The organism is Ideonella margarita, assembly GCF_038066635.1.
Taxonomy (GTDB): Bacteria; Pseudomonadota; Gammaproteobacteria; order Burkholderiales; family Burkholderiaceae_C; genus Ideonella; species Ideonella margarita.
The window spans coordinates 169,996-227,666 of the sequence record NZ_JBBUTI010000007.1; the positions used below are offsets into that span (position 1 = coordinate 169,996).

General features: G+C 68.4%; 44 protein-coding genes, 1 tRNA gene and 1 pseudogene (2 of these 46 only partly in view). 17 read left to right on the forward strand and 29 right to left on the reverse strand.

Annotation, left to right across the window (positions count from 1 at the left end):
• From rimM to AACH00_RS11810, 5 genes are all read left to right on the forward strand, one after another.
• Positions 1-431: the 3' portion of a ribosome maturation factor RimM gene (gene rimM / locus AACH00_RS11790; protein ID WP_341399338.1), read on the forward strand. It extends 181 nt beyond the left edge of the window; 431 of the gene's 612 nt are visible here — the last part of the coding sequence; the start codon falls outside the window, past its left edge; it ends in the stop codon at positions 429-431.
• Between the two features lie 29 nt (positions 432-460).
• On the forward strand, positions 461-1,222 hold the full coding sequence (gene trmD / locus AACH00_RS11795; RefSeq protein WP_341399339.1) for a tRNA (guanosine(37)-N1)-methyltransferase TrmD: 762 nt from the start codon (positions 461-463) through the stop codon (positions 1,220-1,222).
• A gap of 100 nt (positions 1,223-1,322) precedes the next feature.
• Complete coding sequence (rplS, locus tag AACH00_RS11800; RefSeq protein ID WP_089417256.1) at positions 1,323-1,676, forward strand: 50S ribosomal protein L19; 354 nt, start codon at positions 1,323-1,325, stop codon at positions 1,674-1,676.
• Positions 1,677-1,836: 160 nt separating this feature from the next.
• Positions 1,837-2,565, forward strand: a complete 729-nt coding sequence (locus tag AACH00_RS11805; protein ID WP_341399340.1) for a CoA pyrophosphatase — start codon at positions 1,837-1,839, stop codon at positions 2,563-2,565.
• A gap of 162 nt (positions 2,566-2,727) precedes the next feature.
• Positions 2,728-3,717, forward strand: a complete 990-nt coding sequence (locus tag AACH00_RS11810; RefSeq protein ID WP_341399341.1) for a CobD/CbiB family protein — start codon at positions 2,728-2,730, stop codon at positions 3,715-3,717.
• A gap of 36 nt (positions 3,718-3,753) precedes the next feature.
• On the opposite strand, the gene rsgA is transcribed toward AACH00_RS11810, so the two are convergent.
• Both rsgA and AACH00_RS11820 read right to left on the reverse strand, forming a co-directional pair.
• The gene (gene rsgA / locus AACH00_RS11815; protein WP_341399342.1) at positions 3,754-4,680 is read right to left on the reverse strand and encodes a ribosome small subunit-dependent GTPase A; all 927 of its coding nucleotides are present in this window, start codon (positions 4,678-4,680) and stop codon (positions 3,754-3,756) included.
• A complete protein-coding gene (locus tag AACH00_RS11820; protein WP_341399343.1) occupies positions 4,680-5,942 on the reverse strand; it encodes a M48 family metallopeptidase in 1,263 nt (420 codons plus the stop codon). Before AACH00_RS11820 ends, rsgA begins: the two co-directional genes overlap by 1 nt.
• Before the next feature lie 54 nt (positions 5,943-5,996).
• On the opposite strand from AACH00_RS11820, the gene orn reads away from it, so the two are divergent.
• Entirely contained in the window at positions 5,997-6,557 is a 561-nt protein-coding gene (gene orn, locus AACH00_RS11825; protein ID WP_341399344.1) for an oligoribonuclease, read from the forward strand.
• Positions 6,558-6,564: 7 nt separating this feature from the next.
• Here orn and AACH00_RS11830 read toward each other — a convergent pair whose 3' ends face one another.
• From AACH00_RS11830 to AACH00_RS11855, 6 genes are all read right to left on the reverse strand, one after another.
• Complete coding sequence (locus AACH00_RS11830; RefSeq protein ID WP_341399461.1) at positions 6,565-7,776, reverse strand: ABC transporter permease; 1,212 nt, start codon at positions 7,774-7,776, stop codon at positions 6,565-6,567.
• Positions 7,777-7,781: 5 nt separating this feature from the next.
• A complete protein-coding gene (locus tag AACH00_RS11835) occupies positions 7,782-8,492 on the reverse strand; it encodes an ABC transporter ATP-binding protein (protein WP_341399345.1) in 711 nt (236 codons plus the stop codon).
• The gene (locus AACH00_RS11840; protein ID WP_341399346.1) at positions 8,489-9,838 is read right to left on the reverse strand and encodes an efflux RND transporter periplasmic adaptor subunit; all 1,350 of its coding nucleotides are present in this window, start codon (positions 9,836-9,838) and stop codon (positions 8,489-8,491) included. The genes AACH00_RS11835 and AACH00_RS11840 overlap by 4 nt, the downstream gene beginning before the upstream one ends.
• 79 nt (positions 9,839-9,917) lie before the next feature.
• Positions 9,918-11,384, reverse strand: coding sequence for an efflux transporter outer membrane subunit (locus AACH00_RS11845; protein WP_341399347.1), 1,467 nt, complete (start codon positions 11,382-11,384; stop codon positions 9,918-9,920).
• Between the two features lie 234 nt (positions 11,385-11,618).
• On the reverse strand, positions 11,619-12,392 hold the full coding sequence (locus AACH00_RS11850) for a ferredoxin--NADP reductase (RefSeq protein WP_341399348.1): 774 nt from the start codon (positions 12,390-12,392) through the stop codon (positions 11,619-11,621).
• A gap of 125 nt (positions 12,393-12,517) precedes the next feature.
• Complete coding sequence (locus tag AACH00_RS11855) at positions 12,518-13,552, reverse strand: CDP-6-deoxy-delta-3,4-glucoseen reductase (RefSeq protein ID WP_341399349.1); 1,035 nt, start codon at positions 13,550-13,552, stop codon at positions 12,518-12,520.
• A 57-nt stretch (positions 13,553-13,609) separates the two neighbouring features.
• On the opposite strand from AACH00_RS11855, the gene AACH00_RS11860 reads away from it, so the two are divergent.
• Positions 13,610-14,506 carry an SDR family oxidoreductase gene (locus tag AACH00_RS11860; RefSeq protein ID WP_341399350.1) on the forward strand — a complete coding sequence of 299 codons (897 nt, stop codon included), beginning with the start codon at positions 13,610-13,612 and terminating at the stop codon, positions 14,504-14,506.
• Here AACH00_RS11860 and AACH00_RS11865 read toward each other — a convergent pair whose 3' ends face one another.
• Together AACH00_RS11865 and AACH00_RS11870 are read right to left on the reverse strand one after the other, a co-directional pair.
• Positions 14,507-15,217 carry a rhomboid family intramembrane serine protease gene (locus tag AACH00_RS11865; RefSeq protein WP_341399351.1) on the reverse strand — a complete coding sequence of 237 codons (711 nt, stop codon included), beginning with the start codon at positions 15,215-15,217 and terminating at the stop codon, positions 14,507-14,509.
• 55 nt (positions 15,218-15,272) lie between these two features.
• Positions 15,273-15,357: transfer RNA gene (locus AACH00_RS11870), tRNA-Leu, on the reverse strand.
• 157 nt (positions 15,358-15,514) lie between these two features.
• On the opposite strand from AACH00_RS11870, the gene cysM reads away from it, so the two are divergent.
• Genes cysM through AACH00_RS11885 form a run of 3 tightly spaced genes read left to right on the forward strand, consistent with a single transcriptional unit; the run spans position 15,515 to position 17,267 of the window.
• Entirely contained in the window at positions 15,515-16,420 is a 906-nt protein-coding gene (gene cysM, locus AACH00_RS11875) for a cysteine synthase CysM (protein ID WP_341399462.1), read from the forward strand.
• Positions 16,421-16,452: 32 nt separating this feature from the next.
• On the forward strand, positions 16,453-16,992 hold the full coding sequence (locus AACH00_RS11880) for an NUDIX domain-containing protein (RefSeq protein WP_341399352.1): 540 nt from the start codon (positions 16,453-16,455) through the stop codon (positions 16,990-16,992).
• A gap of 47 nt (positions 16,993-17,039) precedes the next feature.
• Complete coding sequence (locus AACH00_RS11885) at positions 17,040-17,267, forward strand: sulfurtransferase TusA family protein (RefSeq protein ID WP_341399353.1); 228 nt, start codon at positions 17,040-17,042, stop codon at positions 17,265-17,267.
• A 101-nt stretch (positions 17,268-17,368) separates the two neighbouring features.
• Here AACH00_RS11885 and galU read toward each other — a convergent pair whose 3' ends face one another.
• The 11 genes from galU to AACH00_RS11940 all read right to left on the reverse strand — a co-directional run bounded on the left by galU (position 17,369) and on the right by AACH00_RS11940 (position 30,139).
• The gene (galU, locus tag AACH00_RS11890) at positions 17,369-18,235 is read right to left on the reverse strand and encodes a UTP--glucose-1-phosphate uridylyltransferase GalU (RefSeq protein ID WP_341399354.1); all 867 of its coding nucleotides are present in this window, start codon (positions 18,233-18,235) and stop codon (positions 17,369-17,371) included.
• Positions 18,236-18,320: 85 nt separating this feature from the next.
• Positions 18,321-21,176, reverse strand: a complete 2,856-nt coding sequence (locus tag AACH00_RS11895; RefSeq protein WP_341399355.1) for a valine--tRNA ligase — start codon at positions 21,174-21,176, stop codon at positions 18,321-18,323.
• Between the two features lie 110 nt (positions 21,177-21,286).
• Positions 21,287-22,717 (reverse strand): DUF58 domain-containing protein, encoded by a 1,431-nt coding sequence (locus tag AACH00_RS11900; RefSeq protein WP_341399356.1) that lies wholly within the window; start codon positions 22,715-22,717, stop codon positions 21,287-21,289.
• A gap of 20 nt (positions 22,718-22,737) precedes the next feature.
• Entirely contained in the window at positions 22,738-23,706 is a 969-nt protein-coding gene (locus AACH00_RS11905) for an AAA family ATPase (RefSeq protein ID WP_341399357.1), read from the reverse strand.
• Complete coding sequence (locus AACH00_RS11910) at positions 23,703-25,121, reverse strand: DUF4350 domain-containing protein (RefSeq protein WP_341399358.1); 1,419 nt, start codon at positions 25,119-25,121, stop codon at positions 23,703-23,705. The genes AACH00_RS11905 and AACH00_RS11910 overlap by 4 nt, the downstream gene beginning before the upstream one ends.
• Entirely contained in the window at positions 25,118-25,975 is an 858-nt protein-coding gene (locus AACH00_RS11915) for a DUF4129 domain-containing protein (protein WP_341399359.1), read from the reverse strand. Before AACH00_RS11915 ends, AACH00_RS11910 begins: the two co-directional genes overlap by 4 nt.
• A complete protein-coding gene (locus AACH00_RS11920; protein WP_341399360.1) occupies positions 25,959-26,699 on the reverse strand; it encodes a hypothetical protein in 741 nt (246 codons plus the stop codon). The genes AACH00_RS11915 and AACH00_RS11920 overlap by 17 nt, the downstream gene beginning before the upstream one ends.
• The gene (locus AACH00_RS11925; RefSeq protein ID WP_341399361.1) at positions 26,689-27,777 is read right to left on the reverse strand and encodes a stage II sporulation protein M; all 1,089 of its coding nucleotides are present in this window, start codon (positions 27,775-27,777) and stop codon (positions 26,689-26,691) included. Before AACH00_RS11925 ends, AACH00_RS11920 begins: the two co-directional genes overlap by 11 nt.
• Positions 27,774-28,526, reverse strand: a complete 753-nt coding sequence (locus tag AACH00_RS11930) for an RDD family protein (protein WP_341399362.1) — start codon at positions 28,524-28,526, stop codon at positions 27,774-27,776. The genes AACH00_RS11925 and AACH00_RS11930 overlap by 4 nt, the downstream gene beginning before the upstream one ends.
• A gap of 7 nt (positions 28,527-28,533) precedes the next feature.
• Positions 28,534-29,049, reverse strand: coding sequence for an RDD family protein (locus tag AACH00_RS11935; protein ID WP_341399363.1), 516 nt, complete (start codon positions 29,047-29,049; stop codon positions 28,534-28,536).
• A gap of 112 nt (positions 29,050-29,161) precedes the next feature.
• On the reverse strand, positions 29,162-30,139 hold the full coding sequence (locus AACH00_RS11940) for a GMP reductase (protein WP_341399364.1): 978 nt from the start codon (positions 30,137-30,139) through the stop codon (positions 29,162-29,164).
• Positions 30,140-30,395: 256 nt separating this feature from the next.
• Between AACH00_RS11940 and AACH00_RS11945 the strand changes: the two genes are divergently transcribed.
• The 3 genes from AACH00_RS11945 to AACH00_RS11955 all read left to right on the forward strand — a co-directional run bounded on the left by AACH00_RS11945 (position 30,396) and on the right by AACH00_RS11955 (position 37,089).
• Positions 30,396-32,807 carry a UvrD-helicase domain-containing protein gene (locus AACH00_RS11945; RefSeq protein ID WP_423221925.1) on the forward strand — a complete coding sequence of 804 codons (2,412 nt, stop codon included), beginning with the start codon at positions 30,396-30,398 and terminating at the stop codon, positions 32,805-32,807.
• A gap of 104 nt (positions 32,808-32,911) precedes the next feature.
• Entirely contained in the window at positions 32,912-34,981 is a 2,070-nt protein-coding gene (locus AACH00_RS11950) for a GGDEF domain-containing protein (protein ID WP_341399365.1), read from the forward strand.
• Positions 34,978-37,089, forward strand: coding sequence for a tetratricopeptide repeat-containing diguanylate cyclase (locus tag AACH00_RS11955; RefSeq protein WP_341399366.1), 2,112 nt, complete (start codon positions 34,978-34,980; stop codon positions 37,087-37,089). Before AACH00_RS11950 ends, AACH00_RS11955 begins: the two co-directional genes overlap by 4 nt.
• A gap of 22 nt (positions 37,090-37,111) precedes the next feature.
• Here the strand turns inward: AACH00_RS11955 and AACH00_RS11960 are convergent, their stop codons facing one another.
• Genes AACH00_RS11960 through AACH00_RS11970 form a run of 3 tightly spaced genes read right to left on the reverse strand, consistent with a single transcriptional unit; the run spans position 37,112 to position 39,307 of the window.
• Positions 37,112-37,936 (reverse strand): BPSS1780 family membrane protein, encoded by an 825-nt coding sequence (locus AACH00_RS11960; RefSeq protein WP_341399367.1) that lies wholly within the window; start codon positions 37,934-37,936, stop codon positions 37,112-37,114.
• Between the two features lie 13 nt (positions 37,937-37,949).
• Positions 37,950-38,918: a homoserine kinase gene (locus tag AACH00_RS11965; protein WP_341399368.1), complete on the reverse strand. Its 969-nt coding sequence runs from the start codon at positions 38,916-38,918 to the stop codon at positions 37,950-37,952.
• An 11-nt stretch (positions 38,919-38,929) separates the two neighbouring features.
• The gene (locus AACH00_RS11970) at positions 38,930-39,307 is read right to left on the reverse strand and encodes a hypothetical protein (RefSeq protein ID WP_341399369.1); all 378 of its coding nucleotides are present in this window, start codon (positions 39,305-39,307) and stop codon (positions 38,930-38,932) included.
• A gap of 122 nt (positions 39,308-39,429) precedes the next feature.
• Between AACH00_RS11970 and polA the strand changes: the two genes are divergently transcribed.
• Positions 39,430-42,225, forward strand: coding sequence for a DNA polymerase I (polA, locus tag AACH00_RS11975; protein WP_341399370.1), 2,796 nt, complete (start codon positions 39,430-39,432; stop codon positions 42,223-42,225).
• A 42-nt stretch (positions 42,226-42,267) separates the two neighbouring features.
• Here the strand turns inward: polA and AACH00_RS11980 are convergent, their stop codons facing one another.
• The 5 genes and pseudogenes from AACH00_RS11980 to AACH00_RS12000 all read right to left on the reverse strand — a co-directional run bounded on the left by AACH00_RS11980 (position 42,268) and on the right by AACH00_RS12000 (position 45,744).
• Positions 42,268-43,023: a VOC family protein gene (locus AACH00_RS11980; RefSeq protein WP_341399371.1), complete on the reverse strand. Its 756-nt coding sequence runs from the start codon at positions 43,021-43,023 to the stop codon at positions 42,268-42,270.
• Between the two features lie 7 nt (positions 43,024-43,030).
• On the reverse strand, positions 43,031-43,393 hold the full coding sequence (locus tag AACH00_RS11985; RefSeq protein ID WP_341399465.1) for an FKBP-type peptidyl-prolyl cis-trans isomerase: 363 nt from the start codon (positions 43,391-43,393) through the stop codon (positions 43,031-43,033).
• Positions 43,388-43,735, reverse strand: a pseudogene (locus AACH00_RS11990) (FKBP-type peptidyl-prolyl cis-trans isomerase); the annotation flags it as partial. The gene AACH00_RS11985 and the pseudogene AACH00_RS11990, both read right to left, overlap by 6 nt.
• 84 nt (positions 43,736-43,819) lie before the next feature.
• Positions 43,820-44,764 (reverse strand): tRNA glutamyl-Q(34) synthetase GluQRS, encoded by a 945-nt coding sequence (gene gluQRS, locus AACH00_RS11995; RefSeq protein WP_341399372.1) that lies wholly within the window; start codon positions 44,762-44,764, stop codon positions 43,820-43,822.
• Positions 44,755-45,744 carry a LysR substrate-binding domain-containing protein gene (locus tag AACH00_RS12000; RefSeq protein ID WP_341399373.1) on the reverse strand — a complete coding sequence of 330 codons (990 nt, stop codon included), beginning with the start codon at positions 45,742-45,744 and terminating at the stop codon, positions 44,755-44,757. The genes gluQRS and AACH00_RS12000 overlap by 10 nt, the downstream gene beginning before the upstream one ends.
• A 144-nt stretch (positions 45,745-45,888) precedes the next feature.
• On the opposite strand from AACH00_RS12000, the gene AACH00_RS12005 reads away from it, so the two are divergent.
• The 3 genes from AACH00_RS12005 to AACH00_RS12015 form a co-directional block, all read left to right on the forward strand.
• Positions 45,889-46,590 carry a pirin family protein gene (locus AACH00_RS12005; RefSeq protein ID WP_341399374.1) on the forward strand — a complete coding sequence of 234 codons (702 nt, stop codon included), beginning with the start codon at positions 45,889-45,891 and terminating at the stop codon, positions 46,588-46,590.
• A gap of 48 nt (positions 46,591-46,638) precedes the next feature.
• Positions 46,639-47,355, forward strand: a complete 717-nt coding sequence (locus AACH00_RS12010; protein WP_341399375.1) for a DUF599 domain-containing protein — start codon at positions 46,639-46,641, stop codon at positions 47,353-47,355.
• 351 nt (positions 47,356-47,706) lie between these two features.
• Positions 47,707-57,671 carry the 5' portion of a hypothetical protein gene (locus AACH00_RS12015; RefSeq protein WP_341399376.1) on the forward strand. Its footprint extends 1,096 nt past the window's final position, so only the first 9,965 of its 11,061 coding nucleotides appear in the window; the start codon lies at positions 47,707-47,709; the stop codon falls past the right edge of the window.

Genomic DNA, 57,671 nt, shown 5'->3' on the forward strand with positions numbered 1-57,671 from the left:
GTCCTGCGTCACCAGTGGTGCGCAATGCCCAGGCGCTGCCCGCCACGCTGAAGATCACCTCTGCCCGTGAGCAGGGGGATGTCGTGGTGGCCACGTCCCCTGACATCCCGGACCGCAACGCCGCTGAAGCCCTCAAGGGTGCCCGCGTGTTCGTCTCGCGTGAAAGTTTCCCGACGGCCGGTGACGGTGAGTATTACTGGATCGATCTGATCGGTCTGGATGTGGTCAACCGCGATGGTGTGGCGCTCGGCCCCGTCGTCGATCTGATCGATACCGGCCCGCACTGCGTCTTGCGCGTGCGTCGTCCCGAGGCTGCGCCTGATGCCAAGCCCGACGACGCCGAACGCCTGATTCCCTTCGTCGATGCCTTTGTCGACCAGGTTGACCTTGCGGCTCGCCGCATCACGGTCGACTGGGGCCTCGACTACTGACGCCTGCCCAGGCGTCGAGCCCGGTCCGGATGCGCTTCGACGTCATCACCCTGTTCCCTGAGTTGTTCGCGCCCTTCCTGACGGTGGGCGTGACGCGCCGCGCGTTTGCGTCCGGCCAGGTCGACGTTCACTGCTGGCCGCTGCGCGATCACACCGAAGACAACTACCGCCGCGTCGATGACCGCCCCTACGGTGGCGGCCCCGGCATGGTGATGCTGGTTGAGCCGCTGGAGCGTGCGCTGGCTGCCGTGCGTGCGGCCCGTGCCGACTCGGCCCCCGCGCCGGTCATCCACTTCAGCCCGACCGGCCGCCAGATTGACCAGACAGTGATGCGTGAGCTGTCGGCCGGCCCTGGCGCCATCTTCCTGTGCGGCCGTTATGAAGGCATCGATCGGCGCTTTCTGGATCGCCATGTCGACATCGAGCTGAGCCTGGGCGACTTCGTGTTGTCTGGCGGCGAGTTGCCGGCCCTGGCCGTGCTGGACGGCGTCGCCCGCCTGCAGGAAGGGGTGCTGGCCGATGCGCGCTCACACCAGCAGGACAGCTTCGAAGACGGCCTGCTGGACTGCCCGCATTACAGCCGGCCGGAAAGCTGGACGCCGCCGGACGGCGAGGCGCTGCACGTGCCGCCGGTGCTGATGTCCGGCCATCACGCCGACATCGCCCGCTGGCGCAGGGAGCAATCGCTGGCCATCACGGCACGGCGTCGGCCTGATCTGATTGCCGCGGCGCGCGCGCGCGGGCTGCTTTCGAAGCAAGATGAGCGCTACCTCGCCAGTCTTGCGCTATAATCAAAGGCTTTTCGATCCTCTGCCGGGCGATAAGTGATGCAGGTTCTTCTGCATCACGACCGTTTTGACGCTGCGCCGGCACGATCTTTTGGAGAAATCTGTGGACCTGATCCAGACCCTTGAGCAAGAAGAAATTGCTCGCCTGAACAAGACCATCCCGGCCTTCGCGCCTGGCGACACCGTCATCGTCTCGGTGAACGTGGTTGAAGGCACCCGCAAGCGTGTGCAGGCTTATGAAGGCGTCGTGATTGCCAAGCGCAACCGCGGCCTGAACAGCAGCTTCATCGTTCGCAAGATCTCCAGCGGTGAAGGCGTGGAACGTACGTTCCAGCTGTACAGCCCGCTGATCGCTTCGATCGAAGTCAAGCGCCGCGGCGATGTCCGTCGCGCCAAGCTGTACTACCTGCGTCAGCGTTCGGGCAAGTCGGCTCGAATCAAGGAAAAGCTGGCCTGATCGGGCTTGGTGTGCCACCCCTGTGGTGGTGCATCAGTCTGGTTCAGCCAGTCAGCGGATCAAGCCTGTCTCAGGTGCGATCCGCGCAAAGCCGCCTCCGGGCGGCTTTGTCATGTCTGGCGTACCCTGCCGAGCGCAGCATCACGCCCGTCCTCCTTGAATGACTTCCACCAGCACCCCTCCGCCAGCAGCCCCCCGGGTCATCATCACCGACCCCAGCGCGGTGCCCGTGCTCTCCATCGATACGCACCTGCCAGCCATTCCCGATGAGCGATTGACGCCCGACTGGCTGCGGGCGCATCTGCCCCGCTTGTCGATGGCGCCGCCGTTCATCACGGGTGACGGCGCGCGGCCTGACATTGCCGGTGATCGTGTGCCCACCGCAGCGTCGGTGCTGGTACCCCTGGTGATGCGCGCAGACGGGCTGCATGTGCTGCTGACGCGCCGTACCGAGCACCTGCGCAACCATGCTGGGCAGATCAGCTTTCCCGGCGGCCGACAGGAGCCCACCGATACCGACGCCGTGGCCGCTGCCTTGCGTGAAGCGGAGGAAGAAATCGGCCTGCAAGCCGCGCAGATCGACGTGATTGCCAGCCTGCCGATCTACACCACGGTCACCCGGTTTCTGGTCACCCCGGTGATCGGCTTCGTGCCGTCCGATGTGCCCCTGCAATTGCAGCAGGGCGAGGTGGCCGAGGCGTTCGAGGTGCCACTGGCCTTCCTGATGTCGCCCGCCAATCACCAGCGCCATGAGGTGGTGATCGACGGAATGGCGCGCCAGTTCCTCTCAATGCCGTGGGTGCCGGCACCCGGCGCCCAGCCTTACTTCATCTGGGGCGCGACCGCGGCGATGCTGCGCAACCTTTACCACCTGTTGCAGGCCGACTGACCCCAGACGCAGGGCTGTCATGCAGGTACCCAATGACGCAGTGACGCGGAGCTGTATGCAAGTGGCTCGCAGCAGCGCGTTTCCGACAACGGTGCATCGCGTGCGTTCGAAATGCACCGTAAAGCGGCGCGCAGACCCGAAGCCTCGTTATCATCAACGACGATGAGCTTTTTCGCCGTTCTCTTCGCGCTGATGGTCGAGCAGATCAAGCCCCTGCCGCGCGACAACTGGGTGCACGACACGCTGGCCTCCTGGGTCGGCTGGACGGGGCGCAACTTTGATGCTGGCAAGCCAGGTCATGCGCGCATCGTCTGGGTGGTCACCGTGATCTTCCCGGCGCTGGTGGCCTGGGGGCTGCATGCGGCCATCGGCTACTTCAGCCTGATCGGCGCCTTGGCCTTCGATGTGGGCGTGCTCTACCTCACCCTGGGTTTCCGGCAGTTCAGCCACTACTTCACCGACATTCGCGAAGCGCTGGAGCGCGGTGACGAAGACCATGCGCGCGCGCTGCTCGCCGAGTGGCGTCACCTCGATGCGTCCGAGTTGCCCCGCAACGAGCTGCTGCGCCATGTGATCGAGCATTCCCTGCTCGCGGCCCACCGCCATGTGTTCGGCGTCTTCTTCTGCTATGTGGTGCTGGCCGCCATCGGGTTTGGCCCGGCGGGCGCGGTGATCTACCGCATGGCCGAGTTCGCCAGCCGCTACTGGGCCTTCCGCAGCCGCAAGATGGGCGTGGCGGTGAACGAAGGCCTGCGTGACCTGTCGCAGCGCGCCTTCGGCCTGATCGACCATGTGCCGGCCCGCCTGACCGCCTTCGGTTTTGCGGTGGTCGGCAACTTCGAGGAAGCCGTGTCGGGTTGGCGGCGTGACGCCGAACTCTGGCGCCATGCGAACGAAGGCATCATCCTGGCCGCCGCCGCGGGCGCCGTGGGCGTGCAGCTGGGTGGCGCCACCGCGCCGGGCGTGACGCCCGACCGTTCCCGCACCTTCACCGGTGGCCTGGACGCCGAGTCGGTCGAGGCCGCAGGCTCAACGCCGGGCATTCCGCCACAGCTTGGCCACCTCGGCAGCGTGGTGGGCCTGGTCTGGCGCTCGGTGGTGCTGTGGATGCTTCTGCTGGCCCTGCTGAAGCTGGCCAACCTGCTGGGCTGAGCCCGCCCCTTCAGCCCTTGGGCTGAGCAGGTCCACTCAGCCTTTGCGCTGACCCTGTTCCAGCTCGTCCCACAGCGCTTCATACAGCCGATAGCGTGACGCACTGATCTTCCCGTCTTCGAGTGCCGTGCGCACGCCGCAGCCCGGTTCATGCCGGTGGCTGCAGTTGTAGAAGCGGCAATGACCCAGGTGCTGCCGCAGGTCGGGCATCAGGTCGGCCAGCCGCTGCGGGGTGATGTGCATCAGCCCGAATTCCTGGAAGCCCGGGGAATCCAGCACCGCGGCGCGCTCACCGCTTTCGGTGGCCGCCACGCCGTCCAGCCAGTACCAGCTGGTGGTTGTGGTGGTGTGTTTGCCCGAGTTCAGCGCGGTCGAGATTTCACGCACCTCGGCGGCGGCCTGCGGCACCATCAGGTTGATCAAGGTGCTCTTGCCCATGCCACTGGCGCCCAGCACCAGCGTGGCCTTGCCGGCCAGATGGGGTTGCAGCAGGGCCATCGCCGCGTCAGGGGCGGTGGTAAGTGCGGTTTCCAGCACCGTCAGGCCCATGTCGCGGTAGGGCTGCAGGCGTTCACGTGCCAAGGCGGCCGTTGGCAGGTCGGTCTTGTTCAGCAGCAGCGTGGTCGTGATGCCGGCGTCCTCCGCGGCGATCAGCGCACGGGTGAGCTGCGACTCACTGAACATCGGCTCGCCGGCCAGCACCACCAGCAGCAGGTCGATGTTGGCGGCGAAGGACTTGGTGCGCCATTCGTCCTGCCGCATCAGCAGGTTGCGGCGGGGCAGGGGGGCTTCGATGACAGCTTCGTCACCGGCGGGCTTCCACAACACGCGGTCACCGACCACGCATTGGCTCTTCTTGCCTTTCGGGTGCGCCAGGATGCGCTCGCCGTCCGGCTTTTCAAGGATCACGTGCCGACCGTGCGCGCCCACCACCAGGGCTTGAGGCAATTGCTCGCGGGCCATCAACGGGGCAGGGCCGCAAGGCGCTCGGAAGCGGGCGGGTGCGAGTAGTAAAAACGTGCGTACAAGGGGTCGGGTGTCAAGGTAGAGGCGTTGTCCTGGTAAAGCTTCAAAAGCGCCGCTGCCAAGGCCGGGCCACTGGATTGGGCACTGGCGTAGGCATCAGCTTCAAATTCTGCCTTGCGCGATGAACGCGCCATCAGCGGCGAGACGAAAAAGGCAAAGGGTGGCACGGCCAGCGTGAACAGCATCAGCGCCATGCCGTCATTGGCTGCGCCCAGGTTCGGGCTGACGCCCAGTCCCAGATAGAAGCCCGTCTGCTGCGCCAGCCAGCCCAGCAAAGCCAGGGCGGCCAGGCTCATGCCGATCACCAGGGCCATGCGCGTGATGACGTGCCGGTGATGGAAGTGACCCAGCTCGTGCGCCAGCACGGCTTCCACTTCCACCGGGCTCAGGCGCTCGAGCAGGGTGTCATAGAACACCACGCGCTTGGCCTTGCCCAGCCCCGCGAAGTAGGCGTTGCCGTGGGCGGAGCGGCGGCTGCCGTCCATCACGAAGAAGCCCTTGACCTGGAAACCGCAGCGCTGCATCAGGGCCTGCACCCGCTCGCCCAGGGCCGTGTCTTTCAGGGGCTCGAACTTGTTGAACATCGGCGCGATCAGGGTCGGCCAGATCAACTGCATCAGCAGCATGAAGCCGGTCCACAAGGCCCAGGCCCACAGCCACCACAGGCTGCCCGCGGCGCCCATCACCCATAGCACGGCGGCCAGCAGGGGCGCACCCACCAGCGTGCCCACCAGCGTGCCCTTGAGCAGGTCGGCGATGAACAGGCCCGGCGTCACCCGGTTGAAGCCGAATTGCTGCTCGATGCGGAAGACGCGCCACAGCTCGGCGGGCAGGTCAATCAGGCCGTTGAGTACGCTGAACGCGCCGAACAGGGCCAGCTGGTAGGCCATGTCGCCCCAGCGCACCTGCACGTTGGCCAACAGCCATTGGTTGAGCGATTCCAGGCCCCCGAGCAGTGTCCAGCCCATCAGCACCGCGGTGGCGAGGGCCTCGCTCAGCAGGCCGAAGCGGGCCTTGGCGATGGTGTAGTCGGCCGCATGCTGGTGCGCCTGGAGAGTGATGATGCCGGCGAAGGCGTCGGGCACCGCGTGGCGGTGGGTGTGGACATGGCGGATCTGGCGACTCGACAGCCAGACCTTGGCCACCAGCGACGCGATCACCGCGGCGCAAAAGGCCAGGGAAACAGTGCTTGCTTGCATGGGGGCGAGTGTACGTTTGTCGGACAATCACCCGCTGTAGATACAAGGACAACCATGAGCGCAACCACCTTGGCCAAGAACGACCAGAACCTGATCTGGATCGACCTTGAAATGACCGGCCTGAAGCCGGACTCCGACCGCATCATCGAGATCGCCGTCGTCGTGACCGACCCGCACCTCACCGTGCGCGTTGAAGGCCCGGTGTTTGCCATCCACCAGAGCGACGCCGTGCTCGACGGCATGGACAACTGGAACAAGGGCACGCACGGTCGCAGCGGCCTGATTGACCGCGTGAAGGCGTCGACCACCAGCGAAGCCGATGCGGAAGCCCGCGTCATCGAGTTCCTCTCGGCCTATGTGCCAGCCGGCAAGAGCCCGATGTGCGGCAACTCGATCTGCCAGGACCGCCGCTTTCTGGCCAACTACATGAAGGGCCTGGAGGCGTTTTTCCACTACCGCAACCTCGACGTCAGCACCCTGAAGGAGCTGGCCCGCCGCTGGAAGCCCTCCGCCATGGAAGGCTTCAAGAAGGCCCAGGCGCACACCGCGCTGGCCGACATCCAGGAATCGATCGACGAGCTCGCGCATTACCGCGAGCATTTCCTGTCGCTCTGACCCGCGCTCACTCGTGCCGCAGCGCCTCGATCGGATCGAGGCGTGCGGCACGGCGTGCCGGCATGTAGCCGAACACCACGCCGATCAGCGCTGAAAAGCCGAACGCCAGCAGGTTGATGCCCGGGTTGAACAGCCAGGGCAGGCCCATCAGGCTGGTCAGGCCCCACGAGGCCAGCGTGGCCAGCACCACGCCCGTCAGCCCGCCCAGGGACGACAGCACCACCGCCTCGATCAGGAACTGCATCAGCACGTCGCGCTCCAGCGCGCCGATCGCCAGCCGCACGCCGATTTCGCGGGTGCGCTCGGTCACGCTGACCAGCATGATGTTCATGATGCCGATGCCGCCCACCAGCAGGCTCACCGCCGCCACCGCACCCAGCAGCGAGGTCATCAGCTGGGTGGTGCCCGACAGCGTCTGGGCGATCTGCGCGGTGTCGAGCACGTTGAAGTTGTCGTCGGCGCCGTCGGCCAGCCGGCGCCGCTCACGCAGCAACTGAGTCAGTTGCGCGGTGACCTGGCTGGTGTCCGCGCCGTCCTTCATCGACACCAGCAAGGTGTTCACCCGGGTGGTGCCGGTGACACGACGCTGGGCTGTGCGCAGCGGCACGATGATGGTGTCGTCCTGGTCCATGCCCATCGCAGCCTGGCCCTTGCTCGCCAGCAGGCCGATGATTTCACAAGAGAAGCCCTTGACGCGCACCGCCTGACCGATCGGGTTGGCGCTGGCGCCGAACAACTCCCGGCGCACCGTGTTGCCGATCACGCACACGGCCGCACCGGTGACCTGCTCGGTGTCGTTGAACACCCGGCCCGAAGCCAGTTGCCAGTTGGCCGCGACGAAGTAGGGCGCCGTGCTGCCCGTCACGGTGGTCGACCAGTTGCGGCCGTTTGCCACCACCGTGACAGCCCCGCGCACTTCGGGCGCCACCGCCTTCAGGCCGCCCACGCGGCTGGCAATGGCCTCGGCATCGGTGTCCTTGAAGGCTGGCGCGCCGGCACCGCTCATGCCCGGGCCCAGGCGCTGCCCGGGGCGGATCTGCAGCAGGTTGCTGCCCAGGCTGCTGATCTGGTCGCGCACCGCCTGCGTGGCGCCGTTGCCCAGCGTCACCATGGTCACCACGGCGGCCACGCCGATGACGATGCCCAGCACGGTCAGGAAGGAGCGCAGCAGGTTGCGGCAGATCGCCCGCCAGGCCAGCGTGAGGCTGCTCGTGAACATCAGCATCATGGCGCGCTCCGCTGCTCGTCACGCTCGATCGCGCCGTCACGGAAGTGCACCACGCGGCTGGCCCAGGCGGCCATCTCCGGCTCGTGCGTCACCATCAGCACGGTGATGCCGTGGGTCTGGTTCAAGTCTTTCAGCAAATCCATGATGTCGGCGCTGCGGGCGCTGTCCAGGTTGCCGGTGGGCTCGTCCGCCAGCAGCACCGTGGGCTGCGTGACGATGGCCCGGGCAATCGCCACCCGCTGTTGCTGCCCGCCAGACAATTCGGCCGGGGTGTGGTTTTCACGCTCGGCCAGGCCAACACGCGCCAGCGCGGCGCGGGCGGCTGCGCGCCGCTGTTCGCGCGGCTCACCGCGGTACAGCAGCGGCAGCTCGACGTTCTCCAGTGCCGAGGTGCGGGCCAGCAGGTTGAAGCCCTGAAAGACAAACCCGAGGTGCCGGCGGCGCAGCAGGGCGCGCTGGTCGCGGTCGAGTTGCTCCACCGGGATGCCGCTGAAGCGGTAGCTGCCGCGGCTGGGGGTATCGAGACAGCCCAGCAGGTTCATCGCGGTGGATTTGCCGGAGCCGCTGGGCCCCATCACCGCCACGAATTCACCGGCGTGAATGTCCAGGCTGATGCTGCGCAGCGCGTGCACGGTGGCTTCGCCTTCACCGTAGGTGCGGCCCACCTGGCGCAGGCAGATCAGGGGTGCTGTGGTGCTGGCGCTCATGGCTTGGCAGAAGCGCTGCGCTGCTCGGTGATCACGGCCAGGCCTTCACGCAGGCCGTCGGCACTGATCTCCGTCTGCTGCCCGTTGCTCAGGCCGATCTTCACCGGCATCGGCACCGGCACGCCGTCTTCCAGCACCCAGATCTGCTGAGGGCGGCCGGTGCGGTTGGTGGCTGCGGCAGCGGCTGCCCCCGGCATGCCGGCGGGCTTGCGACCCATGGCGCCACCGGGCGGGCCGGGCATCAGCGTTTCCAGCATGCTGCGCTTGGGTGCGGCGCCTGAGGGGGGCGGGCCGCCAGCGGGGGCGGCTGGGCTGAACGACAAGGCACTCACCGGCACCACCCACACGCCCGTGTGGCGGGAAGCCGCGATCTGCGCGGTGGCGGTCATGCCGGGGCGCAGGCTGAGGTCCTTGTTGTCGACCGCGAGCTGGGTGGTGTAGGTCACCACGTTGTCGGTGGTGGTGGAGCCAAACGCCACGCGCGTGACGTTGGCCGGGTAACTGCGGCCCGGCCAGGCGCTGACACTGAACCTGGCGCTTTGGCCGCTGCTGATCTGGCTCACGTCGGCTTCGTCCACATTCACCGAGAGCTTCAGCTGCGTCAGATCCTCGGCCAGCGTGAACAGGGTGACCGCCTGCAGCGAGGCGGCCACGGCATTGCCGGGCTCCACGCTGCGGGTCAGGATCACGCCGTCGATGGGCGAGCGGATGGACGCCTTCGACAGGTTGGTGCGGTTGGTGCTGAGCGCGGCGCGCATGTCGTCCACGCCGGCCAGGGCCGAGGCTTCGCTGGCGATGGCCTTGTCGACGGCGGCGCGGGCGCTGTCGAGGTCCGTGGCTGCCGGCACGCGGCCACCAGACAGCCGGTGGGCTTCTTCCTGGCGGGCCAGGGCCAGCTTCATTTCCTTCAGATTGGCGCGCGCGGTGGCCAGCGTGGCTTCGGCAGCACCCAGGTTGGCTTGGGCCTGCGTCACCTGGTCGTTCAGCTTGGCCGTGTCCAGCTTGACCAGCACCTGGCCCTTGCGCACCCGGTCGTTCACATCCACCAGCACTTCGGCCACGGTGCCCGACAGTTCACTGCCCAGGCTGACCGACCGCGTGGGTTGCAGCGTGCCGTTCGCGCTGACGGTCAGGGCCACGTCGCCGCGCGTCAAGGCCTGGGTGACGAAGATCGGGCGTGCTGCGTCGTCGTTGCGCATCAGCCAGAGGCTGGCAGCCACCACGGTGGCCAGCAGGGTGAGGGCGCCGATGCGCACGGCGGGCCGGCGCCACAGCGGGCGCTGGTCATGTTGCAGCCAGGCGGGCAGGGCTTCGGCCGCGGGGGAGGTGTTCAGATCAGCAGGCATGGTGGACACGCGGCAAGCGCAAGGGGGAAGGTGGGAAACCGTTGGGGTGTGGGTGTTGGCTGGTGGGGGCTGGCGTGGCTCACGTGGCGGGTGCGCCCACCGGCGCGGAAGCGCCCGAGCCGTTCACGCCCGCCCAGCCGCCACCCAGGGCGCGCCACGTGGCCGTCAGGGCCAGCAGCAGGTCGGTGCGAGCCGATTGCAGCGACAGCCAGGCGGACAGGGCATTGCGCTGCGCCACCAGCAGGGCGGTCACGTCGGTCAAGCCGGCTGCTTGCCGGTGCTTCGTGGCCTGCCAGACGGCGTCGGCTGATTGCGCGGCCTGTTCCAGCGCGGGCAGGCGCAGGCGTTGCTGCTGCAGGCCCACCAGCCGGTCTTCCACGTCCGTCACCGCGCTCAGCAGCGTCGCATCAAAGGCCGCGCGCTGGACGTTCAGCGCGGCGTCGTCACGGTCGATCAAGGCCTGGCGCTCGCCGTTGTCCCACAGCGTCCACGACACGGCACCGAGCAAGCTGGCCACGGCGCTGCCGGGCTGGCCCAGGCCGGCCAGCGTGGCCGCCTGCCAGCCGATCGAGCCGGTCAGGCTGACGCTGGGGCGGGCGGCCCGGCGGGTGCCTTCGGTGGCTGCCCACTGGGCCAGCAGATTGGCTTGCGCTGCGGCCACATCGGGCCGCCGGCGCAGCAGGTCGGCGGGCACCCCCGCCGAGAGGCCGTTCAGCGCAGCAGCGGGGATCTGCAAGGCCGGGTCGACCGCCAGGCTGCCGTGCAACTGCAGCGGCGTCAGGCCGCCAAGCAGCGCGAGTTGGTGTTCGTACTGGGCCAGCTGGGTGCGCAGGGGCGCCAGGCTGGCGCGGGTCTGCGCGGTGTTCAAGGCCGCGGTGTCCACATCCAGCCCATTCGCCAGGCCGGCCTGGGCGCGCCACTGGGTCAGCACCTGGGTCTCTTCGAAGCTGCGCAGGCTGCGTTCGGTCAGGGCGAGGCGGGCCTGGGTGTCGCGCCATTGCAGGTAGTTGGCGGTCACCTCCGCCGCCACGCGCAACTCGGTGCTGGCCACGCTGGCCTGTGCGGCCGTCACCAGCGCAGCCACGCGGTCGAGCTCGGCAGCCTGCGTGCCGTTCACGTCGGGTGACCAGCTCGCCGACAGCACGCCCTTCACCTGGTTGCTGTTGACGCCCCCACTGCGCTGGCGGCTGGCCGAGCCCGTGGTGCCGATCTGCAGCTGCTGGCCGGCCTCGCTGGCACGTTGCTGGGCCAGGGCCTGGGCGAGGCTGGCCCGGGCCTGCCGCACGTCGGCATTGGCGCTCAGCGCCTTGGTGACGAGGTGGGTGAGGTCGGCGTCCTTGAACTGCTCCCACCAGGCGGCGCTGATGCCGTCAGTGCCTGCCGTGGCCGGCCCGGCTTCCAGCCAGTGCGTGGCCTCCACCGGCGTCTGCAGGCCTTGCAGGGCGCGATCGACTGATGGTGGCGTGTCTGCGGCCTGCGCCACCGTGCCGGTGGCAAACAACACGCAAAGCAGCCAGCGGGCCGCTGGGGGAAGGGTTCGGGGCATGCAGCAAGGTCCATGAGGCCGGCACTGGTGGCCGGCGATGGAGGCATGTTGCTGCCCGTGTGCAAAGCGATTTCGGACTGCTTTGTAAAGTAAAGCTGCGGGGCTCAGGGTCAGACCCGATGGGTGGCTGCGCTTCGACTCGCCATGAAAAAAGCCACCCGGAGGTGGCTGTTGGTGGCTGTCGGTGGGGCGGTGATGGGCGCCGCGCTGACAGCCCCTCGGGGCTGCAGCGGCTTACTGGCTCACGAAGGCGCGTTCGATGACGAAGTCGCCCGGCGTGGTGGTGTTGCCTTCCTTCAGGCCGCGCACTTCCATCATGGTCTTCAGGTCGCGCAGCATTTCCGGGCTGCCGCAGATCATCACGCGGTCCTCCTCGGCGTTCAGCATTGGAATGCCCAGCGCCTTGGCGACCTGGCCTTCTTCCAGCGCGGTCGTCAGACGGCCCTGGTTGCGGAAGGGCTCACGCGTCACGGTCGGGTAGTAGAGCAACTGCTTGCTGACCATCTCGCCGAGGAACTCATGCTTGGGCAGCTCCTGGGTGATGTAGTCGTGATAGGCCAGCTCCTTCACCTCGCGGGTGCCGTGCACCAGGATGACCTGCTCGAACTTCTCGTAGGTGTCCGGGTCGCGGATCACGCTGAGGAACGGGGCCAGGCCGGTGCCGGTCGACAGCAGATACAGGCGCTTGCCGGGCAGCAGGTAGTCGATCAGCAGCGTGCCCGTGGGCTTCTTGCCGACGATGATGCTGTCGCCGACCTGGATGTGCTGCAGACGCGAGGTCAGCGGGCCATCTTGGACCTTGATGCTCAGGAATTCCAGCGTCTCTTCGTAGTTCGGGCTGACGATGGAGTAGGCGCGCAGCAGCGGCTTGCCGTCCACGCGCAGGCCGATCATGGTGAAGTGGCCATTCGAAAAACGCAGCGAGGTGTCGCGGGTGGTGGTGAAGCTGAACAGGCGGTCGGTCCAGTGATGCACGCTCAACACGCGCTCTTCGTTGAAGGCACTCATGCTTGAATTTCGAAGGTAAAAAGAGACAAAGGCAACGCGTGTCGCGCTGCACGGCAACCCGGGATTATCCCTCAGGCGCGAATTCCCTGCGACCGGCTATCGCCATCCGCGCCCGGGGCTCGGGTTCAGGCGGCCTTGTCGGCCTCGGAGGTGAAGCTGTCGGCGAAGAACTCGTCTTCCGGCAGGTGGCACGCGGCCGTGAATTCGCGCTGGGCAGCGGCCACCATCACCGGTGCACCGCAGGCATACACCTGATGGCCTGACAAGTCCGGCAGGTCGGCCATCACGGCCTGATGCACAAAGCCAGTGCGGCCCTGCCAGGCGTCACTGGCCTGGGGCTCAGACAGCACCGGCGTGTAGCTCAGGTTCGGCATGTCGGCCGCCGCTTGCACGGCCCAGTCATGCAGGTAGAGGTCGGCCTTCGAGCGGCAGCCCCAGTACAGCGCCACGGGGCGGTTGATCTGCTTGTCCTGCATGCGCTCGATCAGCGCCTTGATTGGCGCAAAACCTGTGCCCGAGGCGATCATCACGATGGGCTTGGCGCTGTCTTCACGCAGGAAGAAGGTGCCGAACGGGCCTTCCATGCGGACGATGTCCTTTTCCTTCATCGTGCTGAACACCTGGTCGGTGAACTTGCCGCCGGGCATGTGGCGGATGTGCAGCTCGATCGACGGCGGCGTGCCCAGGTTGTGCGTCGCATTGGCCATCGAGTAGCTGCGGCGCGCGCCGTCACGCAGGATGAATTCCACGTACTGGCCGGCGTGGAACTGGAAGTTCTGGTTGGCCGGCAATTGCACGCGGATGATGGCGACGTCAGGGGCGGCGCGCTGCATCGACAGCACACGGCCCGGCATCTTCAGCACCGGGAACTCACCAGCGCCGGCCACGCTGCGGGCTTCCACCACGCAGTCGGTCTGCGGCGTGGCGCAGCAGGTCAGGATCATGCCGGCTTCTTCCTCGGCCGGGCTCAGGGCCTTGGCCTGGTGCGCGCCGTGAATCACGCGGCCTTCCAGCAGGCGGCTCTTGCATGAGCCACAGGCGCCGTCCTTGCAGCCGTAGGGCAGGCCGATGCCGTCGCGGATGGCCGCATTCAAAATGGGCTCGTCGCGGGCCACGTCGAAGCTGCGCTCGGAAGGCTTGAGGGTGATGCGGAAGGTCATGACGGCGAAATTCTCTGGGCCACTACACTGAGTTTTTGATTGTCGCCCATTCGTGTCATGTCACTGCCCCACCGCACCTTTCGCCGCCCGACCCTGCTCATCGTGGGCTGCGGTGATGTGGGCATGCGCGTGCTCAAGCTGGTGCGCACGCAATGGCGTGTGCTGGCGCTGACCTCCTCGCCCGAGCGCGCTGAGCTGCTGCGCGCGGCAGGCGCCATGCCGCTGATTGGCAACCTCGACCAGCCGGCCACGCTGGCCCGCCTGGCTGGCCTGGCCGATGCCGTGCTGCATCTGGCCCCACCACCCGGCAACGGGCCGAGTGACCCGCGCACCGCCGCCTTGCTGCACGCGCTGGCCCGCCGCCGTGCGCCGCGGTGCCTGGTGTACGGCAGCACCACCGGGGTGTACGGCGATGCCGGCGGTGCGCGCTTTGATGAAACCCGGCCCGTGGCGCCCGCCACCGACCGGGCGCGTCGCCGCGTGGACGCTGAAGCTCGTGTGCGCTGGGCTGGCCGCGCACTGGGTGTGCGCACCACGGTGCTGCGCATCCCGGGCATCTATGCCGTTGATCGCGTGGGCGGCCATCCACGTGACCGTGTCGAGCGCGGCGCGCCGGTGCTGGTGGCGGACGACGACGTCTACACCAACCACATCCATGCCGACGACCTCGCGCGGGCCTGCGTGGCAGCGCTGCATCGTGGTCTGCCGCAGCGCGTGCTGCACATCAGCGACGACAGCGAATTGCGCATGGGCGATCACTTCGATGCCGTGGCTGATCGCTACGGTTTGCCGCGCCCGCCGCGGCGCAGCCGGGCCGAGCTGGCACAGACGCTGTCGCCCATGCAGCTGAGCTTCATGGGCGAGTCGCGTCGCCTGGTGAACACCAGAATGAAAAAAGAGCTGCGATTGCAGCTCCTTCATCCGGACGTGGCCAGTGGGTTGGCCGAGGGCTGATCACCAGCCGCGCCGCTTCGGGAACGGCGGCTGGCCGCGCCAGTAGCGGATCATCAGCCAGGCGCCAACCATGCCGCCCAGGTGGGCGAAGTGGGCGATGCCGGAGTTGCTGAACAGCACGCCCTGGAACAACTCGATCGCACCGAACAGCATCACCATCACCTTGGCCGGCACGGTGATCGGCGGGATGGGGATGGCCTGGCGGTTGGTCATCAACAGCACGATCATCACGATGCCCAGGGTGTAGAAAATCTGCCCCGGCATCATCATCAGCACCATCGGCAGGAAGCCGACGAGGTCGAACTGGCGGCGCGGGAACATCAGCGCGTAGGCCAGCAACAAGCCATACAGCGCACCCGATGCACCCACGGTCGGCGCGAAGCGGCCGGGCAGCAGGGTGACGATCAGTTGGGCAACGGCGGCCGTCAGCACGCTGGCCAGCAGCAGCTGCGAATAGCGCTTCTGGCCCCAGAGGCGCTCCAGCTCAGCACCGAACATCCACAGACCCAGCATGTTGAAGAACAGGTGGGCCAGATCGCCGTGCAGGAAGGCGTAGGTCAGCGGTTGCCAAGGCAGGAAGCCGCCACTGTTGATCGGGTAGAGCGCAAACCACAGCTTCAGGGGCAGTGTGGCGCCGAGCAACTGCTCGATACAGAACACAGCCGTGCAGATCAGCAACAGGGCTTTGGTGTAAGGGGGCAGCGACGGCATGGACTCTCGCGACGTGTGGGGCCGAAAGAAAAACAGACCGTGGAACGGTCTGCAATGGTGCCCGCGGCCAGACTCGAACTGGCACGCCTTGCGGCGGCGGATTTTGAATCCGCTACGTCTACCGATTTCGTCACGCGGGCAGGTGCAGCAATCAACGGTCAACAGACGATCAACTGCTGGTGAGGGGCCGATTATGGCATGAGCGCCATGGGCATCCAGACGCCCCGCGGCGAAAAGTTGGATGCCCGCGATAATGCATCGAACGTCCCACTTGCCTCCCTCTTGCACATCGCATCGATGCCGAACTACAAGACCCTTGAAGATGCCATTGGCGGCACGCCGCTGGTTCGCCTGCAACGCCTGCCGGGTGCTGACGCAACTGCGCGTGGCAACGTGATCCTCGGCAAGCTCGAGGGCAACAACCCGGCCGGATCGGTGAAAGACCGCCCGGCCATCCACATGATCCGGCAGGCCGAAGTGCGCGGCGAGATCCGCCCCGGCGACACCCTGATCGAAGCCACTTCGGGCAACACCGGTATCGCGCTGGCCATGGCCGCAGCCATCAAGGGCTACCGCATGGTGCTGATCATGCCGGAGGACCTGTCGATCGAACGCGCGCAGACCATGAAGGCCTTTGGCGCCGAGTTGATCCTCACCCCGAAGTCGGGTGGCATGGAGCTGGCCCGCGACCTGGCCGAGCAGATGCAGAAGGACGGCAAGGGCCGGGTGCTCGACCAGTTCGCCAACGCCGACAACCCGGCGGTGCACTACGCCACCACCGGCCCCGAGCTGTGGGCCGACACCGAAGGCCGCATCACCCACTTCGTGAGCGCGATGGGCACCACCGGCACCATCACCGGCGTGTCGCGTTACCTGAAGGAGCAGAACCCGGGTGTGCGCATCATCGGCGCCCAGCCGGCTGAAGGCTCGCGCATTCCCGGCATCCGCAAGTGGCCCGAGGCCTACCTGCCAAAGATCTACAACCCGCAGGCGGTGGACGAGCTGGTTTATGTGAGCCAGTCGGACGCTGAAGACATGGCGCGCCGCATGGCCGCCGAAGAGGGCCTGTTCGCGGGCATCTCGGCGGCGGGCGCCTGCTGGGTGGCCCTGCAGATCGCGCGCAAGGTGGAAAACGCGACGATCGCCTTCATCGTCTGCGACCGCGGTGACCGCTACCTGTCCACCGGCGTCTTTCCGGCCTGAGGCCACCTCGCTGCATCTTCCAGGCTGACACCATGAGCACCGACTACCGCTTCTGCCCGCAATGCGCCACACCGCTCGGCTGGGTCGAGGCGATGGAAGATGGCGGCCCGACGCTGCGCCTGCGCTGCGGCGCGTGCAACTTCACCCACTGGAACAACCCGACGCCGGTGCTGGCGGCGGTGGTGCAGTGCGCTGACCGGGACGGGCAACTCCTGCTGGCCCGCAACGCCGCCTGGTCCGGCAAGATGTACGCGCTGATCACCGGCTTCATGGAAGCGGGTGAATCGCCCGAAGCCGGCATCGCCCGCGAAGTGCTCGAAGAAACCAATCTGGTGGCCGAGCGCGTCGAGTTGATCGGCGTGTGGGACTTCCAGCGCATGAACCAGGTCATCATCGCCTACCATGTGGTGGCGCGTGGTGAGATCCGGCTCTCGCCGGAACTGGTGGACTACCGCCTGTTTGCGCCCGGTGAGGTGATGTGCTGGCCCTCCGGCACCGGCCATGCGCTGGCAGAATGGCTGCGGCGCCAAGGGGTTGAGCCCCGCTATTTCGAATGGCCGGCCAAGCCCTGAGCTGCTGGTCGCCTCTACTTGTATTGCCCCCGACAGGAAGCCCCCGCATGGAAGCGCAGAAGGAAATCGACACCCGCGGCCTGAATTGCCCGCTCCCCATCCTCAAGGCCAAGAAGGCCTTGGCAGACATGCCCAGCGGCCATGTGCTGAAGGTGGTGGCGACCGACCCGGGCTCGACCCGCGACTTCCAGGCCTTCGCCCGCCAGACCGGCAACGATCTGGTCGAGCAATCGGAAGCGGAAGGCGAGTTCATCCACTTCCTGCGCCGGCGCTGAGTTCTTCACCGCCTCGGTGGCTGGCCGGCACACAGACCGGCAGCCCCACAAACAAGAAGGCCCGCTTGATGCGGGCCTTTGTCATGGTGCCGTGAGGTGGCTCACAGATCCAGGGTCTTGAGGTAGCTGCGGAAGCCGGCGCCGAGTTGCGGATGGGCCAGGGCCAGTTCCACATTGGCTTCCAGGAAGCCTTCCTTGCTGCCGCAGTCATAACGGCGGCCGTCGTAGCGGTAGGCAAACACCTTCTCGCGACGCATCAGCGAGGCGATGCCGTCGGTCAGCTGGATTTCACCGCCCACGCCGCGCGGCAGGTTGGCGATCTCGCGGAAGATGCCCGGGTTCAGGATGTAGCGGCCCGCCACGCCGAGGTTCGACGGCGCGTTTTCCGGCGACGGCTTCTCGACGATGTGCGTCAGGTCCATCATGCGGTCGTTCACCGGCGTGCCGGCGACGATGCCGTAGCGCTTGGTGTGCTCCGGCAGCACTTCCTGCACGGCGATGATGGACGCGTGCCATTCGTTGTACTGCTCGACCATCTGCTTCATGATCGACGGCTTGCCCACCATCAGGTCATCGGCCAGCAGCACGGCAAAGGGCTCGTTCACGACCACCGACTGTGCGCACAGCACCGCATGGCCCAGGCCCAGGGCCTTGGGCTGGCGGATGTAGATGCACTCCATGTCGTCGGGCTTGATCGAGTGCACCAGGTCCAGCAGTTCCTGCTTGCCGGCGGCTTCGAGTTCATGCTCCAGCTCGAAGGCAGTGTCGAAGTGGTCCGGAATGGCGCGCTTGTTGCGGCCGTTCACGAAAATCATTTGCTTGATGCCGGCCGAGTAGGCCTCTTCCACCGCGTACTGGATCAGTGGCTTGTCGACCACCGGCAGCATTTCCTTGGGCTGGGCCTTGGTGGCCGGCAGGAAGCGGGTACCGAGACCGGCAACCGGGAAGATGGCTTTGTTGATTTTCATGAACGACCTTGGGGCGGTAGGGTGTTGAATCATTTTGTCACGGGCCTTTGCAAGATCCGTGACAGACACACGACAAGCGCCCCCCTCAGGCAGGGGGGAGCTTGCCGAGCTGGGCCCGCAGGCTGTCCAGCGTGCGGGCAAATTCCACCAGGCGCTGACGCTCCTGCGCCACCACGGCCTCAGGCGCACGCGCCACGAAGCTTTCATTGCCCAGCTTGGCCTCTGCCTTCACGACTTCGCCTTCGATGCGCTTGATCTCCTTGCCCAGGCGCTCACGCTCGGCGGCCACATCAATCTCCACCTTCAGCGCCAGGCGTGCCTCGCCCTGCACCAGCACCGGGGCCAGTTCGCTGGCCGCCGTGAAGCTGGCTTCGTCGGTCTGCACCTGCACGTCGCTGAGCTTGGCCAGGGCCTTGAGCACCGGCGCTGCTTCGGTGATGAACGCCGCGTCACCCAGGGTGATCAGCGGCACGCGCTCGGCCGGCGACAGGTTCATTTCGCCGCGCAGCGTGCGGCAGGCGCCCACAAACTCCTTCAGCTTGACCATCCACGCGTCGGCCACGGGGTCGATGCGTTCCGGCTGGGCCTTCGGGTAGGCCGCCGTGGCGATGGTGTCGGTGCTGTCAGCTGCCTTGCGGCCGGCCACCACCGCCACCGTGTCCCACAGCTCGGCGGTGATGAACGGCGCCACCGGGTGCAGCAGGCGCAGCACGGTTTCGAGCACGCGCACCAGAGTGCGGCGGGTGGCGCGCTGCTGGGCTTCGGTGCCAGTCTGGATCTGCACCTTGGCGATTTCCAGATACCAGTCGCAATAGCTGTCCCAGACGAACTGGTAGATGGCGTTGGCCACGTTGTCCAGGCGGTATTCGGCGAAGGCCTGCTCAACCGCCATCTCCACACGCTGCAACTCGCTGGTGATCCAGCGGTCGGCAGGGCTGAAGGCCAGGTAGCCGTGGGCCGGGCCGCCCACGCTGCACTCTTCCTTGCTGTGCTCCTTCAGGCCGCAGTCCTGGCCTTCGCAGTTCATCAGCATGAACTTGGTGGCGTTCCAGAGCTTGTTGCAGAAGTTGCGGTAGCCCTCGCAGCGCTTGCTGTCGAAGTTCACGCTGCGGCCCAGCGTGGCCATGGCCGCGAAGGTGAAGCGCAGCGCGTCGGCGCCGTAGGCCGGAATGCCTTCCGGGAATTCCTTCTCGGTGGCCTTGCGCACCTTCGGCGCTGTCTCCGGCTTGCGCAAACCCTGGGTGCGCTTGTCCAGCAGCGGGGCCAGCTCGATGCCGTCGATCAGGTCGACCGGATCCAGCACATTGCCTTCGCTCTTGCTCATCTTCTTGCCCTGCGCATCGAGCACCAGGCCGTGGATGTAGACATGCTTGAACGGCACCTGACCCGTGAAGTGCTTGGTCATCATGATCATCCGGGCGACCCAGAAGAAGATGATGTCGTAGCCGGTCACCAGCACGCTGCTGGGCAGGAACAGGTCTTGTTCGATCGTCTTGGCGGGCCAGCCCAGGGTGCTGAACGGCACCAGGGCCGACGAGTACCAGGTGTCGAGCACGTCTTCGTCACGCGTCAGCGTGCCGGTGTAGCCGGCCGCGGTGGCCTTGGCGCGGGCTTCTTCTTCGCTGCGCGCCACGAACAGCTCGCCGGCTTCGCCGTACCAGGCCGGAATCTGGTGACCCCACCACAGCTGGCGCGAGATGCACCAGTCCTGGATGTTCTTCATCCACTGGTTGTAGGTGTTCACCCATTGCTCGGGCACGAATTTCACGTCGCCCGATTCCACCGCCTCGATGGCCTCTTCGGCGATCGACTTGCCGTTCGCGCCGGCCTTGCTCATGGCCACGAACCACTGGTCGGTCAGCATCGGCTCGATGACCTGGCCGGTGCGGGCGCAACGCGGCACCATCAGCTTGTGCTTCTTCACCTCCACCAGCAGGCCGTCAGCCTCCAGCTGGGCGACGATCTTCTTGCGGGCCACGAAGCGGTCCAGGCCGATGTACTCGGCCGGGATTTCGGTGGCCTCGTGGGCGCTGACCTTGGCTTCCAGGTCGAAGATGGTGAGCATGGCCAGCTTGTGGCGCAGGCCGACCTGGTAGTCGTTCTGGTCGTGGGCCGGCGTCACCTTCACCACGCCGGTGCCGAAGGTCTTGTCCACGTAGTCGTCGGCAATCACCGGCACCAGGCGGCCGGTGATGGGCAGGCGCACCTGCTTGCCGATCAGGTGGGTGTAGCGCTCGTCTTCCGGGTGCACCATCACGGCGGTGTCGCCGAGCATGGTTTCCGGACGGGTGGTGGCCACCACCAGCGTGTCGCTGCTGCCTTCCACCGGGTAGCGGATGTGCCAGAGCGAGCCGTCTTCCTCTTCGCTCTCCACTTCCAGGTCCGACACGGCGGACTTCAGGATCGGGTCCCAGCTCACCAGTCGCTTGCCGCGGTAGATCAGGCCTTCGTCGAACAGGCGGACGAAGGTTTCGGTGACCACGGCCGAGAGCTTCTCGTCCATGGTGAAGTACTCGTGCTCCCAGCTGACCGAGTCGCCCATGCGGCGCATCTGGCGCGTGATGGTCGAGCCCGATTGCTCCTTCCATTCCCAAACCTTGGCCACGAAATTCTTGCGGCCCAGGTCATGGCGGCTGAGCTTCTGCTCCTGCAGCTGGCGCTCCACCACGATCTGGGTGGCGATGCCGGCGTGGTCGGTGCCGGGCACCCACAGCGTGTTGGCGCCCTGCATGCGGTGGTAGCGCGTCAACGAGTCCATGATGGTCTGGTTGAAGGCGTGGCCCATGTGCAGCGTGCCGGTCACGTTCGGTGGCGGCAGTTGCACGCAGAACGAAGGCTTGGCCGGGTCGAGCGTGGGCTTGTAGACGCCAGCGTTCTCCCACAGCGGGGCCCAGCGGGCTTCGATGGCAGCGGGTTCGAAGGATTTGGCGAGTTCAGTCATGGGGCAAACCTGTGGCGGCCGCAGCAGCTGGGCAGCGGCGCGTTACCTTGTTTCGGGGGAGGGCCGATTGTAGGGTCTGCCCTGAGCGGGCAGGCCGTTTCAGGCCCGGCTCAGAGCAGCTGCTGCCGCTTCACCGCGAGGTAGCGGGTGACGAGGGCGGCGGCCAGCTCGTTCGGGGGCACGTCCACGATCAGCCCGTGGCGGTCCTGCAGCCGCGCGAAGGCATCGGCGCGGGCCTGGGCCAGCCAGTGGGCGGTGGCCACTTCGGCGGCGGCCGGGCCGTTTTGCAGCGGCTGCGCAGCCAGGTCGGCCAGCACCGGCTCGCGCAGGCTGGCCACCATGGTCACATGGCGCTGACGCAGCAGGCGCAGCGCCGGAGCCAGCTCGGACACATCGTCGTCGCGGAAGTTGGTCAGCCAGATCACCAGCGCGCGGCGGGGCGATTGCCGCATCAGGTTCCGGGCCGCGTCAACATAGTCGGGGTGCTGCGTGCCGGGCTGCAGGTCGTGCACGCTTTCCAGCAACTGGTCGAGTGCCGCCGTGCCCTTGCGGGGCGCCAGTTGCCGGCCTTCACCTGTTGCATGGCCGAAGGTCATCAGGCCGACCTCGTCACCGGCCTTCAGGGCGACGTGGGCAGTCAACGCCAGGGCATTGAGCACCTGGTCGAAGTGCTCGGCCTGGCGCGGGCCCGTGCGGTCGTCAGCCCGCATGCGGCGGCCGCAGTCGAGCAGGAAGATCACGCGCTGGTCGCGCTCGTCCTGGTACTGGCGTACCACCGGCTTGCCGCGTCGCTGGGTGGCGCGCCAGTCGATGTGCCGCACGGGGTCGCCGGCTTGATAGTCGGCCAGCTGGCGGAAATCGGTGCCGCTGCCGCGTTGCGCGGCCTGGCGGATGCCCATCTCGGCCAGCCGCTGGTCGCTGGCCAGCCAGGCGAAGCGGGCCAGCTCTGAAAAGTTCGGGTAGACCTTGAAGGCCACACCTTCGCCGGCCTGCACTTGCAGCTGCCAGCCGCCGGCCGGGCTGCGCAAGCGCAATTGCGGCGGCGTCAGCCGGCCCGCACCGCGGTGCCGGGGCCACAGCGTGTAGCTCAGTGTCACGCTTTCACCGGGCGCCAGCTGAAAGCTCGCCGGCAGGCCGCTGCTGTCGCAGGTGGCGTCCACGCCGTCGAACAACTCGCCATGCCAGGCGTGCGGTGCGCCAGCCGGCAAGCTCAGGCGGATCGACACGGTGTGGGCCACACCCAGGGCCAGCACGCGCGGCATGGGGCGGTGCACCTGCAGCGGGTGCTGCAGCCAGGCCCGGCGGGCGCGCCACAGGTCGAGTCCCAGCCAGAGGACGCCGGCGACCACCGCCACGGCGAGCAGGGCATGCGGCCAGGTGGCGGGTGCAGCCAGCCAGGCCAGCGCCAGATGCGCCGCCGCCAGAGCCAGCAGCCAGCGCGGCAAGGTGCGCCCGGGCAGCAGGCGCACGGTGGGGTGGTTGCCGGCTTGCTGGCCAGGTGGGGTGGCCGGGCTGGCCTGCGCCTTCTGCGCGGCGGCCATCCCGGTTGGCTGGGCCGTGCTCACTGGCGGGGTGCTTCCACTTGTTCCAGCCAGTCGGCCAGCAGGCTGTCCACACGCAGGCCGTCCAGCTGGGCGTCGGCCGACAACTGCACCCGGTGGCGCAGGGCGGCCACGGCATGCTGTTTCACGTCGTCGGGAATGACAAAGTCGCGGCCGCCCATCAGGGCAGCCGCCCGCGCCAGACGCACCAGCGCGATGGCGCCACGGGTGCCGGCGCCGCTGGACAAACCCGGCAGTTGCCGCGTGCCACGCACGATGCGCACGGCGTAATCGAGCGCGGCGGCGTCCACCGTGACCTGCGCCACCATGTTCTGCAAGGCCAGCACGCGGTCGCGGCTCAGGCAGGGTTGCACGTCGTTCAAGGGCAGGGCGTCGCCCGCGCTGCCGGCGGTGGCGCGGTGCACCACGGCGGCTTCGTCGCGCGCATCCGGGTAGTCCAGGTCGATCTTCAGCAGAAAGCGGTCACGCTGCGCTTCGGGCAGCAGGTAGGTGCCTTCGGCGTCCACCGGGTTCTGCGTGGCCAGCACCATGAAGGGCCGGGGCAGCGCCATCGATCGACCCTCCAGCGTGACCTGGCCTTCCTGCATCACCTCCAGCAGCGCGCTCTGGGTTTTGGCGGGGGCGCGGTTCACCTCGTCGGCCAGCAGCAGGTGGGTGAACACCGGGCCCTGGCGTACGCGCAGCTCGCCGCCTTCCAGCACGGTCTGGCCGGTGATGTCGGAGGGCATCAGGTCAGGCGTGAACTGCACGCGTGCAAAGTCGAGTGCCAGAGCCTGGCCCAGGGCGCGGGCCAGCAGCGTCTTGCCGAGGCCGGGCACGCCTTCCAGCAGCACATGGCCGCTGGCCAGCAGGGCCATCACGGTTTGCTCGACGGCGGCGGTCTGGCCCACCAGGGCGCGGGCGATCTGGTCACGCAGGCTGGAAAGGTCCAGGCGCGCCTGGTGCAGGTCGGTGGCGTCAATGCTCATGGCTGAGGTCCTGTCGAGGTGGGCGCCCGTGGCGCCGCAAGAATGCGCCTGCGTGCCGTTTCCAGCAGTCGCAGGTCGTGGAGGAGCTGCCGCACGGTGCGCGGCTTGGTCGTGGGGTTGCCGGCTGCGGTGAGGGCGGCCGCCTCCAGCCCGGTGGCGTGGGCGATGGCGCGTGCCAGTTCCGGCCAGGTGGCAGCCACGGCGATGGCCGGTGAAGCCGTGCCGTGGCGTGTCCAGGTCTCACGCAGCGCACGAAGTTGCACCTGCATCAGCAAGGGGCTGCGCTGGTGCAGCAGGAATGCGGCGGTGCCTTCCACCTGCGCCGTCAGTGATCGACGGCGATCAGGCGCCGGCTGGCGCAGCGGGCCGAAACGCGGCACCGCGCGCCACAGGGCAGTGGCGGCCGCCAGCAGCAGCAAGGCGCAGGTGGCCGGCGCCACCTGCCAAAGCCAGAGCGGCAGCACGGGCATGGCCTCGGTCTCGGCCAGCCAGACGGCATCGCCGGCATGCAGGTCCAGGGTGGCGGCCATCAGCGCCGGGTGATCGCGCTCCAGCTCGCTGACATCGTTCGGCAACAGGTACTGGGTCGATACCGTCACCTGGCCCTGGCCAACGGGCAGCCGCAGCACCCGCCATCCCAGTGCATCCTGCAGGCCCCAGCGGGGCGCCTGGGTGGTGCGCAGCACGCCGTTGGTTTCAGTGCACAGCGCGTAGGTGCGCAGGCCGGGGAAGTGTGAGGTGAAGTGGGCGGCGTAGTCGGGCCCCAGGTTCGCGCTGCCTGGCTCGGGCTCGGTGACGGACCAGTTGCACTTCACCTTTTCCCGCGGGTTGATCACGTCGCGCAGGACGCGGTCGTCTGCGCCAGAAGGGGGGGCGGTGTCGTGATTGCCAGTGACTGGGTCCGCGTCTTCATCGTCCTCGTCGTCTTCCTCATCGTCGTTGTCCGTCGGCGCAGAGGCCGCCTTGTTTCGATGATTGGCCGCCACCTTCTGGCGATGCCGGATTTCCCAGGGGCGCTCGAGCTTCAGGCCCAGCCAGGCGAGCAGCGGGTCCGGTGCGTCCTCAGCGGTCCGGTCCACCAGCACGTTGGCCATCACGACCAGGTGCCCGCCCTGCGCCACCCATTGCTGCACGGCCTGCAGGCGTTGCTGCTGCATGTCCCACAGGTCAGATCCGAGCACCAGCGTCGTGCCCTTGGGCGGCAGCGGGTCCAGCTGGGCCACCACGGTCAGGCTGCTGCCCTGTGCCTGCAACCATTGCCGCAGCACGTAGTTGTGATCAGTGAGCGCGGCGCCGCGCCGGGCCGTGCGGGTTGGCTCTTCCGCCCAGTAGGTGTTCTGTGCCACCCAGTAGGTACCGCCGCCCAGCAGCAGCAACACCAGCACCCAGGTCAACGGTCTGAGCCAGGGCTTCATGCGGCGGCCCCCGACTGAGTTTGCGGGGCGTCTTCGGTGGGGCGGCCCAGTTGGATGTCGAAGCGGGCGCACAGCACGGCCATGGTGTCGTTCGACGGCAGGGTGTGGGCATAGCCGCAACGCAGCCAGGCGTCGATCAGGATGCCGAGGAAGGCGTTCGCATCAGCGGTGAGGTGCGGGGCGGCCAGTTGCAGGCACTCTTGTTCGGTGCTGGCGCTGCGCACCCGCACGCGGTGACGATGCACCAGGCGAGACAGGGCGGCGCGGTACAGCAGCGCCAATGCGGCGCGGCCGTCACCGGCCTGCCACAGTGCGGCGGCGGCTTGCCCCACCGGCTCGGGCAGGCTGTCCGGGCGGATGTCGAGCTGGCCGACGTGGGTGGGCAAAGCCTCGGCGATGGCCGCCACAGGGCGACGTCCCCAGAGCCGCCAACCCAGCACGGCCAGCAAGGCCAGCGCCACGGCAAAGGCTAGCCATGCCAGCAAACGCCCGGCGTCGGCCAGCCATTCGGCCAGGCCCTTCAGCCACGCCGCGGTGTCATCGGGCTTGTCCTTGTCCTTCTTCTTGTCGTCGTTCACCCATTTCAAGGTGCGCTGCATGCGCTCGCCGCCCAGCAGCGGGTCGGCGGACACGGCACTGGCCGCGGCGCGCACGCGTTCCAGCGGCAAGACGCTGGCGGGGGCAGATGTGACGGGGGCAGATGTGGCGGCAGGCGTCGCCACCGGGGCGGCAGCCGGGTTGGCCAACAGGGCCGCAGGCCACGCCGCCCACAGGCTCACCACCAGAGCCAGGCGCATGGCGGTCCGTCGCAACAAGTCGGGCCGGGCGCGCAGGATGTCAGGCTGCGAACGCATCGCGCACCTCCTGCTCGATGTCCCAGGATTCGAGCGTCACGCGCCGGTTCAGGTACATCATGAAACCGCCGGCCAGCGACAAAGGCTCCAGCACCAGTGCGGCCAGCACCTGGCAGATGGCCAGCACCACCGGGGCACTGCCTTCCTCCGAAGAAATCCACGGAATCAGTTGCGACATCGGGCTGAACGGGTCAGCCCAGAAGTAGGCGATGGCCAGCGCACAGGCCAGCCAGGCTTCCAGGTGTGCCCAGGCCAGTTGCGCCATCGCAGCTGCGCCGCGGCAACCGCCCAGCAGCACCTTCTTGCGCGCGGCCAGGGCCGGGCCGCGCAGCCCTTCCAGCTGCATCACCGGCTGCACCATCGCCCTCCAGGGCGACAAGCGCGCAGCCAGCAGCTGCGGCCACAGCCGGGGCGAGAACAGCACCGGGCCGGTCAGCACGTCAGCCAGGGTGCACGGTTGGGCGAACGCCCGGCGCGCGTAGAAGTGCAGCAGCACGCGGTCGAGCCAGGGCTTGCAGAACCACACCACGATCCAGGGTGCCCAGCTGCTCAACAGGCCACTCGCCAGGGCAATGATGGCCACGAACAAGGCGACCGGTGCGTAGACCCGCAGCAGGCCCGGCCATTCCCGCCAGGCCAAGCGGGTGCCGAGGTCGAGGGCCTCGAACATCGAGCGGCTGCGCAGCGCCAGTTGCAGGCCGCCGTGGGCGGTGTCAGCGGCCATCACGCACCTCCGGGCTGCGGCCACCGCTGAGCCAGCCACTCAGCCAGGCCATCACCAGGCACCAGCTCAAGGCTCCCACGGTGAATTTGATTCGCGGCTCGACCCACGCGGCACTCGACCAGAACGCCTCCACGGCAGCGGCCACCAGCAACAGGGCCGTGGTGGCCACCAGCAAGGGCCAGATCTGCTGGCCGGCGGTGGCCAGCGCATCCAGGCGGCGCTGCCGGCCCGGCATCAGCACCGCCTGCCCGAGTCGCAGCCCGCAGGCGCCTGACAACACGATGCCGGTCAACTCATAAGCGCTGTGCGTGACCACGAAGGGCCAGAACTGCGGGCCTTGTCCGCCCACCGTGAGGTAGCCGGCCACCGCGCCGATCATCGCGCCGTTGAACAGCAGGTAATACAGCGCGCCCAGCCCCATCAGCAGGCCGCTGGCGAAACACTGGAAGGCGATGCCGATGTTGTGCGCGATGTAGAAGCCGAACATCGCCACGTCGTCCCCGGCGCCGCGCTGTCGCCCGATCACCTCGGCCTCGGGCGCGTACATCTGGGCCATGCCACGGGCCTGGTCGGCGCCCATCACGGTCAGCACCAGCGTCGGCTTGATCCAGCAGGCCACCAGCATCAGCACGAGGGGCAGCCCAAAAGCGGCCAGGGCCAGCAGCACGTGGGTGCGGTGCTGGCGCACGCAGGCCGGCACGCCGTGCCGCAGCAGCTGGCCTACGCCGCGCAGCGGGTTGCCCTGGTGCCGGTAGATGGCCTGGTGGGCGCGTGCGGTCAGGGTTTCGAGCGCGGCCACGCGCGACACCGGGTAGTGCCGGCTGCGGGCCAGCGCCAGGTGTTCACAGCTGCGGCGGTACAGGGCCGCCAGGCGGGCAGGGTCATGGGCAGGCAGGGCGCGCGCCGGGGCTGCGGCCGTCGGTGGCAGAACCGCCCCTTCGGCTTTTTTCTTTCCACGGCGCCAGGGCAGTTTCCAGCCCGAGGGCAGCAGGCGCTGGCTTTGCTCCAGGGCGTCGAGCAGGTCTTGCAGCTCGTCCCACACTGGCTGGTGTTGCTGGTCGAATTGCGCCGGGGTCATCGCTGGGCCTCGTCGCGTTGGCCGAGCAGGTGACGAGCCAGTGCCAGCAGGCGCTCGGTCGCTTCAGCCTGAGGCGCGCCCGATGGCGTCATCGCGCCGGGCAGGGTGTCGGTGGCGGGCAGCCAGGCCGCAAGCGGCCGGGCCATTTCCTCGAAGCGGGCGGCGGTGAGCACGGCATGTCGCTGGGCCAGCGCCAGCACGGCACGCTGCTGGGCCAGGGTGAGTGGCCGGGATGGGGCCAGCGCAGGGCCGGCCGGCAGGCTGCTTGAGCGCCACTCGGGCGGCTGGTGCACCACCAGCGTCTGCGCCACCAGGTCGCCGAGGCGGCGGAAGTCACTGCGCGCCAGCATGGTCAGGCCACCCAGCAGGTACAGGAAGGGCAGGAAATCAACCGCGCGCAGCAGGTTGCGCAGCACCGAGGCGCTGGGCGTCACCGGCAGTCCGTCGGCCATCACCACGCGCAGGCCCAGCAGCCGCTTGCCCGGTGTGGCCGCGCCCGGCGCCAGTTCGAACAGCACCGGGTAGAACCACTCCAGCACGAAGGCGATGATGGCCGCCATGCCCATGCCGAAGCCCTTGAGCTGCGCGAGCGCGCCCACCAGCACGCTGAACATGACGAGGCGCAGGATGAAGTCGACGGCCCAGGCGAGCGCGCGTGCCGGCGCACCGGCAGGGCGCAGGTGAAGCGTCACGCCCTCGGGCGTTTCAGTGTGGCGCAGCGTGTCGAGCGGCGCGGCGGCTGCCGGCACCGGCAACTCAGGCCTTGACGACCACGGTGCCGGCGATCAGGTCGTGCAGGCAGCGACGTGATTTGCCGAAGATCATCAGCGCATCGATCAGGCCGATGATCTGGCCGACGCCCGGGATCATGTTGAGCGCGGTCATCACGAAGATGCGCAGACCGATGGTGCGGCCGACATTCGCATGGCTGCCGTCGACCTTGACGATGCGGATGCCCAATGCCATCTTGCCGATGGTCTGGCTGCGGGTGTAGAGCAGCCAGCCCTGCAGCAGCAGCGTGCCCACCATGCCGATGGCAAACGCCACGAGGGTATTGGTGCCGCCGTCTTCCGCCTGCTGGAGCAGGTCGATGCCCATCAGCCTTGCGCCGCCGAACATCAGTGCGGCGACCAGCACGCCGTCGATCATCGCCGCCCAGAACCGCGTGCCACGGCCAGCCAGCACGCCCGCCTGCACCTGCTCGGCGGCATCGGCGACCTCGGCTTGCGGCGGTGCAAACGGGTTGTTGTACGGGTCTTGTGGCTGGCTCATCCGGAACTCCCTCAAAAGTGCGGCAGGTGTCGATTGCACCCGTGTTGGGCCTGCATGTTAGTGCAGGCCCGACCGCCTCATTTTCAGGGTTGCCCCGGCGTCTTGCAGCGGCTTACATCAGCAGGTGTTCGCCGGCGTTTTCGCCGCCCAGGATCACGTAGTTCACGCGGCGCAGATCGTTCAGCTGGCGACCACCGGCATAGCTGATCGAGCTCTGCAGGTCTTCCTGCATCTCGCGCAGCGTGTCACCCAGCTTGCCCTTGACGGGTTCGAGGATGCGCTTGCCTTCCACGTGCTTGTACTCGCCCTTGTTGAAGTCGCTGGCGGAGCCGTAGTACTCCTTGTAGAGCTTGCCATCGACTTCCACGGTGGCGCCGGGTGATTCTTCATGGCCGGCGAACAGCGAGCCCACCATCACCATGGCCGCGCCGAAACGCACGCTCTTGGCGATGTCGCCGTGGTGCCGGATGCCCCCGTCGGCAATGATGGGCTTCGTGGCCACGCGGGCACACCACTTCAGCGCGCTGAGCTGCCAGCCGCCGGTGCCGAAGCCGGTCTTCAGGCGGGTGATGCAGACCTTGCCCGGGCCGATGCCGACCTTGGTCGCGTCAGCGCCCCAGTTTTCCAGGTCGATCACGCCTTCAGGCGTGCCCACGTTGCCGGCGATGACGAAGGTGTTCGGCAGGCGCTGCTTGATGTAGGCGATCATCTGGCGCACGCTTTCGGCGTGGCCGTGCGCGATGTCGATGGTGATGTAGTCGGCGCCGACACCTTCGGCCGCCAGGCGGTCGATCACGTCACGGTCGGCGGGCTTCACGCCCGAGCTGATCGACACATACAGGCCCAGGTCGCGCATGCGCTTGGCGTAGGCCACGTTGTCGAGGTCGAAGCGGTGCATCACGTAAAAATAGCCGTTGGCGGCCATCCATTCGGTGATGCGCTCGTCCACCACGGTCTTCATGTTGGCCGGCACGACCGGCAACTTGAAACGGCGGCCGCCGAAGTCGACGCCGGTATCGCACTCGGCGCGGCTCTCCACTCGGCATTGGCGGGGCAACAACAGGACGTTGTCGTAGTCAAAGATTTCCATCTCACAGGCTCCAGTGAAAACACTGGCGGCGCGTTGAACGCAGTGCGCCGCCGCAGGGCTGCGAGCGCTTGACCTGTGCCCGGTGAGGTGCCGCAGAAGCCACCCAGGGGCGGGTGGAGCAGGCACAAAAAACCGGGCGACAGAATTTGGGCCCGGTGACTGATTCTACGCATCTTCGCCGCCGCTCACTCCAGCCAGCGAAGTACCCGTGCGTGAAGACCGTCACGGAGGGCGCCGGGGTCCCTAAAATGGATGGATGCACACCCCGCCCCTTTCCGACGCTGCCGGCTTTCCCCTGATGGGCGACGGCAGCGCCCTGCTGCGAGGGTTGAACCCCGAGCAATACGCTGCTGTCACGCTCCCGGCCGAAGCGGCCCTGATCCTTGCGGGCGCCGGCTCCGGCAAGACACGCGTCCTCACCACCCGCATCGCCTGGCTGCTGCAGACCTCGCAGGTCTCCATCGGTGGCGTCATGGCCGTCACCTTCACCAACAAGGCGGCCAAGGAAATGCTGACCCGCCTGTCGGCCATGCTGCCGGTGAATGTGCGCGGCATGTGGATCGGCACGTTCCATGGCCTGTGCAACCGCTTCCTGCGTGCGCACTGGAAGCAGGCCGGCCTGCCGCAGAGCTTCCAGATCCTGGATGCCGGCGACACCCTGAGCGCCGTCAAGCGCGTCATCAAGGCGCTGAAGCTCGATGAAGAGCGCTTCGTGCCCAAGCAGGTGAACTGGTTCATTGCTGGCGCCAAGGAGAACGGCCAGCGTCCGAAGGACGTGCCGGTGCACGACGGCCAGACCCAGACCATGGTCGAGATCTACCAGGCCTACGAAGACCAGTGTCAGCGTGAAGGCGTGGTCGACTTCGCCGAGCTGATGCTGCGCACCTATGAGCTGATGCGCGACGACGCCGCGCTGCGCGAGCACTACCGCCGCCGCTTCCGCCACATCCTGGTCGACGAGTTCCAGGACACGAACCGACTGCAATACGCCTGGCTGAAGATGTTTGCCGCGCCCGACGCCTCGGTGCTGGCCGTGGGCGACGATGACCAGAGCATCTACGCTTTCCGCGGCGCGCAGGTGGGCAACATGGCCGACTTCGAGCGCGAGTTCCGCGTCAAGCAGGTCATCAAGCTGGAGCGCAACTACCGCAGCTTCGGCAACATCCTTGATTCCGCCAACCACCTGATCGGCCACAACAGCCGGCGCCTGGGCAAGACGCTGCGCACCGAGGCCGGGCCGGGTGAGCCGGTGCGGGTGCAGGAAAACGCGAGCGACTTCAGCGAGGCGCAGTGGATCCTCGAAGAGGCCCAGCAGCTGCACCGCTCAGGCGTGGCGCGCAAGGAAATCGCGCTGCTGTACCGCAGCAATGCGCAGTCGCGGGTGATCGAGTCGGCGCTGTTCAATGCCGGCATTCCGTACCGCGTGTATGGCGGCTTGCGCTTCTTCGAGCGTGCTGAAGTCAAGCATGCGCTGGCTTATCTGCGCCTGATCGAGAACTGCAACGACGACACCAGCTACCTGCGGGTGGTGAACTTCCCGACCCGTGGCATCGGTGCCCGCACGCTGGAGCAACTGCAGGACGCTGCCCGCCAGACCGGCCGCAGCCTGTGGCAAAGCGTGGGCGCGGTGGGTGGCAAGGGCGGCGCCAACCTGGTGGCCTTCAATGGGCTGATCGACGGCATGCGCAACGCCACGCTGGGCCTGACGCTGCGAGAGATCATCGAGCACATGCTGGAGCGCTCCGGCCTGATCGACTTCTACCGCACCGAAAAAGAAGGCGCCGACCGGATCGAGAATCTGGAAGAACTGGTGAATGCAGCCGAGGCCTTCGTCACCCAGGAAGGTTTTGGCAAGGACGCCGTGGCCTTGCCGGTGGACGAGTTTGGCCCGGGCCAGTTGTCAGACGGCGCAGCCGCCGGCCTGCCGAACGCCGTGGCCGCGGTCGACCTGACCCCGGACGCCGAAACCGGCGAGATCATGAGCCCGCTGGCCGCCTTCCTGACGCACGCCGCGCTGGAAGCCGGTGACAACCAGGCGCAGGCCGGCCAGGACGCCATCCAGCTGATGACCGTGCACTCGGCCAAGGGCCTGGAGTTTGATGCGGTGTTCATCACGGGCCTGGAAGAAGGCCTGTTCCCGCATGAAAACGCGATGTCGGATGCCGACGGGCTGGAGGAAGAGCGCCGCCTGATGTACGTGGCCATCACCCGTGCCCGCCAGCGCCTGTACCTGAGCTTCTGCCAGACGCGCATGCTGCACGGGCAGACCCGCTACAACGTCAAGAGCCGCTTCTTCGATGAACTGCCCGAATCTGCCCTGAAGTGGCTGACGCCGCGCAACCAGGGCTTTGGCTCAGGCTTTGCACGGGAGTACCAGCAGGCCTGGGAGCGCGGCAGCGGCTTGAACTCGGTGGTGGGTGCAGGGCGCAACAACGGCTGGCAGCCGCCGGCCCCGCCGCCTGTCCCCGCAGCCATGGTGGCAGCGCAGGCCAAGGCGTCAGGCCATGGGCTGAAGGTGGGGCAGGGCGTGTTCCACAACAAGTTCGGCGAAGGCGTGGTCATCACGCTCGAAGGCACGGGCGAGGACGCCCGCGCGCAGGTTCGTTTCGGCCGTCATGGTCCGAAGTGGCTGGCGCTGTCCATCGCCAAGTTGACGCTGGTCGACTGAGCTTGATGCCTGCTTTGGCCCGCATGCCGTTTGGGCACCTTCAGCAGCGCCTGCGCGACCGGTGCGCGCGGAGCGCTGCGTTGCTGGCGGCCTTGTTGGTGTCCGTGGCAAGTTCTGCCGTGTCCGGCGCAGCACCGGCTGCGGCGCCGTCCCTGGCTCGTGCGCAGGCCCCGGCGTCCGCCGTGGTGGCTGTTGCGGCCGACGAAGTCGACACGATCGAGCGCCGGGCACGGGCCAATCCGATGGAAGTGGCGGCTGCCTTGCCGCAGCGCCTGCAATCCGGCGCGCCGCTGACCGACAGCCAGCGGGTGGCCCTGCTGCGCCTGCTGGGCGAATTGCAGATCAAGCTGGAACAGCCGGCGAACGCCACGATGTCGGCGCTGGCGACGCTGGAAGCCGGGCGGGAAGTGCCCACCGCCGTGCGCGCCGATGCCCAGGCCAGCCGCGCCTGCGTGCAGGCCGACCAATTGCGCGCCAGCACCAACCAGACCCAGGCCCTGCGCCTGCAGGACGAAGCCCTGGAGGCGGTCGCCCGTGGCCAGCTCCTGCAGGTGCGCCTGTATTGCCTGGCGGTCTTCGGCGGCATCAATGACAGCCTGGGCCGATTCGGTGAGTCGGTTCGGCTCTACCAGCTGGCGCTGGGCGCCGCTGACCGTGAACCGACGCAGTGGCGCCGCACGCCGCTGCGCTCGTCGCTGGCTTACGCGCTGGCACGTGCCGGTGAAGTGGAGCGTGCGACACAGCTGATCGACGAGGCGCTGTCGATTGGTCAGGCTGCACAGGATTGGTTGTCTCTTTCCCAGGTGCAGGCCGTTCGCAGCATTCTGCTGACGGACAGCCCGTCGCCGGGCCTGGGGGATGGCATTGCCGGCGCTGGCGCCGTGCGCAGCGCCGAGCTGGCCGCGCTGGAAAGTGCCCTCAACCACGCACAGCAGGCCGGTGCCGCGCGTGAAGAGGCGCTGGGCCTGGCCAACCTGGCCGACTACTACCTGCGTCGGGCTGATTACGCCCGCGCCAAGGCCCTGCTGGAGCAGGCGCTGCCGCTGGCACGCGCCCAGCGCTATGCCACCGCAGAGCGCCTGGCCCGTCAGAACCTGGGCCTGGCGCTGATTGCTTCGCGCCAGAAAGACAAGGGCCTGCCGCTGGTGCAGGCCGAGCTCGACCGCATGCACGCGGCCGACGAAATCGTGGACGAATCGGACGCCCTGCGCGAGCTGGGCAAGTACCTCGAACTGGGCGGCTATACCGCCGATGCGCTGGCGGTCTATCGCAAGGAGCGAGACCTGTCGTACGAGGCCTACCGCCGTGACCAGCAGCGGGTGTTGCTGGAGCTCCAGGCTTCGTTCGAGGCGGACAAGCGGCGGCATGAGAAGGCCGTGCTGCTCGACGAAAACCAGCTCAAGGCCGAAACCCTGCGCCAGCGTGACCTGCAACTGCGCGAATGGGCCCTGGCCGGTGGTGTGCTGCTGTTCAGCTTCGGCTGGCTCAGCCTGGGCTACCGCCGCATGCGCCGCACCCAGCGTGCGCTGCACCACAACAACCAGCGCCTGCTGGAACAGAGCGAGCGGGACCCGTTGACCGGCCTCGGCAACCGCCGCCACTTCCAGCGACTGACCCATGACGGCGATCAGGCGCTGCCGGTCTCTGGCAGCCTGTTCCTGATCGACATCGACCACTTCAAGCGCATCAACGACCTGCACGGCCATGCCGCCGGCGACGCTGTGCTGGCTGATGTGGCGCGACGCCTGCGAGCCGTGCTGCGCGAGGAGGACCATGTGCTGCGCTGGGGTGGCGAAGAGTTCCTTGTCGTGACCGGGCCGCGTCGCCGTGAGCAGACCGAAGCGCTGGCGCAGCGCTTGCTGGGCGCCATCGGCGCTGTGCCGATGCGACATGAAGGCCATTCCATGAACGTGACCGCCTCCATCGGTTTCGCCGACTTCCCGCTGCCGCCCGACGCCCCCACGCTGACGTGGGAGCAGGCCGTGAACCTGGTGGATGCCGCCATGTTCCTGGCCAAGGCCCAGGGCCGCAACCGGGCTTTCGGCATCCGGCATTTGCCGGTGAGTGACATGTTCGCGCTCGACAACGCCATGAGTGATCTGGCCGCCGCCTGGCAAAACGGCGAGGTCACGCTGACGCCCCTGTATGGCCCGGTGCAGGAGGTGGCGACATGAGTGAACCCTTTGCTCTGACGCTGCGCCTGGTCAGTCGCCGCCTGCGCCGGTGCGCGGTGTTGCCGGTCGGTGTGGCACTGGCCATCGGCCTGATGGCGGGTCGATCTGAGGCCGGCCTGGTAGACCTGACCAAGTTGCGCCTGCCGGACACCCACGCCGAGTTGCAAGCCAAGCTGGTCGACCTCGAGTTTGAAGGTGACGACCAGGCGGTGGCCGTGCTGGCCTGGCTGGACCAGGTGCCGGCGCCGCAAGGCGTTTCTGCCGCGGTGTGGCAACGCCTGCGCTGGCGCACCAAGGGCTCGGTGGCGGCGCGTTCCGGTTTGACCGAGGAGGTGCAGCAGGCGCACAAGCGGCTGCTCGCCATCCAGACGGATGGTCAGCCGGACCCGCTGGCAGCCGCGGACGCCTTGATGGTGCTGGCCCAGTCGGACGAGCATCTCGGTCGCTTCGACGATGCGCTGCTCAATGCCCGCCGCGCTGCCGACGCTTATCAACGATTTTGTGAAGGCGCTCAGCCTCGCCCTGGTTGCGACTACCGCAGCCTGTGGCGGGTGCTGCGCATGCAGGGCAGCCGTGCGGAGGCCCGCGGCGCCCGGATCGAGGCCATCGACTTCCAGCAGCGCAGTCTTGACTTGGCCGTGCGCCATGCCGACAACCTGCTGCAGTCGCTGACCTTGAGCAACCTGGCGCTGTTGCACCAGGCCCAGGGCGACCCGGTGATGGCCCAGCGTGCGATGGCGCAGGCCGACACGCTTGGCCGTCTGGCGGGCCCCTTGGCCATCACCCGCGTGCGGGTGTCCCAATCCTGGCTGGCCACCAGCAAGGGCGAAGACGCGACGGCGCGGCGTTTCATGGAAGAGGCCCTGGCGCAGGCCCGTGCCGCCGGCATGGAGCGCCAGATGGCCCTGATCCGGGTGAACCTGGCTGACGCCTTGATGCGCAGTGGCCGCCCGCGCGAAGCGCTCCAGGCCATTGAGCAGGCGCTGCCCGTGCTGCGCCGCGTGCACGATGTGCGCAGCGAGCCCGTGCTGCTGCACAACGGCGGCTTGGCGCGGCTGGCGCTTGGCCAGGTGGCGGCGGGGCGTGCTGATCTGGAAGCCGCGCTGCGCCTGTGGCAGGCCGCTGGCGCCTGGGGGCGGATGCAGGAAGCCCTGCATGAGCATTCGGAAGCGCTGGCCGCGCGTGGCGAGGTGCATGCCTCGCTCGATCTGTACCACCGCGAACAGGCGCTGCGCGAGCAGATCCAGCAAAGCAACCGCGACGCGTTGCTGAAGCAGTTGCGTGAGCAGCAGCAGGCGCAGGCCGAGCAGCGCGAGCTCGAACTGCTGGCGCGTGACAACGCCCTCAAGGCCACCCAGCTCGACAACCAGAGCCTGCTCTATCGGGTGTGGGCCCTGGGCGTGCTGCTGCTGGTGCTGGCCAGCGCGGCCGTGGGCGTGCTGGTCAGCCGTGCGCGTGAGGCCAACCGTGCCCTGCGCCGCAGCGAGGTGCAACTGAAGCTGCAGAGCGAGCGTGACCCGCTGACCGGCCTGGCCAACCGCCGCCACCTGCGCGACATGCTGAAGGCGCGCGCCAACGGCCTGCCGCGTTTTGACGGCGCCTTGCTGCTGCTCGACCTCGACCACTTCAAGCGCGTCAACGACCGCCACGGCCACAACGCCGGTGATGCCGTGCTGGTGGAAGTGGCCCACCGCCTGGGCAAGGCCGTGCGTGAAGCCGATCTGGTGTGCCGCTGGGGCGGTGAGGAGTTTCTGGTCTTTGCGCCGCACCTGCATGGCGATGCGCTGGATGCCATGGCGCAGCGCCTGCTCGACGCTATTTCGGCGGAACCCGTGTTGTTGCCAGACGGCAGCAGCCTGCAGGTGACGGGCAGCCTGGGTTACGCGGCGTTCCCGCTGCCGCCGCACCAGGTGGCGGTGGGCTGGGAGCAGGCGCTGAACCTGGTCGACCTGGCCTTGTTCATCGGCAAGGACGCCGGGCGCGACCGCCGGGTGTGCATCCGCGACTGCCAGGCCCGCACGACCAGCGAGCTGGCGCAGATCGAGCAGGATGTAGCCGCGGCGCGTGCGCGTGGCCAGGTCACGATGGACGTGCGCAGCCGGGTTTGATCAAGCCCTGATCGGCGAGTTTTCAGACCTCGGTCTTCGGCGCTTCCGGCGGCTCCGTGCCTTCCGGTTGGCCGAAACAATCGCGGAAAGCGAAGTACAGCGAGACGTAACCCGCGCAGTTCACGCAGGTGGACACGCCGAGCAGCAGCATCATGCCGAAGCTGCCGCCCACGGCCTGTCCCAGCATGGCCGTGACCTGGCTCACCACCACCGTCAAGCCCAGCCACAGCCCGATGAACAAGGCGAACGGCGTGGCATTGCGCTTGATGGCCAGGGCGCTGGAAAACAGCGCCTGCGGCGGCGCCTGACCGACCCAGAACACAAGCGCGGGCGCGAAGCAGAACGGCAGGCTCACCAGCGCGATCAGACCGATGCGCCAGGCAATGCCGGCCACCAGGCCCGGCGCCTGCAGCAGCGTCTCCATCTCTTCCGGCGTCACCTGCTTGGCCATGCCGTCCATCAGCGCGGCCAGCGCGCCGCCGTCGACCCAGCGGCCAATCTGCAGGGCCACCATGCAGGCCACGCCGTACATCAGGCACAGCGTCAGCAGGCTGCGACGGCGGTTCAGATCGGGCGAGCGCCACGGGGCCAGGTAGGCGGCCAGGTCAGGCCGGTGCCCGCGCTGGCTGGCCATGGCTGCCAGCATGAAGGCCAGCAGCAGCAGCGGGGGCGTCATCATCATCAGCCACTCGCCCAGCAGCGGAATCAGCCCCATGCCGAGGTTCACCAGCAGGAACGTGCCGAACAGGCCGAAGTAGGGCAGCGGGTGCCGCATGAATTCCTGCAGGCCAAGCCGCACCCAGCGCAGGCCTTGCGAGGCGGAGACGGTCTTGAGGATCAGTGCCATGGGGGTACGAAGGTCATTGCGCAGGGTGCCACGGTTGTTCGATGCAGTCGCGCAGCACGCGCTCGAAATGCAGGGGGGGTTTGGGCGTCAGCAGACTGGCGTCGCGCGGCAGGTGCCAGTCACCCAGGCGTGAGAGCCAGAAGCGCAGCGCGCCCGCCCGGCGCAGGCCCGGCAGCAGGCGCAGCTCATCACCCGCCAGGGGGCGCACGGCCTGGTAGGCCTGCAACAGGGCCTCGGCGCGGGCCACGTCCAGCCGGCCGGTGTCCAGGTCGACGCACCAGTCGTTGATCACGACGCCGATGTCATAGGTGAAGGTGTCAACGCCCGCGAAGTAGAAGTCGAACACGCCGGAGAGCTGCTCGCGGCCCGGCAGGCCGTCAAACATCGCGTTGTCGCGGAACAGGTCGGCGTGCACGGCGCCGCGCGGCAGGGCGCGGTAGGCCGGGCTTTGCGCCAGGTGGTGCTGGAAGGCCATCTCGGCATCCAGCAGGGCGCCGGCCGAGTCATCAAGGTAAGGGCGCACCACGGGGGCGGCCTGCTCGCGCCAATCGATGTCGCGCAGGTTGGGCTGGTGCAGCGGGAAGCTTTCCACCGCCAGGTGCATGCGCGCCAGCACGCCGCCCAGCTGGGCGCAGTGGTGCAGGTCGGGGGCGTCGAGGCTCTCGCCCTTCAGCCGGTTCACCACGGCCGCAGGCTTGCCGCCCAGGCTGTGCACCAGCTCACCCGCCGGGTTGCCGCGCGGCTCGGGCACGGGCAGGCCGGCGCGGGCCAGGTGCTGCATCAGGTGCAGGTAGAAAGGCAGCTGGTCGGCGCGCAGGCGCTCGAACAGCGTCAGCACCCACTCGCCGCTGGAGGTGGTGAGGAAATAGTTGGTGTTCTCGATGCCGCTGCTGATCGGGCGCAGCGCCAGCACCTCACCCAGACCCAGCGCAGCCGCCAGCTCACCTGCCTGAGAGGCATTCACTTCGGTATAGACCGCCATGGTGTGCCTGTTCAGAAGCCGATGTTCAGCCAGACGCGTTGTCCGGCCTTGGGGTCCTGGGCCGTTGGGCGGCCTGGCGTGGGGGTGGCGATCTCGTAGGCGGGCATGCCCTTGATCTTCGGCTGCACGGTGAGCTTACGCGTCGCGCCGCCCACCCGGGTTTCGTCGATCCGGACCTGGTCGTCTTCGGTGGTTTGTTGCAGCACCTGGGGCTCGATCGGGAAATCAGCCGGCTTGGCGTCGGGCGCACGCAGCGCCACGGCATGGGCCGCCGGGAGCGTCAGGCTGCAAATGGCCAGGGCCAGACAGGTGGCCAGCAGATGGAGCAAACCAGAGGGCAAAGCAGGGCGCAGCGACGAGGGTGCGCGGGACCGGGAAACAGCGTTCATCTCCTGATTTTACGGATGCGGCGAGGGCCTGGCCGAAAAAGCCGCTGAGTCGAGCCGCTGTCGGGGCTTCCGGGCGGGCTGGCGGGCCTGAAGAGAAGCCTTTCCCGGCACAATCGCGCCCCATGAGCGAGACCCTGACCACGACCGTGTCTGACAAAACCATGCTGCTGGTGGATGGCTCCAGCTATCTCTACCGGGCTTACCACGCCATGCCGGACCTGCGTGGCCCGGGCGGCGTGCCGACCGGTGCCATCCACGGCATGGTGGCGATGATGCGGCGCCTGCGCGACCAGATCGGCGCCGAGCATGCCGTGTGCGTGTTCGACGCCAAGGGCCCGACCTTCCGTGACGAGTGGTACCCCGCCTACAAGGCCCAGCGCGCGCCGATGCCTGATGACCTGCGCGCGCAGATCGCACCGATCCACGAGGTGGTGCGCCTGCTCGGCTGGCCGGTGCTGGAAGTGCCCGGCATCGAGGCAGACGACGCCATCGGGACGCTGGCCCGGGTGGCCGAGGCCAGCGGGCGCCGCGTGGTGATTTCCACCGGTGACAAGGACCTGGCCCAACTGGTGACCCCGCACGTCACGCTCATCAACACCATGAGCAACGAGACGCTGGACGTGGTCGGCGTGGAAGCCAAGTTCGGCGTGCCACCGAACCGCATCATCGATTACCTGACCTTGATCGGCGACACGGTCGACAACGTGCCGGGCGTTGAAAAGGTCGGCCCCAAGACCGCCGTGAAGTGGCTGGCCGAACACGGCAGTCTGGATGGCGTGATGGCTGCGGCCGACAGCATCAAGGGCGTGGCCGGCGAAAACCTGCGCAAGGCCCTGGACTGGCTGCCGCAGGGCCGCCGCCTGATCACCGTGGTGACCGACTGCGACCTCAGCGCCCACGTGAGCAACTGGCCGACGCTCGACAGCCTGGCCTTGCTGGAGACTGACCGCCCGGGTCTGCTCGACTTCTTCGGCCGCTACGGCTTCAAGACCTGGCGGCGTGACTTGGAAACCGAGCTGGGCGTGCCTGCGGCGACGGAAGCCACCGCCCCTGGCGAGACGCCCGGCCTGTTTGACGCCGCGCCGCTGCCGGCTGCCGTCACCCAGCCGCTGGCCCGCGAATATGACTGCGTCACCACGCTGCCGCAGCTGGACGCTTGGCTGGACAAGCTGCGCGCCGCACCGCTGGTGGCCATCGACACCGAAACCGATTCGCTCGACGCGATGCTAGCCCGCATCGTCGGCATCAGCTTCGCCGTGGAGCCTGGCCGCGCGGCTTATGTGCCCACCGGCCACGACTACCCCGGCGCGCCGGAGCAATTGCCGCTGGCGCTGGTGCTGGAGCGCCTGCGCCCCTGGCTGGAGGATGCCAGCGCCCACAAGCTGGGCCAGCACATCAAGTACGACCTGCATGTGTTTGCCAACCACGGCATCACGGTGCGTGGTTATGTGCATGACACGCTGCTTGAAAGTTACGTGCTGGAGGCCCACAAGCCACACGGCCTGGAGAGCCTCGCCGAGCGCCACCTCGGCCGCCGTGGCCTGAGTTATGAAGAGCTGTGCGGCAAGGGCGTGAACCAGATTGGCTTTTCGCAGGTGGATGTGGAACGCGCCACCACCTACAGCGGTGAAGACAGCGAGATGTGCCTGCAGGTGCACCAGGTGCTGTGGCCGCAGATCGAGGCTGACGCCGGCCTGCGCCGCGTGTACGAAGAGATCGAGATGCCCGTGGCCGTCATCCTGGAGCGCATCGAGCGCACCGGGGTGCTGATCGACGCCAGCCGCCTGGCCGGGCAGAGCCAGCAGCTGGCGCTGCGCATGGTGTCGCTGGAGCAGGAGGCCTACGCCATCGCGGGCCAGCCCTTCAACATGGGCTCGCCCAAGCAGGTCGGTGAAATTTTGTTCGGCAAGCTGGGTTTGCCGGTGAAGAAGAAGACCGCCAGCGGCGCGCCGTCGACCGACGAGGAAGTGCTGCAGGAGCTGGCCGCCGATTACCCGCTGCCGGCCAAGCTGCTGGAGCACCGCAGCCTGGCCAAGCTCAAGGGTACCTACACCGACAAGCTGCCGCTGATGATCAACCCGGCGGACGGCCGGGTGCACACCAACTACGCGCAGGCCGTGGCCGTGACCGGCCGCCTGTCGAGCAACGACCCCAACCTGCAGAACATCCCCATCCGCACGGCCGAAGGCCGCAAGGTGCGCGAGGCCTTCATTGCGCCGCCGGGCCATGTCATCGTCAGCGCTGACTACTCGCAGATCGAGCTGCGCATCATGGCCCACATCAGCGGTGACCCCGGCCTGACCCGCGCCTTCGCGGAAGGGCAGGACGTGCACCGCGCCACCGCCTCAGAGGTGTTCGGCATTCCGCCGGCTGAGGTGACGAGCGAGCAGCGCCGCTATGCCAAGACCATCAACTTCGGCTTGATCTACGGCATGGGCGCGTTCGGCCTGGCGCAAAGCCTGGGCATTGATCAGAAGGCGGCGAAGAACTACATCGACCGCTACTTTGACCGTTTCGCCGGCGTGAAGCGCTACATGGATGAAACCCGCGCGCTGGCCGCCGAGCGTGGCTACGTGGAAACCGTGTTTGGCCGTCGCCTGTGGCTGCCGGAAATCAAGGGCGGCAACGGCCCGCGCCGTGCAGGTGCCGAGCGCCAGGCCATCAATGCGCCGATGCAGGGCACGGCGGCCGACCTGATCAAGCTGGCGATGATCGCCGTGCAGGCTGCGCTGGACACCGCGCAGCGCGCCAGCCGCATGGTGATGCAGGTGCACGACGAACTGGTGATGGAAGTGCCCGAGGCGGAGCTGCCCTGGGTGCGCGAAGCCTTGCCGCGCCTCATGGCTGGTGTGGCCGACCTGAGCGTGCCCTTGCTGGCCGAGGTGGGCGTGGGCGCCAACTGGGACGAGGCGCATTGAGCGCTTTACTTCGCGGTGCCGGTGGCGGCACCGCGCCCCTGATCAGCGCTGCGCGCTCTGCAGGCCGAACGAGGCGCCTTGCGGATCGTCGCAGACGACCAGCCAGTGGCCGTTCGGCAGCGCATTGACGCGGCCAACCCCGCCGCCCTCGGCCCGCACGATGGCCAGCGCCGCGTCCAGCGCCGGCACCTCGAAGTGGAACAGCCAGTGCGGGTGCACGTCGGGCAAGCCGCTCACGTCCACCAGCGAGGCAAACGGTGCAGCGCCGTCGCGGGCACAGATCGGCCAGACGGACAGACCGTTGCTGCGCTCCAGCGATGGCGCGATGCGCCAGCCAAAGGCACCCCGGTACATGGCCGATGCAGCAGACGGCACCGGGCAGTTCAGGTGCTGCCAGACCGGGCGCGGCATTGCCGAGGCCTCGGCAGGCGTTGCGGCTCCTGCAGCGGGTGTTGAAGTTGCGCTGCCGGCCAGGCCGAACACGGCGCCACCAGCATCACGCCACAGCGATACGGTTTGTTTGTCCGCACCGCTGGCCGGTGGCCCCAGGCGCATCGCGCCCAGTGCCTGCAGCTGCGCGGCGGTGGCGCCGGGGTCGGTGGTGCCCACCACCCCCAGCCAGATCGGACGGGCACCGCGCGCGGCTGAATCGGCCGGAATGGCGTCGATCAGCGCGCGGGCACCCGGCCCCAGCACCCGGCCGTAGAAGTGGCCAGCGGCGTCCGTGTCGGTGGTGCGCAGGCGCACCGCCACGAACGGACTGGTCATGCCTTCCAGGGCCGGTGCCGGGGTGGTCATGGCGCGGTCAGACGCCCAGCAGTTCCACTTCGAACACCAGCGTGGCGTTCGGCGGGATCACGCCACCAGCGCCACGGGCGCCGTAGCCCAGGTGTGCCGGGATGACCAGCACGCGGGTGCCGCCCACCTTCATGCCTTGCACGCCTTCGTCCCAGCCGCGGATGACCATGCCGGCGTCCAGATCGAACTCGAACGGGTCGTTGCGGTCCTTGCTGGAGTCGAACTTGCGGCCGCGCTGGTTTGGCGCGTCGGCGTCAAACAGCCAGCCGGTGTAGTGCACCGTCACGCTGTTGCCCGACACGGCTTCAGCGCCGCTGCCCACCACCACGTCGGTGATCTGCAGGGCCGGCCGTTCCGGCGTCGGCAGCAACTCCACTTCGAACACCAGCGTGGCGTTCGGCGGAATCACGCTGCCAGCGCCACGCGGGCCGTAGCCCAGGTCTGCCGGGATGGTCAGCACGCGGGTGCCGCCCACCTTCATGCCTTGCACACCTTCGTCCCAGCCACGAATGACCATGCCGGCGCCGAGATTGAACTCGAACGGATCGCCGCGGTCCTTGCTGGAGTCGAACTTCTTGCCACGGCCGTTGGGCGCGGCTGCGTCATGCAGCCAGCCGGTGTAGTGCACGGTGACGCTCTGGCCAGCCTGGGCTTCAGCGCCGGTGCCGGGCACCACATCATCAATTTGCAGGCCGCTGGGGGTGGTGGTCATGGGTCAGTCTTCCTGTGGCTAGGTGTGAAACAGTCGGTTCACCGGGGCAGATCAGGCATCCGCCACGGTGTCACAAGGCGCGCATCATGCCACCAGCGGCGGCACGGTCTGCTCGGGTAGGGGGTAAAGCGTGGCCCAGGCCTGCACGCTCTCGGCCAGCCAGTCGGGCAACGAGGTGGCGGTGGCCGGCGGCAAGCCCAGTGCGGCGGCGGCTTTTTGCAGGGCTTGAAGCGGCTCTTTCAGATCGAGCGGCTGGGCGCCGTTCTGTTTCGAGAGTTTCTGGCCATCGCCGGCCAGCACGAGCGGCGTGTGCAACCACCTCGGGCTGGGCAGGCCCAGCTGGCGCTGCAGGTGGATCTGGCGGGGGGTGTTGTCGGCCAGGTCTTCACCGCGCACCACATGGGTGATGCCCTGGGCGGCGTCGTCCACCACCACGGCCAATTGGTAGGCCCACAGGCCGTCAGCCCGTTTCAGCACGAAGTCGCCGACCTCGGTGCTCAAGTCTTGTTGCTGGCTGCCCAGCCGCCGGTCTTGCCAGGTGATGTGCATGGGCATACCGCCAACGCCGGTGGTGCGCAGGCGCCAGGCCCGGCCGATGCGGCCGTGCAGCCCGTCGCGGCAGGTGCCCGGGTACACGCGCTCGCCGTGGCGGTCGGGTGTTTGCCCGCTGGCGGCCAGGGCCAGCTCGATGTCCCGTCGGCTGCAGGCGCAGGGGTACACCTTCCCGGCGGCTGCCAGCCTTTGCAATGCCGTTTCATACGGGGCGCTGCGCTGTGATTGCCACACCGGCGGCTCGTCCGGCAGCAAGCCACACGCGGCCAGCTGGCCGAGGATGGCCGTGTCAGCGCCCGAGATGCAGCGTGGGTGGTCGACGTCTTCGATGCGCACCAGCCAGCGGCCCTGATTGGCGCGGGCATCGAGCCAGCTGGCCAGCGCCGCCACCAGCGAGCCGGCATGCAGCAGCCCGGTGGGGGAGGGGGCAAAGCGACCAACGTAGCCCGCGGTGCCGGGCTCAGGGTTCAAGGGCACGTGGGCAGCCCGCTCGGGCGCTCCAGCAGCGCGGCCCGGGTGGCCGGGCTTTCGAGCTGGTTCAGCCACCATTGCAGCGCCAGGCCCTGCGGTGCCTTGCGCGGGTGCCCAACGGCCGCACTGCGCCAGGCGTAATGCGTGCGGGAGTGGCGGCGCTGGCGCTGCACCTCACGGCTCACCAGGTGGCCGGCACCCAGGTGGTCATGCACCATCGAGAGCGGCACAAAGCCGGCGCCCAGGCCACGCAGCAAGGCGTCGATCTTCATCTGCATGGTCGGCACGGTCAGCACGTCCTGGCCCGACAGCAGGTTCACGGTCTGGGGCGACAGGCGCTGGGCAGAGTCGGCCACCGCCACCGCCCGGTGCTGCACGATCTGCAGGTCATCGAGCGGCTCAGGCAGGCTGGCCAGCGGGTGGTGCGGCGCCATCACATAAACGAACTGCAGCTCGCCCAGCGGTTTCATCTCGATGCCAGGCGAGCCCAGCACTTCGCCCGGGATGCCGATGGCCAGATCGGCTTGGCCCGACACCAGCGCCTCCCAGGTGCCGGCCATCACTTCGGCGCGCAGGCGCAGCCGGGTGCCCGGCCCTTGCGGGTGGCCGTCGGGGCGCAGGGCGTAGAACGCCTCGCTCAGCTCCAGCAAGGTGCGGCGTGACAAGGCGTCGTCAATGGCAATCGTCAGCTGGGCTTCCCAGCCGGTGGAAACCCGTCGCACGCGGTTGGCCACGGCTTCCATTTCGGCCAGCAGGCGTCGGCCCTCGTTCAGCAGCTCTTCGCCGGCGGCGGTGAGCTCGGCCTGGCGGGAGCGGCGGTCGAACAGCAGCACGTCCAGCGCGTCTTCCAGTTGCCGGACGCTGTAGGTCAGGGCGGACGGCACCTTGCCCAGCTCCCGGGCAGCCGCGGCAAAACTGCCGGTGCGGGCGATGGTGTCCATCATGGCCAGGGCGTCGGGGGTCAGGGCGTTGCGGCGAAAGGACATGGTGGTCAAGCAGGTGCCGAGGCACCACAGATCGTGGCGGCGGCTTCATCTTATTTGAAAGCACGCTTCAAGGGGCCTCGCTCCCGTGCCCCGGCGGGCTGTCTACAGTCAAGCCATCGCCACAAGCCACACCAGGAGCCGAACATGATCACCTTGCGCGCCGCCAAAGACCGCGGAGTTGCCGACCACGGCTGGCTTCGCAGCTTCCATACGTTCTCGTTCGCTGAATACCAGGACCCGGCCCACATGGGCTACGGCAACCTGCGTGTCATCAACGACGACACCATCGCCGCGGGCACCGGCTTCGGCATGCATGGCCACCGCGACATGGAAATCGTCAGCTACGTGCTGGACGGCGAGCTGGCCCACCAGGACAGCATGGGCAACGGCGCCGCCATCCGCCCGGGTGAGGTGCAGCGCATGACGGCCGGCTCGGGTGTGCGCCACAGCGAGTTCAACCACGCCGAAGGCCGCAGTACGCATTTCCTGCAGATCTGGCTGCTGCCCGAGCAACGTGACCTGACGCCCGGCTACGAGCAGAAGGCCTTCACCACACAAGAGCGGCAGGGCGCGCTGCGCCTGGTGGCGGCACCGGGCGGCGTGGGCGGGGCGGTGACGCTGAACGCCGATGCCCGCATCTGGGCCGGCCTGTTCGATGGCGATGAGCAGGCCGAGGTGGCGCTGCCCGCTGGCCGACTGGGTTATGTGCACCTGGCGCGCGGCGAGCTGGTGGTGAATGGCCACGCCCTCAAGGCGGGTGATGCACTCAAGCTTGATGGTGAGGCCAGCGTGCGGGTGGAGCAGGGCCAGGGTGCCGAGGTGCTGGTGTTCGATCTGGCCCGTTGAGCCACGCTTGCCGACGCGCCAGGGCGCCCGGGGCGCTAAAGTGACGCCATGAATTTCTCGATGGCGTCGCTGGGATTGTTGCCCCTGGCCGATTGGCTGGCCCTGGCCTGGTTTTTTGTTGCCTGGGTGGGTTATGCCTTGTTTGCAGCCCACCGGGCCGATTCGCGTGCGTCCATCCTCGGGGCCACCAACCGCGAGCGCCGCCACTGGATGCTGCGCAGCACCTTCCGTGAAAACCGGGTCTTCGACGGCATCGTGGTGCAGAACATGTCCACCAGCCCGTCGTTTTTTGCGTCCACCACCATCCTGATCATCGGCGGCTTGCTGGCGGCCCTCAGCGGCACCGACCGCGCGGCCGAGCTGGTGCGTGAGATCCCGTTCGCGGCCCGCACCACGGCGCTGGTGTTCGATCTGAAGCTGGTGCTGCTGACCGGCGTGTTCGTCTACGCCTTCTTCCGCTTCACCTGGAGCATTCGCCAGTACACCTTCGGCGCCTTGCTGGTGGCCGCCGCACCGCAGTGGAACGACGCCTGGACCGATGAACAACGCGAGGCCTTTGCCGACCGCGCGGGCGGCGTGATGGGGCTGGCAGCGGAAACCTTCAACGACGGCCTGCGAGCCTATTACATGTCGTTCGCGCTGGTGTGCTGGTTCTTCTCGCCCTGGGCCTTCATTGCGGGCGCCTCGGCTGTCGTCTGGGTGCTGTTCCGCCGCGAGTTCCACTCTGACGTGCTGGCCTTGCTGGACCCGCGCCCGCCGGTTTGAGGCGCTTGGTGCGTTGAGTTGGGCAGCGCCGGGGCGTGATGGAGGCCCCGGTCGATCTCGGGTGAGGACTTCCTGCATTAAATGATAAAAGTCGCAAATCCATTGGAAACGTGCCAAATGGAGCTGGCGCGCCGTGGGTCCGTGAAGGCACAGTGTGCGGTTAATCACCGAACAGCGGCTGCATTCCGGCCAATTCGCCAAATCGCTTAACTCTTCAGAACTGTCGCCGAAACAAGGTTCGACGCCCACCTTGTCCGGATCTGGTGCATTCCCGCACCCGATTTCCGGACCCGGTGGCCGACACAGGCTGTTGTTCAGCACGTGTCGCAGAAACGAACACTGGAGTTTTTCATGGCGACCTATATCCCGAATCTGTCCACGGCCCAGATTGCCGCGCTGTCCACGGCATCGATCTTTCGCCTGACGACGGAGGACTGGGCCGCGTTTTCAACGGCGCAGATCGCGGCGTTGACGACGGCACAGATGGTCGCCATTCCGGCCGCCCGGCTGGCGGGCCTGAGCACGGCGCAGATCTCGGCGCTGGAAACTCAAGACTTGCGGGCCTTGCCGGCCACCAGCATCGCGGCGCTGACGTCTGACCAGCTGAACTCGCTGAGCTCGGTGCAGATGGGCGCGCTGGGCAACAACCAGGTGCTGGCGCTGACCAGCACCCAGATCGCCGCCCTGAGCACCGCCAACCTGAACGCCTTCAGCACCGCCCAGATGGGCCTGCTGACCGCCACGCAGGCTGGCGCCATCACCACCGCGCAGGCCGCGGCGATGGAGTCGGGTGATGTGGCCGCCTTGTCGCTGACGGCGGTGCGTGCCCTGAACACCGCCTCGCTGCAGGCACTGGCTACCGATGCCATCCAGGCGCTGGGCACCGCCCAGGTGGCTGGCCTGACGACCCGCCAGCTGCAGGCCCTTAGCACTGCCCAGGTGGCCGCCCTTGAAACCGTGGACCTGCGGGCACTCAGCACCGCCAGCGTGGCCGCCCTGAGCACCACGCAGGTGGCTGCACTGGGCACCGCCCAGGTGGCCGCGCTGACCACGGCCCAGGTACAAGGCCTGAGCACCGCGCAAGCCGCAGCGCTGACGACCGACCAGATGGCGTCGCTCAGCACCGACCAGCTGAATGCCCTGAAGCCGGTGGCCATTGCCGCGCTCGGCACCGCCCAGATCGATGCCTTGGGCAGCGCGCAAATCGCCGGCCTGAGCACCACCCAGGTCGCCACCCTGACCACGGCGCAGGTCGCCGCGCTGTCGACGGCTGATTTGAACGCCTTGACCACGGCGCAGGTCGCCACGCTCGGCGCCACCCGCGTCGCCGTGCTGACCACCGAACAGCTGGCCGCCATGGAAACCGCCGACCTGGCGGCCCTGAAGACCTCGGTCATCACCGCGCTGGGCACGGCCCAGCTGAACGCCTTGACCTCCACCGGCCTGGCCGCGCTGACCACCGCCCAGGTGGCTGCGCTCACCAGCACCCAGGTGGCGGGCCTGGACACGGCCCACATGGCCGCGCTGACCAGCAGCCAGGTGGCTGCGTTCACCACTGCGCAAGCCGCAGCCTTGTCTTCTACCCAGGTGGCCGCCCTTGATTCGGCCGACCTGACCTCCCTCAACACCAATGCGCTGCGTGCCCTGAGCACCGCGGCGCTGGTGGCCATCGGCACCGACGGCGTGACGGCCCTGAGCAGCGGCCAGGTGGCTGCGCTCACCACCACGCAACTGGCCGCCCTGACGACCGACCAGATCGTGCAGCTGGGCACCGGCCAGATGGCTGCCCTGACGGCCACGCAGCTGCGTGCCCTCGGCACTGCCCAGGTGGCGGCGCTTGAAACCGCTGACCTGCGTGCCCTGAACACCGCCCAGACCGCCAGCCTGACCACCGCCCAGGTGGCCGCACTCGGCACCGAGCAGATGGCCGCGCTGGAAACCGCTGACCTGGCCGCGCTGACGGCCCCGCAGCTGCAGGCCCTGAGTGCCGCCCAGCTCAACGCCCTGGGCAGCGCCCAGGTGGTGGCCTTGGGCAATACCCAGCTCGCCAGCCTGACGACCACGCAAGTGGCCGCACTCGACACCGCCACGCTGAACGCCCTGAGCACCGCCCAGATGGCCAGCCTGGGCACGGCCGCGATTGCCGCCCTGACGACGGCCCAGGTGGCCGCGCTCGAAACCGCAGATGCGGCCGCCCTCGGCACCACCGCCATCCGGGCCCTGGGTGCCTCGCAAGTGGCAGCCTTGAGCACCGACGTGCTGGCCGCCATGAGTGGCAGCCAGTTCGCCGCCCTTGGCACGGCCCAGGCCGCCGCCCTGACCAGCGGCCAGATCACCGCGATTGAAACCGCCGATCTGCAATCGCTCACGCCGGCCGCCGTGGCCGCGCTGACGACCAACGCACTCGCCGCCCTCGGCACTGCCCAGGTGGTGGCCCTGACCAGCACGCAAGTCGCCGCGCTCACCAGCGTGCAGACCCCGGCCCTGACGACCGACCAGCTCGTGGCGATGGAGTCGGGCGACTTCCGCAACCTGACCACCGCTGCCGTCGGCGCCTTGTCGACCGAGCAGATCGCTGCCCTGACGGCGCCGCAAACCGCTGCGCTGACCACCGCCCAGCTGGCCGCCTTGTCGACCGACCGCGTGGCCGCGATGACCACCGCCAATGTGGTGGCACTGACCACCGCGCAGGTGTCGGCGCTGTCCACCGCGCAGATCGCCGGCATGGGCACCGACCAGATCGCCGTGATGGAAACCGCTGACCTGGCCGCCCTGCGCGGCGTGCAGGTGGCGGCCCTGTCGGGTGACCAGCTGAACGCGCTGGATGCGGCCCGTGTGGCGGCCCTGACGGCCACGCAAGTGGCGGCACTGACCACCTCGCAGATGGCCGCGCTGAGCACCGATGTGCTGGCCGCCCTGACGACCGCGCAAGTGGCTGGCCTGACGGCTGTGCAAGCCGGCGCCTTGTCAGACACCCAGGTGGCCGCGATGGACGCCGTGGACGTGGCCGCGCTGGCCACCGTGGCGCTGCGCGCGCTGGGCACGGCCCAGATCGCCGGCATGACCACCGACCAGGTGGCGGCCTTCACCACGGCCCAGGCCGCAGCCCTGACTACGGCCCAGGCCGCGGCACTCACCAGCGACCAGGCCGCCGCCCTGAGCACGGCCGATGTGCTGGCGCTGGGTACCGCCAACGTGCAGGCCCTGGCGGCCGATGCCGTGGGCGCGCTGGGCTCTGCCCAGATCGTGGCCCTGAGCAGCAGCCAGGTCGCCGCACTGGGCACCGCCCAGGTGGCCGCGCTGTCGACCGAGCAGATCACGCACCTGCAAACCGATGACCTGCGCGCGCTGGGCTCGAACGCCCTCGGCGCCTTGTCGACCGAACAATTCGCCGCGCTTGGCACAGCCCAGGTGGCGGCGCTGAGCGACGCCCAGGTGCGTCTGCTCTCGACCGATCAGGTCGTGGCGCTGGGCACGGCCAACTTTGCTGCGCTGGGCACCGCCCAGATCAAGGCCCTGACCACCGACCAGATGGTGGCCCTGACCACCGATCAGGTGGGCGCGATCGAATCGGCCGACCTGCAAGCCCTGAGTACGGCGCAACTGGCGCAGCTGGGCACTGATCAGCTGAATGCGCTCAGCACCGGCCTGATGGCAGCGCTGACGACCACGCAGATCGCCTCGCTGTCCAGCGACCAGCTGGCCGGCCTGAGCACCGCCAACCTGGACGCGCTGGGCACGGCCCAGATGGCTGCGCTGACCTCGGCCCAGGTGGCTGGCCTGACGACCGCGCAGATCGCTGTCCTGGACACCGCCGACGCCGCCGCCCTGCGCGTGGCCAGCCTGCGCAACCTGGGCACTGACCAGATCCAGGCCCTGAGCACCGCCGCGATTGCCGCACTCGACACCGCCGCCGTCGCCGGCCTGACCTCAACCCAGGTTGCTGCGCTGACCACCGACCAGGTGGCTGCAATGGAAACCCGCGATGTGGCCGTGCTGGGCAGCGCCCAGCTGGCCGCGATGAGCAGCGAGCAGCTGAACGCGCTGACCGACAACCAGATGGCTGCGTTGACGAATGGTCAACTCGCCGCCCTCAGCACCACGCAGCTGTCCGAGCTGGCCACTGACCGCCTGAACGCCCTGAGCACCGCGCAGTTCGCGGCACTCAGCTCGGGCCAGGTGGCGAACCTCACCACCGAGCAAATCGCCGCCCTTGAAACCGCCGACGTGGCCGCCCTGAGCGTGGCTGCCGTGCGTGGCCTCGATGCCGGCGCCATCGGTGCGCTCACCTCGGGTGCCATTGCGGCCCTGAGCTCGGCCCAGGCTGCTGCCTTGAGCGCCGTGCAAACCGCCGCGCTCACCAGCGACCAAGTGGCCGGCCTGAGCAACGGCAACATCGCCTTGCTGGGCACCGCCGCCGTGCGCGCGTTGACGACCGAAGCCGTCGCGGCCCTGACCACCGGCCAGATCGGCGCCCTGGCCAGCGGCCAGGTGGCTGCGCTGTCGACCGAGCAGGTGGCTGCCCTGACCACCGACCAGATCGCCGCGATTGAAACCGCCGATCTGCGCGCGCTGGGCAACGCCAGCCTGCAAGCCCTCAGCAGCGAGCAATTGCTGGCTCTGGGCACGGGCCAGGTGGGTGCACTGACCTCCACCCAGATCCAGGCCCTGTCCACCAGCCAGGTGGCCGAGCTTGGCACCGCCAACGTGGTGGCACTGACCACCGCGCAAGTGGCCGCTCTGACCACCGACCAGGTGGCGGCGCTGGCCACCGACCAGATGCTGGCGATGCAGACCGAAGACCTGCGCGCCCTGGGCGTGAACGGCGTGCGTGCCCTGAGCGGTGACCAGTTGAATGCGCTGGACTCGGCACAGATCGCATCGCTGAGCGCTGCCCAGGTGGCGGCCCTGCAGACCGCCCAGGTGTCGGCGCTGGATTCGGCTCAACTGAACGCTTTCAGCTCCAGCCAGGTGGCTGCGCTGACCAGCGTGCAAATCGCTTCGCTGACCACCGCACAGGTGGCGGCCCTGTCGACCGCCGTGATCGAGCAGATCGGCACCGGCGCCGTGCGTGCGCTCAGCGCTGACCAGATCGGCGCGCTGTCGGCCGCCGGTGTCACCGCGCTGACCACCGCCCAGGCTGCGGTGCTGACCTCGACCCAGATCGGCGCACTTACCAGCGACCAGATCGCTGCCCTGGAAACCAGCGAGATCGCGGCCTTCTCGACCTCGGCCTTCACCGGTCTGTCGGCAGACGCGCTCGCCGCTTTCACCAGCGCCCAGCTGGCCGCCATCACCACCGCGCAAGCCGCCGCCTTGACCACCGCCCAAGCCGCTGGCCTGGGCACCGAACAAGTCGCGGCGCTTGAAACCGCTGACCTGCGTGCCATCACCACTGCCTCGCTGCAGGCGCTGGGCACCGAAGAGATTGCTGCCCTGAGCGGCGCGCAGGCGGCCGCGCTGGGTTCGGCCCAGTTGCGTGCCCTGAGCACCGACCAGATCCAGGCCCTGTCCACCGCCGCGGTCGTGGGCATGGGCACGGCCCAGTTCGCGGCCATGACCAGCGCCCAGGTGGCTTCGCTCACCAGCGACCAGATCGCCGCGATGGAAACGGCTGATCTAGCGGTGCTGGGCACCGCCCAGCTGGCGGCCTTCAGTGCCAGCCAGCTGAACGGTTTGAGCACCGCCCAGATGGCTGCGCTTACCTCGGGCCAGGTGGCCCTGCTGGGCACCGCGCAGATCAGCGGCCTGAGCACCACCAACCTGAACGCGCTGACCACGGCCCAGTTCAGCCGCCTCACCTCCCTGCAGGTCGGCGCCTTGACCACCGAGCAGGTCGCGGCGCTTGAAACCGCCGATGTGGCTGCGCTGTCCAGCGCCGCCCTGCGTGCCCTGAGCACCGACGGCATCGCCGCCCTTGATTCGTCGGCCGTGGCCGCGCTGGGCAGTGCCCAGGCCGCTGCGCTGACCTCGCTGCAAGTCGCTGCCTTGGGCAGCGACCAGATTGGCAGCCTGGGCACTGCCCAGCTGGCTGCCCTGGGCAATGCGGCGGTGGCTTCGCTGCAAACCGCCACCCTGGCGGCCTTGAGCACCGGCCAGGTGGCCGCACTGACCACCGCGCAAGTCGCCAGCCTGGGCACGGCCCAGGTGGCCGCCTTGACCAGCGACCAGGTCGCCGCGATTGAAACCGCCGACCTGCGCGCCATGACCAGCGCCCAGATGGCTGCGCTGACCACCGAACAAGCAGCGTCCCTGACCGCCGGCCAAGCCGCCGCACTGACCAACGTGCAGTTGCAAGCCCTGGGCACCGGCCAGATCGCCGCGCTGTCGACGGCCACGCTGGTGGCCCTGGCCAGCGCCCAGACCGCGGCCCTGACCACCGCGCAAGTGGCGGCCCTGGCCACCGACCAGATCGCGGCCATGGAAACCGCTGACCTGCAAGGCTTGACCAATGCCCAGGTGGCCGCCCTCGGTGTGGACCAGCTGAACGCCCTGGGTGCGGCACAAGTGGCTGCGCTGCGCACCGCGCAGGTGGCGGCACTGGGCACGGCCCAGATCAACGGCCTGACCACCGACACGCTGAACGCGCTGGGCACGGCCCAGTTCGCGGCGCTCACCTCCACCCAGGTGGTTGGTTTGACGACGGCCCAGGTGGCCGGCCTGGAAGTGGCCGACGTGGCTGCCCTGGGCACCGCCGCCGTGCGCGCCCTGAGCACCGACCAGATCGTGGCGATGACCTCGGCTGAGTTCGGCGCGCTGACGACCGCGCAGGCCAACGCCCTGACCACCGCGCAGGCCGCTGCCCTGACGAGCGAACAACTCGCCGGCTTCAGCACCGCTGCGCTGGCCGGTCTGTCGAACACCACGCTGTCGAACATCACCACCGCTGCCCTGGCTGGCCTGAGCACCGCGCAAGTGGCTGCACTCTCGGCCGCCCAATCGGCCAACCTGAGCACGGCCCAAGTGGCCGCACTCACCACCGACCAGATCCGTGCGATTGAAACGGTGGACCTGCGCGCCCTCGGTACTTCGGCTATCCGCAGCCTGGGCACCGAGCAGGTCGCTGCACTGAGCTCGGCGCAAGCCGCAGCCCTGACGACGACCCAGCTGGGTGCATTGCTGACCGACCAGATCGCGGCACTCGACACCGCCGCCTTGCGCGCCCTGACCACCAGCCAGGTCGTGGCCCTGAGCACCGCCCAGCTGGCTGCTCTGACGACCGACCAGGTCGGCGCCATCAGCACCGATGACTTGCGTGCCCTGTCGGCCACGCAGCTGCGCGGCCTGGGTGTTGACCAGCTCAACGCCCTCGGCACCGCCCAGCTCACCAACCTGCAAGCCACGCAAGTGGCGGCGCTCGACACCACCCAGATCGCCGGCCTGACCACCGCCACGCTGAATGCGCTGACCTCGGCCCAGTTCGCCGCGCTCACCGCTGCGCAAGTGCCGGGCCTGACCACCGAGCAACTGGTGGCGCTGGAGACGGCCGACGTGGCCGCCCTCAGCCTGACCGCGCTGCGTGCCCTGGGCACCGCCCAGGTGGCCGCGCTGTCGACCGCTGGCGTGGTGGCCCTGACCACCGCGCAGGCGGGCGCGCTTACCAGCGCCCAGGCCGCGGCACTCACCACCGAACAGGTGGCTGTGCTGCAGACCGATGATCTGCGCGCCCTCAGCACCGCCGCCCTGGCCAACCTGGGCAGCGGGCAGCTGAATGCACTGACTGCCGGCCAGGTGGCTGCGCTCACCAGCGGCCAGGTGGCTGCACTGACCAGCACCCAGGTGGCTGGCCTGGGCACCGCCGCGCTGAACGCGCTGACCACGTCGCAGATGGGTTACCTCACCGCCGTGCAAGCCGCGGCCCTGACCAGTGCCCAGACGGCCGCGATGGAATCGGCTGACGTGGCCGCGCTGGGCACCGCCGCTTTGCGTGCCATCGGCACCGAAGCCCTGGCGGCCTTGGGCACCGACGGCATCGCCGCCCTGACCACCGGCCAGTACACCCAGCTCACCACCGCCCAGCTGGCGGCGCTGACGACCACGCAAGTGGCCGCCATCGAAACGGTGGACCTGCGTGCGCTGTCCACCACCTCGCTGCGCGCCCTGAGCGCTGACCAGCTCAATGCACTCGGCACGGCCCAGCTCACCGCCCTGGCCACCAGCCAGATCATCGGCCTGAGCAGCACCCAGGTGGCTGGCCTGAGCACCGACGCGCTGAATGCGCTGTCGACCACGCAGGTGGCTGCACTGACCGCCGCCCAGACGGCCGTGCTGACCACGGCGCAGGCCGCAGCCCTGAGCAGCACCAACGCTGCCGCGCTGACCAGCGCTGCCCTGAACGGCATGGGCACGGCCCAGCTGGCATCGCTGGCCACGGACGCCATCGTGGCGCTGACCACCGCCCAGGTCTCCAGCCTGACGACGGGCAACCTGGCCGCACTGACCAGCACGCAAGTCGCTGCCTTCGAGACCGCCGATCTGCGTGCGATTTCGTCGACGGGCCTGCGCGCCATGAGCAGCGATCAACTCAACGCGCTGACCTCCACCCAGGTGGCGGCCCTGGCGACTGCGCAGGTGGCATCGCTGACCACGGCGCAGGTGGCAACGCTGACCACCGGCAACCTGAACGCCCTGACCACCGCGCAGTTCAATGCGCTGACCACCGCACAAGCCGCCGCCCTGACGACGGCCCAGGTGGCCGCGCTGGAAACCGCTGACGTGGCCGCGCTGAACACCAACGCCCTCAAGGCGCTGACGACCGCGTCCATCGCGGCCTTGACCACCGACGCCGTGGCGGCCCTCACGGCCACCCAGGCGGCGGCGCTCACCACCGCGCAAACGGCCACGCTGAGCTCTGCACAAGTCGCTGCACTCGAAACCGCTGACCTGGCTGCGCTGAGCGTGGCGAGCCTGGCGGCTGTCACCACCGGCGCCCTGGCTGGCCTGGGCAGCGCCCAGATCGTTGCCCTGACCAGCGCCGAGGTGGCTGGCCTGACGACGGCCCAGGTGGCTGCACTCAGCACCACCCAGATCGCGGCACTGGAAACCGGCGACCTGCGTGCGCTGGGTACCGCCGCCGTGCGCGCCCTGAGCACCGACCAGCTGGTGGCGCTTGAAACCGCCCAGGTGGCCGCCCTGACGACGGTGCAGCTGCGCGCCCTGAGCACCACGCAAGTGGCTGCGCTGGCCACCGACGACCTGGCCGCCATGAGCAGCGACCAGATCGCCTCGCTGACCACGTCGCAGCTGCAGGCCCTGACCAGCACGCAATTGCCGGCCATCGAAACGGCCGATCTGCGCGCCCTGGGCAGCGCCCAGATCGCCGCCTTCAGCGCCGGTCAGCTCAACAACCTGACCACCGGCCAGATGGCTGCGCTGAGCACCGGCCAGACCGTGGCCCTGACCACCGCGCAAGTGGCTGGCCTGGACACGGCCCACCTGAACGCGCTGAGCTCGACCCAGCTGGCGAGCTTCGGCACCGCGCAGGTGGTAGCCCTGACCACCGCACAACTGGCTGCGATGGAAACCGCCGACGTGGCCGGCTTGCCGACCGCGGGCCTGCGCGCCCTGAGCACCGCACAGCTCACCGCACTCGGCACCGAGCACTTTGCGGCGATGAGCAATGCCCAGGTGGCAGCGCTGACCACCGCGCAAGTGGCGGCCCTGGGCACGGATGAGCTGAACGCCTTCAGCAGCGCCCAGATCGGCGCCCTGACGAGCACCCAGATGGCCGCTCTGACGGTGGCGCAAGTCACCGCCTTCGACACGGCAGACCTGGCCGCCATCGGCACGGTCAACCTGCGTGCCCTGGGCACCGCCCAGGTCGCAGCTCTGACCACCGACGCCGTGGTGGCGCTGAGCACCGCACAGGTGGCGGCGCTGACCACCGCCCAGGCGGCAGCGCTGACATCGGCCCAGGCCGCAGCACTCGAGACCGGTGACATCGCCGCACTGGGCACGCTGAACCTGCGCGCCCTGAGCACCGCGGCCATCGCGGCACTCGACACGGCGAACATTGACCAGCTCTCCACGACGCAAGTCGCGGCGCTGACCTCGGCGCAGGCGGCCGCCCTGACGACCACCCAGATCGACACCCTGGGCACCGCCGACCTGGCAGCGTTCAACACGGTCAACCTGCGTGCCCTCAGCACCGCTGCGCTGGGCGCCTTCGGCACCGACGACATCGCTGCGCTGGGCACCAGCCAGATCGCCTCGCTGACCACCGCGCAAGTGGCCTCGTTGTCGACGCTGCAGATTGCCGCGATCGAAACGCCGGACCTGGTGGCGCTGGGCACCGCTTCGCTGCGCGCCCTGAGCAC

Excerpts from the sequence above, each read along its gene's own strand:
- trmD (WP_341399339.1), top strand. The coding sequence starts at position 461 with ATGCGCTTCGACGTCATCACCCTGTTCCCTGAGTTGTTCGCGCCCTTC.
- AACH00_RS11805 (WP_341399340.1), top strand. The coding sequence starts at position 1,837 with ATGACTTCCACCAGCACCCCTCCGCCAGCAGCCCCCCGGGTCATCATC.
- AACH00_RS11810 (WP_341399341.1), top strand. The coding sequence starts at position 2,728 with ATGAGCTTTTTCGCCGTTCTCTTCGCGCTGATGGTCGAGCAGATCAAG.
- rsgA (WP_341399342.1), bottom strand. The coding sequence starts at position 4,680 with ATGGCCCGCGAGCAATTGCCTCAAGCCCTGGTGGTGGGCGCGCACGGT.
- AACH00_RS11820 (WP_341399343.1), bottom strand. The coding sequence starts at position 5,942 with ATGCAAGCAAGCACTGTTTCCCTGGCCTTTTGCGCCGCGGTGATCGCG.
- orn (WP_341399344.1), top strand. The coding sequence starts at position 5,997 with ATGAGCGCAACCACCTTGGCCAAGAACGACCAGAACCTGATCTGGATC.
- AACH00_RS11830 (WP_341399461.1), bottom strand. The coding sequence starts at position 7,776 with ATGTTCACGAGCAGCCTCACGCTGGCCTGGCGGGCGATCTGCCGCAAC.
- AACH00_RS11835 (WP_341399345.1), bottom strand. The coding sequence starts at position 8,492 with ATGAGCGCCAGCACCACAGCACCCCTGATCTGCCTGCGCCAGGTGGGC.
- AACH00_RS11840 (WP_341399346.1), bottom strand. The coding sequence starts at position 9,838 with ATGCCTGCTGATCTGAACACCTCCCCCGCGGCCGAAGCCCTGCCCGCC.
- AACH00_RS11845 (WP_341399347.1), bottom strand. The coding sequence starts at position 11,384 with ATGCCCCGAACCCTTCCCCCAGCGGCCCGCTGGCTGCTTTGCGTGTTG.
- AACH00_RS11850 (WP_341399348.1), bottom strand. The coding sequence starts at position 12,392 with ATGAGTGCCTTCAACGAAGAGCGCGTGTTGAGCGTGCATCACTGGACC.
- AACH00_RS11855 (WP_341399349.1), bottom strand. The coding sequence starts at position 13,552 with ATGACCTTCCGCATCACCCTCAAGCCTTCCGAGCGCAGCTTCGACGTG.
- AACH00_RS11860 (WP_341399350.1), top strand. The coding sequence starts at position 13,610 with ATGTCACTGCCCCACCGCACCTTTCGCCGCCCGACCCTGCTCATCGTG.
- AACH00_RS11865 (WP_341399351.1), bottom strand. The coding sequence starts at position 15,217 with ATGCCGTCGCTGCCCCCTTACACCAAAGCCCTGTTGCTGATCTGCACG.
- cysM (WP_341399462.1), top strand. The coding sequence starts at position 15,515 with ATGCCGAACTACAAGACCCTTGAAGATGCCATTGGCGGCACGCCGCTG.
- AACH00_RS11880 (WP_341399352.1), top strand. The coding sequence starts at position 16,453 with ATGAGCACCGACTACCGCTTCTGCCCGCAATGCGCCACACCGCTCGGC.
- AACH00_RS11885 (WP_341399353.1), top strand. The coding sequence starts at position 17,040 with ATGGAAGCGCAGAAGGAAATCGACACCCGCGGCCTGAATTGCCCGCTC.
- galU (WP_341399354.1), bottom strand. The coding sequence starts at position 18,235 with ATGAAAATCAACAAAGCCATCTTCCCGGTTGCCGGTCTCGGTACCCGC.
- AACH00_RS11895 (WP_341399355.1), bottom strand. The coding sequence starts at position 21,176 with ATGACTGAACTCGCCAAATCCTTCGAACCCGCTGCCATCGAAGCCCGC.
- AACH00_RS11900 (WP_341399356.1), bottom strand. The coding sequence starts at position 22,717 with ATGGCCGCCGCGCAGAAGGCGCAGGCCAGCCCGGCCACCCCACCTGGC.
- AACH00_RS11905 (WP_341399357.1), bottom strand. The coding sequence starts at position 23,706 with ATGAGCATTGACGCCACCGACCTGCACCAGGCGCGCCTGGACCTTTCC.
- AACH00_RS11910 (WP_341399358.1), bottom strand. The coding sequence starts at position 25,121 with ATGAAGCCCTGGCTCAGACCGTTGACCTGGGTGCTGGTGTTGCTGCTG.
- AACH00_RS11915 (WP_341399359.1), bottom strand. The coding sequence starts at position 25,975 with ATGCGTTCGCAGCCTGACATCCTGCGCGCCCGGCCCGACTTGTTGCGA.
- AACH00_RS11920 (WP_341399360.1), bottom strand. The coding sequence starts at position 26,699 with ATGGCCGCTGACACCGCCCACGGCGGCCTGCAACTGGCGCTGCGCAGC.
- AACH00_RS11925 (WP_341399361.1), bottom strand. The coding sequence starts at position 27,777 with ATGACCCCGGCGCAATTCGACCAGCAACACCAGCCAGTGTGGGACGAG.
- AACH00_RS11935 (WP_341399363.1), bottom strand. The coding sequence starts at position 29,049 with ATGAGCCAGCCACAAGACCCGTACAACAACCCGTTTGCACCGCCGCAA.
- AACH00_RS11940 (WP_341399364.1), bottom strand. The coding sequence starts at position 30,139 with ATGGAAATCTTTGACTACGACAACGTCCTGTTGTTGCCCCGCCAATGC.
- AACH00_RS11945 (WP_423221925.1), top strand. The coding sequence starts at position 30,396 with ATGCACACCCCGCCCCTTTCCGACGCTGCCGGCTTTCCCCTGATGGGC.
- AACH00_RS11955 (WP_341399366.1), top strand. The coding sequence starts at position 34,978 with ATGAGTGAACCCTTTGCTCTGACGCTGCGCCTGGTCAGTCGCCGCCTG.
- AACH00_RS11960 (WP_341399367.1), bottom strand. The coding sequence starts at position 37,936 with ATGGCACTGATCCTCAAGACCGTCTCCGCCTCGCAAGGCCTGCGCTGG.
- AACH00_RS11965 (WP_341399368.1), bottom strand. The coding sequence starts at position 38,918 with ATGGCGGTCTATACCGAAGTGAATGCCTCTCAGGCAGGTGAGCTGGCG.
- AACH00_RS11970 (WP_341399369.1), bottom strand. The coding sequence starts at position 39,307 with ATGAACGCTGTTTCCCGGTCCCGCGCACCCTCGTCGCTGCGCCCTGCT.
- polA (WP_341399370.1), top strand. The coding sequence starts at position 39,430 with ATGAGCGAGACCCTGACCACGACCGTGTCTGACAAAACCATGCTGCTG.
- AACH00_RS11980 (WP_341399371.1), bottom strand. The coding sequence starts at position 43,023 with ATGACCACCCCGGCACCGGCCCTGGAAGGCATGACCAGTCCGTTCGTG.
- AACH00_RS12000 (WP_341399373.1), bottom strand. The coding sequence starts at position 45,744 with ATGTCCTTTCGCCGCAACGCCCTGACCCCCGACGCCCTGGCCATGATG.
- AACH00_RS12005 (WP_341399374.1), top strand. The coding sequence starts at position 45,889 with ATGATCACCTTGCGCGCCGCCAAAGACCGCGGAGTTGCCGACCACGGC.
- AACH00_RS12010 (WP_341399375.1), top strand. The coding sequence starts at position 46,639 with ATGAATTTCTCGATGGCGTCGCTGGGATTGTTGCCCCTGGCCGATTGG.